This window comes from Arthrobacter sp. TE12232 (genome assembly GCF_054062615.1).
Genome location: NZ_JBSSFK010000001.1, coordinates 3,995,703 through 4,051,156, shown reverse-complemented (window position 1 = coordinate 4,051,156; position 55,454 = coordinate 3,995,703). Strand labels below are relative to the sequence as shown.

The window sequence follows — 55,454 nt, the reverse complement described above, 5'->3', positions numbered from 1 at the left end:
CGCTGCCTGCAGGTGGCCGAGCTCGCCGCGGAAGACGGGATCGATATCGAGGTCCTGGACCTGCGCTGGCTCAAGCCGATCGACGCCGAGGCGCTGGCCGCCTCCGTGCACAAGACGCGCCGCGCCGTCGTCGTCCATGAAGCGCCGCTCACCTCAGGCCTCGGCGCCGAAGTGGCGCAGCTGATCACACAGAGCTGCTTCGGCACGCTCAAGGCGCTGGTGGAGCGAGTCACCGGCTTCGACGTCCCGTATCCTTCCGGCGATCTGGAAGACGAATACATCCCGAACATTGACCGGATCCTCTTCGGGATCCAGCGAGTATTGGAGTACAAACGTGGCTGAAATTTCCTTCCCGCTGCCGGATCTCGGCGAGGGCCTGATCGAAGCGACCGTGCTGGAATGGCTCGTTTCCCCGGGAGACCAGGTGGAGCGCAACCAGCCGCTCGTGGAGGTCGAAACCACCAAATCGGCCGTTGAATTGCCCAGCCCGCAGGCAGGTAAAGTGGTGCGTATCCACGGCGGGCCCGGTGACAAGATCAATGTCGGCGAGCCCCTGATTGTGTTCGAGGTCCCGGACAATACCGCCGGCATCGTGGGCACGGTCCCGAAGGAAGAGGCACCGAAGCGCCGGGTCCGCCTGAGCGCCGTACTTGATGAGGACTGACACCATGAGCGGCAGACACACCGGCGAACAGCATTCCCACACCGTGGAGGGCACCGACCCCCAGCTGTATGTGGAGGTGCATGAGCCCCAGAACGACGCCGGGCTCCGTCCGATCCTGCTGCTGCACGGGTTTTCCTCCTCCTCCAAGCTCAACTGGGAGGACACCGGCTGGCTCACCTCACTCCTGGACGCCGGCCGTCGCGTCATCACCGTGGACCTGCCAGGTCACGGCCGCAGTGGCGCCCCCGAGGACATGGACTCCTACTCCCCCAGCCGGATCCGTGCGGACCTGCTCCAGATCGCGTTCGACGCCGGCGCGCGTCCCCTGCGCGACGGCGATCCGTCCAGCGGGCTCGACGTGATCGGCTATTCGCTGGGGTCCCGGCTGGCCTGGGAGTTTGGCGCCACCCAGCATGAGCTCGTGCACCGCCTGGTGCTGGGCGGGCCGAACACCGCGGATCCGCTGGCGGACTTTGACCTCGTGGCCGCGCAGCGGTACCTGGCCGACGGCACTCCGATCGCCGACGCATCGACCGCCGAACTGCTGAAGATGGCCCAGTTGCTGCCCAGCAATAACATTTTCGCGCTGCTCTCGCTCGTGGAGGCCATCAAGGGCGAGCCGTTCGATCCTGCTGAGGCAATCCCGCCCATGCCGATGCTGCTGGTGGCCGGGGAGAAGGACGACCGCGCCGCCTCCATGCCGGACCTCGCCGCCCTGGGGGCCAAGTCCGGCGCCATGGTGGAGCAGCTCACCCTGCCCGGCCGTAACCACACCAACGCCGTCACCAGCCGTGCCTTCAAGCAGGGGGCCATCAGCTTCCTGGCCGTCTAGGGCCTCCAAAGGCGCAGTGCCCAACCTTTTTGCAAGGTGCGCGTCCTAACGTGCCTCATGGCTGAAATCGGACGCCGCTCAATGTTGGGTTTAGTCGCAGCGACATCGCTGCCGGCCGTTCTCCCAGTCCTGGGCGCTCCACCAGCTGCCGCCGCCGTGACCGCGCCCGAAGCACTGCCGGCCCCGGTCGCCTACGCGGTCCCGGACCGGGCACCCCTGACCGCCACGACCCTCACGGGAACGTCCCGGCTGCAGTCGGAGATCATGGTGGCCATGGACAGGAACCGGGTCCGGGGATGGAACTGCTACAGCGGCACTTTGAAGGAAACCCGGGACGAAGGGCTGACCTGGACAACTGTCAGGACGTTTGCCGGGGAGTTCGTCGAAGCCATCGTTCCCCTGGACAACGGCGAGCTGCTGGTGTTCGTCCTGATTACGGCCACCAACATGCGGCGCGCATATGTGTCCAGCGGCTACGGGTCCGGCTCGGCCTCGTGGACGGTGGTCCTGAACGGGTCCAATCCCCAGGTCAAGTTTGCTTCCGCCTGGGGGCTCGCCGTCCACGACAACATTGTCCTGGCCAACGAATACGGACCGAAATCCGGCTACACGTGGTCCGGTGGCACGGAAATTATCGCCGAGGGCAAGAACGCGCGCTACACGTACCTGTCCCTGGACTACGGCAGGACGTGGACGACAATCTTTGACCTGAATGCATGGCTGACGGCAAAGGGCCGCAGCACGAAGGGGCATCACCTTCACGGAGTGGCCTGGGATCCCTACTGGGACCGTATCTGGCTTAATTTTGGGGACAACATGTCCGGAGCCGGCTCCAACGGCGTCCTCTACTCCGACAATCTCGGGGCAACATGGCAGGAAGCCCACTACTTCTCGGGTACGAACGGAACGCAGACTGTGGGCATTCTGCCCCTGCCCCGCTGCGTCCTCCTGGCGGGGGATGTCAATCCTTCCGGACTGCACCGGATCAATCGCACCGAGGGCAAAATTCACACCGGGCAGTACACGCTGGATCTCGCCTATGACGCGCCGGCAAGTCTGGGTATGCATCTATGCCAGGGCATCAGCCGGATCAGGCGCGTGGGGGATGACGCGCCGGCCTTTTTTGGCTTCTGTCCCGATGTTGCCTCCGGGTACTCCTTTGTCATCGCAACGTTCGACGGCTACACGGTGACCGAAGTCTGGCGGGACAAGGATGCCCGGCCTGCCGGCCAAGGTATCCGGAACGTCCTGGGCCCGACCTTGCGCGGAGACCTCATCGTCGCCTCAAACGACGGCAGGGTGGCCGGGAAATGGTCCCAGTTCAAGGGCAGCGCCCCCGGGTACTAGAACAGCAACGCGGGGCCACTTGCGGCCCGTCCGAATGGTTCGGATGTCCCGCAGGTGACCCCGCGTCGCTGTTGTGCGGTTCTAGTGCTTGCTGAGGCCCAGCGGGCGGCCGCGGGTTTCGCCGGCCAGCAGGACGCCGACCGCGGAAATGACGCACAGGATCATGATGTAGATGCCGATGGAGCCCGTCCAGTGCGTGCCCTGCAGGAGCGCTTCGGCGATCATGGCCGCGAAGGCGCCGCCGAGAATGGCGCCGAACGCGTAGCCGATCGAGATGCCGGAGTAGCGGACCTTGGCCGGGAACATCTCGGCGTACATGGCGGACATGGGGCCGTAGGACAGGCCCAGGCCGATCGTAAGGACGAACAGCGCCACGCCGTAGAGCACGATGTCCTTGGTGTCGATGAGGGCGAACATCGGGATCATCCAGGCGAAGACGATCGCGTAGCCGAGCAGAAACGTCTTGACGCGGCCGATCTTGTCCGAGAGCCAGCCGCCAACCAGCGTGAAGATCAGCCAGCCGAAGGAAGCCAGCGTGGTGGCCAGCAGGATCTGCGGGGTCTGCATCTTCAGCGTCTTGGTGGCGTAGGAGATGAAGAAGGCGATCAGCAGGTAGCCGGCGGCGTTGTTGCCGATGAAGATCATCGTGGAGTAAAGGACAGCCTTCTTGTGCTTGCGGATCAGCTCGCCGAGGGGAGCCTTGCTCTCTTCCTTGCGATCTTGCATCTCCTTGAAGACAGGGCTTTCGGACACGGCGCGGCGGATCAGGTAGCCGACGACGATCAGCACGATGGAGAGCAGGAACGGCACACGCCAGCCCCAGGAGGCGAAGTCTTCCTTGGACATGCTGGTGTTCAGGAAGAACAGCAGGCCCGTGGCGAGGATCATGCCCACCGGTACACCGATCTGCGGGTAGGCGCCGAAGAGGCCTCGCTTGCTCAGCGGAGCATGCTCCACGGCCATCAGCGCGGCGCCGCCCCATTCACCGCCGGCGGAGAAGCCCTGGATGACGCGGAGCGTGATGAGCAGGATCGGGGCCCAGACGCCGATCTGCGCGTAGGTGGGCAGCATGCCGATCAGGGCCGTAGCGGCACCCATCATGACCAGCGTAAAGACGAGCATGGCCTTGCGGCCGAGGCGGTCGCCCAGGTGGCCGGCAACGATCGCGCCGAGCGGGCGGAACAGGAAGCTGATGCCGATGAGGGCAAAGGACAGGATCTGTGCCAGGCCGGGGTTGGATGCGTTCAGCGGGGCCAGGAACAACGGTGACAGCAGCGTTGCCGTCAGCTGGGCAAAAATAAAGAAGTCGTACCACTCGATGGTGGTGCCGACCAGCGTCCCGGCGAGGACCTTGCGTTCCTCATGTTTGCTGCTGGAACCCGCTACTGAATCTACGGAAGAAGTTACGGTCATTGGAACTCCGTTGCTGGGGGCAGAGGTACTGCCCGGGGTGGGTGCGAAGTGACTAGCTGGTGCCTCGTGGAACTCGTGCCGCAGGAGCTGCGGATCACTCTAATTACTGATCGAACGGTCAGTTGGTATGTAGGATACTACTATGAAAATGTGATATCCCGCACACATTTCCGGGGTGCGTCTTTCGCGCATCAGTCGGTGCGGGCGAGGAAGTCGCGGATCCGGGCGCGGACCGGCTCACGGTCGTAGCTGTTCACGAGGGCGCCGGCCATGCGGACGGGGTCCCCGAAGAAGAAGTACTCATAGAGCGACTGCCGGCCGGAGAACCCGGAAATCGAGGCGTCGAAAGCCAGCTTGAAGAGCCGGACGCGCTCGGGACCGGTCAGGGTTTTGCCCTGCAGGTACAGCTCGATGTCCGCGCGGGCCTCGCTGTTCACGTCCGCCTCGCCCGGCAGCGCCATGAGGCCCGACGCCGAGAACTTGCGGATGATCTGCGGGAAGCGCTGGGCGATCTTCGGGTACCAGTTGCGGGCGGCGTTCAGGGTGGACCACTTGGGCAGCATAACGCCGGCGTCGTTGAGCTCGGCGTCGGCCTCGGAGGCACGGACCAGCGCCCGGCCGATTTCGACGTCGATAATCAGCTCCGCGATGTCCTCCTGGATGTGCTGGAAGCCGTCGATGCCGATCGATTCGGCCAGCTCGGATGCCAGGCCCAGGAAGAACTCGCTCTTGGCAATGGTGCGGGTGACCACCTGGTGGGTCATGAGCGCGCCGGCGCCGGTTTCGGAGTAGAAGCTGTTGCACAGTTGCGGGTTGCCGAGCATGAAGATGCGCTCGTTGGGCACGAAGACGTGGTCGAAGACCGCGACGGCGTCCATTTCCTCATAGCGGGAGGCGAGCGGCTCGTCGTGGGTGCTGCCGCCGTTGTAGAGCGAGGTACGGCAGAGGTACCGCAGGCCCGGGGCATCGTTGGGGATGGCGAAGGCGTAGGAGTAGGGGGCGTCTTCCGGGGTGCCGCGGAGCACCGTGGACGGGAAGACGAGGAGCTCGTCGGCGATCGGGGCGATGGTGGCAAGCATGCGCGCACCGTGGATGACGATCCCGTCCTCGCGTTCCTCGATGATCCGGGCCGAGAGCTGGCCGCCGAGCTGCTCCGAACCTGAGACCGAGCGGTTCACCTGCGGCGGGATGAGGGTGTGCGTGGCCAGGACGTCGTTCTCCCGGGCCCACTCGTAGTAGTTGCGGATGTTCTCGCCGAACTTCGGATCCGCCTGCGAGAACCACTTCTCGGCAGTGCTGAGCGCGGTGAGCGAGGAGTTCATGTAGTCCCCGGAGCGGCCAAGGAAGCCGTTGGAGGACTCGGCCCACGTCGAGATGGCCCGGCGCCGGCGCTGGAGGTCCTCAATGGTCCTGGGCACCAGGAAGGACGCGTTGACGAGGTCGCCGGTGCTCGGCGAGGTGTAAGTCAGCGCGTCCTGGTACTTCGGGTCGTGCTGCATGTCGAAGAGCCTGGCGTAGGAGCGGGCCACGTTGCGGAAGGCGGGGTGCTCGGCGATCTTCTCGCTGACCACCTCGCCGTCGATCACGACATGCGGGGTCATGGCGTTGAGCTTGTCCAGATACTGCCGTCCGGTGCGGATACCCATTGGTCTTTCTCCAGTCGTCGTTGAGCTGAGCGGTCTTGAGGGGGGTGCGGGGGCTAGAGCAGGTCTTCCATGCCCAGCTGGCTTTCCGGGATGGTGGTGAACGACCCGTTGGCGAACGCCAGGGCATCGCCGTTGCGGTAGTTGAAGTCCGCGACCTCGCCGATGTACAGGGTGTGGTCGCCGCCGTCGTAGGCCGCCCAGGGCCTGCACGCGAAGTAGGCGAGCACATTGGACAGCCGCGGTGCGGTCTCCCCTTCCACCCACAGCGGCTCGGGGCCGGGGCGGCCGGCGAAGTGCATGGCCAGCTGCCGCTGCTCGGCGCCGAGGATGTTCACCGTGAAGGGCCGGCCGGCAAGTTCATCGTGCGCCTTGGCGGTCCGGGCGATGCTCACCAGCACCAGCGGCGGGTCCATCGAGACGGACGTGAAGGAGTTGACGGTGATGCCGTGGCGCTTCGTCACCCCGTCGAAGGTGACGATCGCGACGCCGGTGGCGTACCGGCCGAGGCTGCCCCGGAAATGGTTGGCCCGCGGGTCGGCCGCCCGGCCGTGGACACGCCCGGCGCCCGGGGCATCCCCGGCATGGTCGCGAGGCTCGGCAATCATCGATGATCCCTTGGGTTCGGTGGCGGTCTTCCCAGGCTGCGCTTTCAGCGCGTGCTCTCACGGGCTGTAGTTGTCCTGGCGCTGTATCTTCTCTTGGGCTTTTTATACTCGGGCTTTTTATACGCTGGTGTTCTATAATCGAACAAATAGTTCCCATATAGAACGCTAGCGGACCGTGAGCCGGAACACAAGAGCCTCCGCGAACCCGGCTTACCGCGACCCCGCCCCTAGGATGGATCCCATGACCCCGAACGCCGGCAGCGCCCAGGCCTCCCCGTCCCAGACGCTCTCCCGCGGCATCAGGGCCCTGGAGATCCTTGCCGAAGCACAGCAGCCGCTCACCATCGCCGAACTCGCCGACGCCATGGGCGTCCACCGCTCCGTGGCCTACCGCATCCTGCGCACGCTCGAGGACCATTCGCTGCTGGTGCGCGACGACGGCGGCCGTGTCCAGCCGGGCCCGGGCCTTGCCGTCCTGGCGCGGGGCGTCTCGCGCAACCTGCAGTCCGCGGCCCTGCCCGAGCTAACCCAACTGGCCAACACCCTGACGATGAGCGCCTTCGTGGCCGTCTGGGACAGGGAGGAGTGCGTGACGCTGGTGACCGTTGATCCGCGGCACAGCGGCCCCGCCGTCGTGCAGCACCCGGGGTCGCGGCATCCCATCAGCGCCGGCGCACCGGGTATCGCCATCCAGTCCGCCTTCACGGAGCAGGAGTGGCAGTCCCTGGCCCCGGGCATCCCGTACCGGGCCGAAGCGGCCGAGGCCCGGCGACGCGGCTTTGCGGCGAGCCACGACGAGGTCATTACCGGCGTGTCCTCCCTTGCGGTGCCGCTGCGCGTGCCCGGAGGCCGGCCGGCCGCCCTCGCGGTGGTCTACATCCGCGCGGCACAGGATCCGGACGAGGTCGCTGGCGCCCTCACGGACGCGGCCCGGCGCATCGAGGCGCAGTTGGGCTAAACGCCCGCGCCCTGGCCCGTCGTCCTGTCCCAACTGACTCGCAGCCATGGCCGTTTTCAGCGCTCAAACCGACCATAGCTGCTAGTCAGTTGGGAGGTGTTCTTCCCGCGTTGCCGGAGGACGACGGCGGCGGCCGTCCCCAGGAGGAACAGTGCCGTCGCGGCGCACACCGGCACGAGGAACGCCGTTGAAAACCCGAAGTTTTGGGCGAGCTGTCCGGCGATGGAGGATCCGAGCACTGTGCCTGCGACGATGCCGCTGGCCAGGGCCGTCATGACCGTGCCGAGCTTTCCGGCCGGAGCCACGAGGCCCCCGATCGCGAAGACGGTGACCATGAGCGGGCCGACGGGCAGCCCCAGGACGAGCAGCACGAGGACCATGGGCAGTGCCGTCGCGGGCAGCAGCAACAGCGGGGCAAGGCCGACCATGAGTGCCGCGCAGGCGATCCAGCGGGCGTTGACCGTGAGGCGACGGGGCCAGTACGCGACGGAGAGGGCGGCTGCGGCAGAGCTGAGTCCCATGGCGGCGTAGAGCAGGCCCGCGAGCTCGGACGTGGCGAAGCTGGCGGAGAAGGAGCTCAGCGCTGTCTGGGTGGAGCCGAAGAACGTGCCCATGCACACCATCGCGAGCACGGGAAGGGCGACGGCGGCCAGGGTCCGGAGGCGCCGTGGCGTCGGGGCGTCCCGGTCCCGCACCCCTGCCGTCCCGGCGACGGAACCGGCAGCGGGCCGCCGGGGGGTGCGGATCACGGCATGGTGCGTGGGGTGGACGGCGAAGGCGGGTACGAGGACAACTGTCAGTGCCGCAGCGAGGGCCAGCGGCAGCCACGGCGCGAGCAGGCTGGCGAGGACACCGACCAGTGCGGGACCAAGCACGAACGTGAGTTCGTCCGCGGTGCTCTCATAGGACAGGGCGGTGTCCAGGTCTGCGGAGGTTGCGCCGGCCGCGCGGCCGGCACCGGACGTCCGGGATGTCAGTGCCATCCAGCGGACCCGGGCGAGCGGGCCGACCTGCGGGCAACTGGCCCCGGCCACGAAGGCCGCGGCGAGCGCGGGGGCGGCGGCGGAAAGGTCCTGCATGCCGGAAATCAGGTACGCCGCGAGGATCAGGGCGAAAATGGCCGCGGTATTGGCGATGGCGGACACCAGCAGGACTCCGCGCTGGCCGAGCCGGTCCGCGAGGACGCCCAGGACGGGAGCGCCCAGCGCGGAACCGATGCCGACGGCACCGGCTGCGGCGCCGCCCACGGCATAGGATCCGGTGACGGCGGTGACAAGGGTGAGGGCGCCGACGGTGAGCATGGCCAGCGGCAGTCGCGCGAAGAGCCCCAGCGGGATGAAAGTCCGCCCGGCCAGCAGCGGCAGGCGGGCGAAGCGGCCGCCCTTCCCGGGCGCGGGGGCGGGCAGCGCGGGGGCCTGAACGGCCGGTTCGGACATGGTGTCGGCAGAGATGGTTTGGCCGGCCGAGGGGTTCGCGTCAAGAGCAGACGCCAATGAAGACGGTGAAGGGGACATGGTTTCCGGGTTCGTTCAATGGTGCGCATCGTCCCTCCTCCCGATGCGCGCGACCCGGTAACGAGTCCATGGTAGCTGACCCGGCGCCGCGACGGCAGGTCCTGGTCAGGCCCGGGCGTCGTCGCTAATGTGCAGGGTGGAACCGTTGCGGGCCTTGACCACCTGGAGCTGGGTGCCGATGCGCTGCTTCATTTCCGCCACATGGCTCACGAGCCCCACTACCCTGCCACCGTCCCGGAGGCCTTCGAGGGCGTCCATGACCTGTTCCAGCGCCTGGTCGTCGAGGCTGCCGAACCCTTCGTCCACGAAGAGGGTTTCGATGTCCACGCCGCCGGACTCGTGCTGCACGACGTCTGCGAGCCCCAGGGCCAGGGCCAGCGAAGCCATGAAGGACTCGCCGCCTGAAAGTGTGGCGGTGTCCCGGCGCTGGCCGGTCCACTCGTCCACCACTTCCAGGCCGAGGCCGGACTTGGCGCCGCGCGCGGCCTTGGCATCGGTGTGCTGCAAGGTGTAGCGGCCGTCGCTCATGCCGATCAGTCGTTCCGAGGCGGCGACGGCCACCTGCTCCAGCCGGGCGGCGAGGACATAGCTGTTCAGGCTCATGCGGTAGGTGTTGTCGCCTCCGCCCCTGGCCGCCTCTGCCACGGCGCCAAGCAGCGCGGCACGGTCCCGCGGCGCCCGGCCGGCCGCGGCAAGTTCTGCATACTCGCCGGCGATGCGCCCGAGGGTCCGGACGGAATTTTCTGCCAGGCCCGCCGCGAGCTCGGCGTCCCGGGATTGGCGTTCCGCCGCCGCCGACGCGGCTTGGAGTTCTTCGAGGGCGGCCTCGCTGACCAGCTCCCCGGCGGCCCGCTCGGCGGCGGCCAGGGCGAGCTCCTCTCCGGCGAACAGTTCCTGGATCCTCGCGGCCTCGTCCTGTCCCGCCCGGATGGCGGCTTCGAGCCCTGTCGCCTCCGGAGCCGGCAGCAGGGCGGCCCGTGCCGCGGCTTCGGTGCTGAAACCTGTGGCGGGGAGCGCCTGGTCCAGCTGTCGGCGAGCCTCCGCGGTGCGGGCCCCGGCCTGTTCCAGGGCCGACTGGGCGGCGTCTGCGCGCTCCAGGACCGCTGTTGTTCCGGTGAGGGCTGCGATCCGCTCCTCAAGGCTGGCGTGACCGGCGCGCAACTTGTCCAGGGCATGCTCGAGAACTTTTGCCTGTTCGTCGACTTCGGCGATCGTGGACTGCGTTTGGGCGATGCCGGAGGCGGCCTCGGCCTTCGCCCGCTCTGCCGAGGCGATTGCCGTCTCAAGTTCTGCCAGCCGGGCCCGGCCGGCAGCAAGGTCCGTGGCAGCGCGGGCGGCATCGTCGGCCCGTTCACGGGCAAGTGCTGCATCGGCACGGGCTTCCTCGGGAGGCGTGCTGCCGCCCTGGGCCGCCAGCACGGCGACGTCCTGCCGGGCCTCGGCGAGTTCACGCCCGAGGGCGGCCAGCGCCGCTTCTGCATCGTCGCTGGCTTGCTGTGCGGCCTTCTCGGCCTCCGCGACGGCCAGTGCAGAGGCCGCGGCCGGAGCCGGCTCCGGGTGCTCCGGGCTGCCGCAGACCGGGCACGGCACTCCGGCGAGGAGTTGGGCGGCGAGCTCGGCGGCGGCGTTGGTGAGCCGTTGTTCGCGGAGGTCGAGCCAGTGCTGCCTCAGATCCTGGTGGTCGTTCCGGGCCGCTGCGTGACGTTCCGCGATTGCCGAGGACCCGGCCTCCGCAGTGAGGTAGCGGCCAACAATCGCCACAAGTTCGTCCGCCGCCGTGGCCTCCTTGGTGCGGAGCTGGGCTTCGGCGGCGAGCTCCTCAAGGGGGACGATTCCGGTGAGCAGCGCCTCCGATTCAGTGCGCAAGGCGTCCAGGGCCGCGGCGCCGGTCCGCTGCTGTGTTTCCAGGGCCGTCAGTTGCAGGCGCAGCCGGCTGCTGCGGTCGGTGAGCCCCGTAAGCCGGGATTCGTCGGGCAGGCGCTCGGTGAGCACGGCGCGCAGTGACCGCAGCTGTCCGAGGCCGTTCCGGAGGGCTGCGCTGTCGAAGGCTTCGGGCTCGCGGCCGGTGTCCGCCCCGGCATCGACGAGGTCCAGCCCGGCGAGCTCGGGGTCGGTGACGGCCGCGGACCTCAACTGCCGGGCGGCCTCCAGCAGGGCCGTTCCCGCCAGGTCCTCGGCGGCCCGGGCACTTTCGACGGCCCGCAGCTGGCCGCCGAGCACTTCGGCTTTCCGATGCAGGCCCAGCGTGATGGCTTGTTCCGCCAGGGCGGGTGCGGCGGCGTCGGCATCATTCCGGCGCTGTTCCGCGGCGGCAAGTTTGGCGTGGCGGCTGGCCCGCGCGGTGGCGGCGTCCAGCAGTGAGGCCTGATCCGCGGCGTGTTGCCCGGCTGCCGCGGCCGCGGTCCGGCGCCGGGTCGCGGCGGCTGCCGCCGCATCGTCCAGCCAGGCCAGGAGGGCATCGGGGGCGTCCCTGCCGGGGGCATCGGCCGGGTCGAGGTCGAGTGCCGCGGTTTCGGACTCAGCCTGGGCCAGCAGCAGGTCGAGCCTGGTGGTGAGGCTTGCCACTTCCGCTTTCGCGGTCTGCGCCTGCCGGGACAGTTCCTGCTCCACCGCCTCGAAGCGCTGGGTCCCGAAGAGGCTCTGCAGCAGCTCCAGCCGGTCGGATGCCTTGGACCGCAGGAAGGCGGCGAAGTCGCCCTGCGGCAGCATGACCACGCGGGTGAACTGCTCCCGGTTCATGCCCAGGACGTCGGCGATCTCGGCTCCGGCCTCGTCATTCCGGCCGGATTTCTCCACCCACACGCCGTCGATGCGTTCGCGCAGCAGCGTGTTGGCCTGCTGGACCGTAAAGCCGTTCTTGCCCCGGGCGCTCGGCTTGTCCCAGGCAGGCGAGCGGGAAACTTCGAAGTGCCGGCCCTTGGCCGAGAACTCGCAGGTGACGCGGGGCTCGGCGGCGGCTTCCGCGTGGTCGCTGCGCAGCCGCTTACCGTCCTGCCGGGCACCGGGAACCGCGCCGTATAAGGCGAAGCAGATGGCGTCCAGGACGCTGGTTTTCCCGGCGCCGGTGGCGCCGTTGAGCAGGAACAGCCCGTGTGCGCTGAGACGGTCGAAATCGATCCGCTCCGTGCCGGCGAACGGGCCGAAGGCGGAAATCTCAAGGCGGTGGATCCTCACAGGGACACCCCTTCCAGGCGCACGGCTTCGAGGGCCTCGGCGAGAACCTTTGCTTCGGCGTCGGACGCGGGCCTGCCGCGGACGTGGTCGAGGAATCCGCAGCAGACGGAGAGGTCGTCGTCGGCCTCGGCCAGCCGGCTGCTGTAGCTGGCCTTCGGCGCCGCGCCGGGGCCGTCGGGATCGAACCCGAGCACCAGGGTGTCGGGGAACCGTGCCCGCAGCCGGTCCATCGCCTGCGCGGGGCGCGCGGCGTCCGTCAGCGTGATCTGGCAATAGGCGCCCTCCGCCCACGCGAATTCCTCCGACGCCAGGAGGTCCTCGATCTTCCCGCGCAGCACGGCAAGGGCCCGGGGTGCGTCCCACAGCACTTCGCGAACCTCGCCGATTCCATCGGCGTCGACCTCCACGAGCCAGCCGCCCTTCTTGTGCTTCGCTTCGGAGAAGGAGTAGGCCAGTGGCGAGCCGGAGTAGCGCACCGCCGTCGAGAGTTCCTGCCGGCCGTGCAGGTGGCCCAGGGCCGTGTAGCCAAAGCCGTCGAAGAGATCCAGCGGGACGGCGCCCACGCCGCCGATGCTCAGATCCCGTTCGCTGTCAGAGCTGATGCCTCCGCTGGCAAAGGTGTGCGCCAGGACCACCGAATGGACGGTCCGGGTCTCGCTCCGGCGGCTCACGTCTGCCCGGATCCGTTCGGTGGCGGCGCGTGTGACCTCAAAATGGCTCGCGGTCTCGACGCCCAGCTGTTCAGCTACGAGCCGGGGCTCAAGCCACGGGATTCCGTAAATCGCCAGCGCCGGCCCTGATTGGTCCCCTGTATCCCCGCCGGCATCCCCATCTGCGGCGTTGTCCGCTGCGGCATCGCCGAGAGGAAAGAGCACGGGCTGGTCCAGTTCGTTCAGCCGCGTGCGCAGGTGCACTCCCCCGCGCTCAAGCAGCCGTGAGGCGAATCCCAGCCGGATGGCGGAGTCGTGGTTGCCGCTCGTCAGGACAACTTGGGCGCCGGCTCCCGTGAGACGCACCAGGGCGTCATCGAGCAGGCCGACGACGTCGACACCCGGCAGCGCGCGGTCGTAGACATCCCCGGCGATGAGGACGACATCCACTGCCTCGTCCCGGACAAAGGTGACAAGCTGGTCGATGAAGTCGCGCTGGGCATCCAGCATTCCGACGCCGTGGAAGGACCGGCCCAAGTGCCAGTCGGAGGTGTGCAGTAACCGCATATTCCTACGGTATCGGCTGGGGCCGACACTCTTGCGCCACCACCCCGCAGGGGTGACGGGGGTTACTCGCGGCCCTTGCGGTCGAAGAAGCTGCGGGCCTCGTCGTCCCCGGCGCGGGCGGCGCCGGCCGGCCGTGCGTCGGCCAGCTCTGCGTTGTCCATCTCAGCATTCGCCGGCTCCGCCTCATCCAGCTCTGCATTCCCGAGCTCCGCGTCAGCCTTGTCGGCGGGGGCCTGGCCAGCGGGGGCCTTGCCGGCGGACTTGCCGCGCGCGGGCCGCGCGGGACGGGCGCCCGGCCGGGGAGCCCCCGGGGCGGTCGACTGGGCAAAGCCGCGGAAGACGAGTCCGGCGATGGCCGCACCCACCACGGGCGCTACCCAGAAGAGCCACAGCTGCCCCAGCGCATCCGGACCGCTGAAGATGGCCGAGGCCGTGGCGCGGGCCGGGTTGAACGGAACATTGCCGATCGCCTGCCCAAACTGCAACAGCATCGCCATCGTCAGGCCGACCGCAAACGGGGCCGCCGCCTTGGCGGGGTTCCGGCCGGCCGTGGTGGCCAGGAAGACGGCCACGAGCAGGGCCGTGCCGAGGACCTCAACGAGCAAGACGCCGGCCATGGGGACCTGGATGATCGAGTGCTCGCCGAAACCGGCCGTCACCGTGGCAAACGCGGCCTGGCTGTCGTCAATCTTCGGCACCGTACGCAGGACGCCGAACAGGGCGACGGCGCCGAGCACGGCACCCACGAGCTGGGCGCCGATGTACGCGGCGGCGTCGGCCAGCCCAATCCGGCCCGCGATGACGTTGCCGAGGGTGACGGCGGGGTTGAAATGGCCGCCCGAGATGTAGCCGACGGCCAGCATCGCCGCCGTCAGGGCCACGCCGGCGGCAAGTGCGGCGGGCAGCGGGTTCGACTGCGGAATGGTGAACAGCGGCACGCCCAGACCTGCGACCACGACGATCAGGGTCCCGAACGCCTCGGCGGACAGCCGGGCCAGGAGTGCCGGCCGGGGCGCATCGTCGCTGGCGGCCGGCGGCTGGACGCCGACGGTGTCGTGGGCTGGCACAGGCAGGGTCATGGTCAGGACTTCCTTTGCTGGTGGCGGCGCGCCCTGGGGCTGCAATTGCGCCGTCGCCGGCCCGCCGCCGGGTCATGGACCGGGTACGGCATCGAGCCGCCCGGAGAATAGCTTCGCCAGCAGTCTGCCAGCGGAATCTGGATGTTCGCTGGGTTGCGGCTTAGCGCCCCAGCGCTACCGCGGCCACGGCGCTGGAGGCAAGGGCCATGACGGCGGCTGCGGCCCAGCGCAGCAGCGTTGCCGAAGGCGCGGTCGTGGACCGCCGGAGTTCGTGCCCGCGGACCAGCACGCACACGCCCAGAATCAGGGTGGCGGCCATGGCGACGAATGCGCAGACGCCCAGGTAATCAACACGCCCCGAAGGACCGCCCCGGGACGCCGCGAGCGCCCAGCTGCGCCAGATCAGCAGGTCCGCCACTATCAGGGCCAGCAGGGTCCGGCGCCAGGCCAGAGACGTCCGCTCGGGCTGCAGCCCGGGATCCCGGGCCTCTTCGGGGTTCACCGCGCCAGCAGGATCAGGGCGGCAAACACCAGGGCCGCGGCCGCGACGCCGATGGTCATCACCAGCATCAGCCCGGAGAACGGCAGCTCACGGTTGTTCCGCATGGCCGCCTCCATGAGTCCCCACCGCTGGTAGGACAGGGCGGCCAGGCCGGCGCCCAGGAACGCGAGGATGACGCACAGAATAATCCGAATCGGTGCGGGAGCAATTTCCGGGGCCAGTTGGTCAATCGCCAGGGCCCCGGCAATCAGGGCCAGGGACGTGCGAATCCAGGCCAGGAACGTCCGTTCGTTGGCCAGGGAGAATCTGTAATCGGGCGTAGTTCCGGTTTTCCGCCACGTCGGTTCGCGCATTCGTGTCCTCTGATCGTCCTGTTTGGCCTGATTGTCTTTCCTGGCCTGGCGACGGCACCACCGGCGGTTGCTTCGCCCGACCGCTGGACGGGTCCTAACAGCACCCTACCGGCGTTCATTGGGTAGTGCGCGCGGCGGCGGGTAAATTTGAAGACATGAGCACCGAGCCCGGGACCACGCCCGCACCAGCCCCACCCGGCCCGTCACACTCCCCTGCCCACGGTTCGCGCATCCACGGCTGCCTGCTGGGCGGCGCGCTCGGCGATTCGCTGGGCTACGCCGTCGAGTTCGACAGCATTTCCGCGATCCGCGCCCGGTTCGGCCCCGCGGGCCTGCAGGACTTTTCCGCTCTCGACGCCGCCAGCCCGTTTTCGGACGACACGCAAATGACGCTGTACACGGCGGACGGCCTCCTCGAGGCGCTCGAATGGGCGAACGACGGCGTGTCGGCCGACATCAACGCGTGCCTGTGGCTCGCGTACCTGCGCTGGCTGGGCACCCAGGGGGTCGCCGTGCCGGCGTCGGCCCCGGTCCAGCCGCCGCGCTGGATCGACGGCCAGGACGTTCTGAAGAACCGCCGGGCACCCGGCAACGCGTGCCTGAGCGGACTCGCCACGGGCGAGATGGGGACCGTGCAGCGGCCGGTCAACCCCGAGTCGAAGGGCTGCGGCACCGTGATGCGTTCGGCGCCGTTCGGCCTGATCCCCCACCTCGAGCCCGAGACGGTCTACAAGCTCAGCTCTGACGCCGCGTCGCTGACCCACGGACACCCCGCGGCACGACAGAGCGCCGGGGTGTTCAGCCTGGTCATCCATGCCCTGGCTACCGGACGCGGACTGCGCGAAGCCGCGGAATCGGCCCTCGAGCAGCTGTGCGGCGGCATCCTGCGGAAGGGCGAGGACCCGGACGCCGATGTGGTGTCCCGGCTGGAGGCGGCCCTACGGCTGGTCGGGGACAAGCCGGGGCCCGGGTACAGGCTCAGCCCCGAGGACCTGGTCCGCGAACTCGGCGAGGGCTGGGTGGCAGAGGAAGCCCTCGCCGTCGCGCTCTACGCCGTGCTGGCCACTGCCCCGGGAACCGGGACAGAAACAGCGACGGCGGCCGGTGCCGCCGAGGAGCGCGCCGAGGCCCACTTCCGCGCGGCCATCGCCGTCGCGGTGAACCACAGCGGGGACAGCGACTCGACGGCGTCGATCGCGGGGAACATCCTGGGGGCTTACTACGGCGAGCAGTGCCTGCCGGCCGGCTGGCTGGCGGCCCTGGAGGCACCGGAAGTCATCCGGGGCATGGCGTCACGGCTGGCGGCCGTCACCGGCACGTAGCGTCGCCGAGAACCCGTGCGCTTGGCGTCAGGTCTTCGGTATTCGTGCAGCGCGGGACCGTCCGTCTGCCGTCACCTGGGCCGGCTTTTCCGCGGGACATGCCCAGTATTGCCTCGCTGCAACGGGCATGTCCATTCCGGGTTGCCGCGTCCCTCCGGACATGCCCGGTCGTGCATCACTGCGAACGGCATGTCCATCCGCCACTGCTGTGTGCCCAGGACATGCCCAGTCGCGTCCCACCGCGAGCGACATGTCCATCCCTGGCCGCAGCAGCTCGTGACATGCGCATTTGCGGTGGCGAGGACTGGACATATTGCCACTATGTCCAATCGTCAGAGCCTGCCGAGAACATGTCCGAGGCAGACTCGTCGGATCATTGGCGCGCCGGATCTCAGGCGGCGGGCCTTAGGCGCGCCGGAGCGAAATGTTGTTGCAGGCCTCGCAGACGTCCTCGGGGATGACCCCGCGGCGCTGCAGGAATCCGAAGATGGTGCAGCCGAGGCAGAACCCGGCGAATGCTTCGAGGGACGCCGCGGCGATCAGCACAGCCAGCAGGACCCATGCGGCCGGCGCGAGGCCGGCGGCCAGCAGCAACGCGGCGGCCGTCGACACGGCGGCGCCGATGCCCTGCGCGAACCGCTTGGGCGGGCCGGCAACAAGCCGCGTGCGGCCGAGCCAGGGCGTGATGACCTTGACCGAGAGCTGCGCCAGCGGCGAGATCCGCGGACCGAACAGCACGCGCAGCCAGAACCCCGCCGCGATGATGGCGAGCCCCCAGCCGAAACCGGTCAGCAGGGTCGCTGCGGACAGCACCACGACCAGTGCCGCGGTGATGCGGGCGGAGTACTCGTTCACCGGGTTCGGGAACGCGAACACCTTGCCCCAGTCAATTCCGCGCTTCGACGCCACTGATTTCGACCGAGCGGCGGGAGTCTGTGCATCGATCAGTTTGCTCATCCGCCAAGGCTACGAGCGTGCGCGCCACAGGGGGAATGATTGTTGCGCCATGTGACTGCCGGCAGGTTCATGCCGGCCCAGGCCGGCGGGGTTATCCGGGCCCCGGGCTGTCCGGTTCAGGCGGTGGCGGCGGCCACGTGTCCGCCGACCATCTGGAGGAATTCCCCCTCGGACAGGACTTCGATCCGCTGCCCGCGTTCGTGCAGTTCCAGGACGCGACGGGCCTTGCCGGTGATCCGGCCGGAGCGCAGGTCCGCGGCCACGAAGCCGTCGCCCACCACCAGGACGGTGGTGCGGGCCGTGACCCGGCTTTCGGGCCGGGCGCCGAGCTCGGCGGAGCGGATTTTGGCTTCGGGCCGGGGAATCGCCAGTTCGCCGGTGAACACGACGGTCTGGCCGAACAACGGGTGGTCGGGGCTGGCCCCGGCATTGGGTTCCGGGTTGGGACCTTCCTCCGGCCAGCCGGCAACGAACCGGCGGCCCGACGGCGCCCCAACATTTCTCCCGGCGTTTCCCCCGGCGAGCGCTTCCAGTGCGGCCAGCGTGGCCTTGGACAAAGGGTCGAGCCGGGGGTCGAAGGCCGGCTGGTGCGAGACTGCCATGCCCAGGGACAGATAGAGTTCGGCAATGCTCGCCGCCCCGTTGCGGGCGGCGATGTCGATCAGGATCCCCGCACACGCGCGGGCGTCCTCGGCCGCATCATGGTGGTTGACCAGCGGCACGCCTGCTTCCTCGGCCGCGTACGGCAGCGAATTGGACACCAGCGAGTAACAGCGCCGGGACAGCACCACCGTGCAGACGTAGTCGTAGGCGGGACCGGGCAGTCCGGACACCTCCAGGCCCGAGCGGATCACGCCGAGGTCGAACGCCGCGTTGTGGGCCGCCAGCACATCGCCGCCGATGAACGCCCCGATCTCGGGGAACAGCTCCCCGAAGCGCGGCAGGCCGGCCACCTGGTCCGGGCGGATGCCGTGGATCCGGACGTTGTGGTGGTCGAAGGTGTCGTGGTTTTCCGGCGGCCGCATAAGCCAGGAGGCTTCCTCAACAACGACGCCGTCGCGGACCTTGCTCAGGCCAACGGCGCACGGTGAACCGCGGAAGCCGTTCGCGGTCTCAAAGTCGATCGCCGTAAAGTCCAAACCCACGGCTCAACTTTACCGCCCGACGGCGGGACCTCCCGCACCGGCGCGGCGGGCCCCCGCAGTGCTGCAGGGGCCGGCCGGCGGCCGTCAAGTACCCTTAACGGGTGAACCTTATAGCTATGAGCGACTTTGCCGTGTCCGCCCTTGGCGGCGCCGGCCCGGTGCAGCCACATCTGGCCTCCTTCCTCCCCGACTGGCTCAACCCGCAGGTCTTCCTGGCGAATCCGGCCTTTGCACCGTGGGTGGTCCTGCTGGTCTGCGGCATCATCTTTGCCGAAACCGGGTTGCTGATCGGCTTCTTCCTGCCCGGCGACTCCATGCTGTTCACGGCCGGGCTGCTCGTGGCCACCGGCACCATCCAGGTCAACATCTGGGTCCTGACGGCGCTCATCATCGTCGCCGCGATCATCGGCAACCAGGTGGGCTACCTGATCGGGGCCACCGCGGGACCCTCCCTGTTCAACAAGCCCAATTCCAAGCTGTTCAAGCGTGAAAACGTGGAAAACGCGCACGCCTTCTTCGAAAAGCACGGCGGCAAGGCCCTGATCCTGGCTCGTTTCGTCCCGATCATCCGCACCTTCGTCCCGGTGATCGTAGGCGTCGCGCAGATGAGCAAGCGCAAATTCTTCACCTACAACGTGATCGGCGCGGTGCTGTGGGGCGGCGGCGTCACCCTCCTCGGCTACCTGCTCGGAGACAAGGTGCCGTGGGTCAAGGACAACCTCGACATCATCTTCATCGCCATCGTCCTGGTCTCCGTGATCCCGATCGCCATCGAAGTCATCCGCGGCGCCATCGCCAGGCGGCAGGCCGAGAAGTACGGCACGGACGTCGTGGAGGAGTTCATCGAGGAGCACGAGCCCGAAGAAGAGCGCAGGACCCCCTGACACACCGCACGTAAGAGGCGCCCCACAGTGTGGGGCGCCTCTCTTGCTTTAAGAACTCATAACGCCCTCAGCGGGCATCACACGGCGCCTGCCGCGGCGGCCTACGTCCCGGCCAGGGCCTCGACGATGGCCGGCAGGAGTGCACGGAACGCATGGCCCCGGTGGCTGATGGCGTTCTTCTCCTCGGAACTGAGCTCGGCGCAGCTGCGGTCCAATCCGCTCGGCTGCAGGATGGGGTCGTAGCCGAAGCCGCCTTCCCCGCGCGGCTCGCGCAGGAGCATCCCTTCCAGCTGTCCGTACTCCACGACTTCCCGGCAGTCCTCGGCCGCGGACCCGGGCACCGCCAGGGCCGCGGCACAGACGAACGCGGCCCCGCGGTACTCATCCGGCACGTCGGCCAGCTGGGCCAGGAGCAACTGCAGGTTCGCGGCGTCATCTCCGTGCCGGCCGGACCAGCGCGCCGAGAAGATCCCGGGCGCACCGCCCAGCACGTCAACGGACAGTCCGGAGTCGTCGGCGATTGCCACGAGCCCGGTGGCCGCCGCCACGGCCCGCGCCTTCAGGAGCGAGTTTTCGGCGAAGGTCACCCCGGTCTCGGCGACGTCGGGGGCTCCGACGGCGCCGGCATCCACGACCTGCGTGTCAACGTCGAGTCCGGGCACCTGGCCGCGCAGCAGCTCGCGGAGTTCCCGCAGCTTGCCTTTGTTATGGGTGGCGAGGACCAGCCGGGGCGCCGTGCTGCCGGCATCCCGCAGGTCCGTGGAGGGCGCCTCCGTCACGGGGCTTCCGCCAGGGTGTCGCGCTGGATGGCGGCGAGCTGCTCCGTGCCCAGCAACGCCAGGTCCAGGAGCTTGTTCAGCTCGTCGCGGTCGAAGGGCGCGCCCTCGGCGGTGCCCTGGACTTCCACGAATTTTCCGGAGCCGGTCACCACGACGTTCATGTCCGTCTCGGCGCGCACGTCTTCGACGTAGGGCAGATCGAGCATCGGCACGCCGTCGATGATGCCGACGGACACCGCGGCGATGGTGTCGATCAGGGGCTCGGCGTTCTTGGCGATCATCTTCTTCTCGCGCGCAAAGCGGATGGCGTCCGCGAGGGCCACGTAGGCGCCGGTGATGGCCGCGGTGCGGGTACCGCCGTCGGCCTGCAAGACGTCGCAGTCCAGCACGATCGTGATCTCGCCGAGGGCCTTGGTGTCGATGATGGAGCGCAGCGAGCGGCCGATCAGCCGGGAGATCTCGTGCGTGCGGCCGCCGATTTTCCCCTTGACCGATTCGCGGTCGGAACGGGTGTTCGTGGCCCGGGGAAGCATGGCGTATTCGGCGGTGACCCAGCCGCGGCCCTCGCCCTTGAGCCAGCGCGGGACGCCCTCCGTCAGGGAAGCCGTGCACAGCACGCGCGTGTTGCCGAACTCGATCAGGGCCGATCCTTCGGCCTGCTTGGACCAGCCGCGCGTGATGCTGATCGGGCGCAGCTGATCGGCGGTGCGGCCGTCGGCGCGGATGACGGGGACAGAAGGAGCTTGGGAAGTCATGTCTTTAGCTTATCGACTTGCCCGGCCCCGGCCGTGCCGGCGTCGAAACAGTGCCGGCGTCTACACGGTGTAGTGCACGCCCGCGACGGCCACGGCCACGTCCTTGCCGAAGACCTCCTTGGCCTCGGCCATGACGGTGGTCGGAGACGTCCAGACGGGGATGTGCGTCAACAGCAGCCGCCGGGCACCGGCGGCTACTGCGGCCTCCCCCGCGCGCTTGCCGGTCAGGTGCACGTCCTTGATGGCGTCGTCGCGGCCTTCCTCGAAGGCCGCCTCGCACAGGAAGAGGTCGGCGTCACGGGCCGCGTCCTCGAGCCCGCTGCAGGAGTCGGTGTCCCCGGAGTAGCTCAGGACGCGGGTGACCGGATTGCCATCTTTGCCGGGTTCGGTGACCTCGACCCGGAGCGCGTAGGCCTCTTCCACCGGGTGGTTGACGGCGTAGGGGGTGACGGTGAACGGGCCCATGGTCACCGGCTTGCGCTCGGACCAGTTGCTGAAGTCGAATTCCTCGTGCATCCCGGGATCCAGGTCCAGGCCGTAGGCGGTGGCCATGCGGTCGGCGGTGGCGGCCGGTCCCCACACCGGAATCCGGCCCTTGCCCCAGCCGCCCGGCTTCCAGCGCACGGCAACATGGAGGCCGCACAGGTCCATGCAGTGGTCCGGGTGCAGGTGGGTCAGGAAGATCGCGTCAATGTCCTCCAGGTCCGTGTAGCGCTGGATCGCGCCCAGCGCGCCGCTACCGATGTCCAGGACGATCTTCCAGTTCCGCTCGCCGTCGCTGGCGGTCAGCAGATAGCACGACGCCGGCGAGCCCGGTCCCGGGAAGGATCCGGTGCAGCCCACGATGGTCAGCTTCACAGCAGTGTTCCCCCGCCCGCGGATCCGCCCACGAAGTTGGAGATCCGCGGCCGGCCCGTGCCGGCCTGGGCGGCGGCAATCATCTCCGGGGTGATCCGGGCGAGGCTGCCGGTGGGGTACTGCGCCGCGACGTGGTCCACGTGGCGGACGCTGAGGACCTCGGGGCCGAGAAAGCGCCGGGCGAGGTGTTCGAACTGGGCGGCATCCCCGGTGGCAATGAAATTGTGCTCGGGGGCCGCGGCGTCCATACGCTCGAGCCCGCTGGAGGCGAGGGCACGATAGACATCCTTGGCCGTTTCCTCGGCGCTGGAGACCAGCGTGACGTCCTCGCCCAGGACGAACGAGATCACGCCCGTGAGCAGCGGGTAGTGCGTGCAACCGAGCACCACGGTGTCCACGCCGGCGGCTATGAGCGGTGCCAGGTAGTCGCGGGCGACGGCGAGCAGTTCCGGCCCCGTGGTGATCCCGGCCTCCACGTAGGGCACGAACGCCGGGCAGGCCACTGACGTGATCTCCAGGTCCGGCGCGGCCGCGAAGGTGTCCTCGTAGGCGCGCGACCCCACGGTGGCCGAGGTCCCGATCACGCCCACCCGGCCCGTACGGGTCGCCGCGACGGCGCGACGCACCGCCGGCTGGATCACTTCGATCACCGGAATTCCGTACCGGGCGGTGTAGCGCTCCCGGGCATCGCGCAGCACGGCGGCCGAGGCGGAGTTGCAGGCAATGGTCAGCAGCTTCACGCCGGAGTCCACGAGCTCGTCCATGACGCCGAGGGCGTTGGCGCGGACTTCGGCGATGGGAAGGGGACCGTAGGGGCCGTTGGCGGTGTCGCCGACGTACAGGATGGATTCGTTGGGCAGCTGGTCGATGATCGACCGGGCCACCGTGAGCCCGCCGACGCCGGAATCGAAGACCCCGATGGGACGCGATCCCAGCTCCGATGCCGGTTCGGGGCCCGAGGGGCCTGTGGCGGTATTGCTCGTTGGGGTGTCCGCGGCAACAGCTGCGGCCGGGTCCATACTCGATGCTGAAGTCATGATTATTCGAGGATAGGACAACGCCTGCGGGGCGGCCATCACATTGTGGCGTGCAACTCGTGTCTCATGTGTCACACGTCCGCGCTCAGCGCCGGGCATCGAGCGAGTGCACCATCGCCTGGACCAGAGACTCCTGCAGCCACGTGGTGAAGTTGTAAACAAGCGCCAGGTAGCTTTCCACGTCCTCGGCCTGGGACCAGTCCTGCATGAGGTGGACGTTGTCCGCGTCGGCGTCGTCGCGGATGTCGAGTCGTTCGGCCAGGACCAGCCGGACATCGTTGAGGGCCGTGGCCCAGTGCCGGGCGTCGGCCGGGGTCAGGACAAGGTCCTCCCTGTCCAGGCTCAGGGCGGCCGCCTTCAACGCGCCGATCTTGCTTTCGCGCAGCGAGCGCTCGGTGTACCGGCGGAACTCGAGGGAGGCGTCGTCGTCGTTCTTCATCACGTTCGGCAGCAGCCGGCGCAGGGCCCGGTCCGAGGGCTCGCGGGCGTCGGCGTCCAGTCCCACCAGGGCGGCCAGCGGGTCCTCGTTGGCCCGCTCGGCCGGCTCGAGCATGGAGATGACGTCGGCAAAAAGGCTCCGCAGCAGTTCCCGTTCGGCCGGCTCCAGGTAGCCCTTGATGCCCTTGAGCCCGTACTTGAATGCCTTAGCCACGTTTTCCCTTGCCTTTGCCTGAACCGCTCCCGCTGCCGCCGGTGGCTTTTTCCACTGTCGCCCAGAGGCCGTAGCCATGCATGGCGACCGCGTGCTGCTCCACCTGTTCCTTGCTGCCGTGCGCCACGATCGAGCGGCCCTTCTTGTGGACCTCCATCATGAGCTTGTTGGCCTTGGCCTCCGAGTATCCGAAATAGCTGCGGAACACGTAACTCACGTAGCTCATCAGATTCACGGGATCATTCCAGATCACGAGGTTCCAGGGGATATCCGGGGCGGTCAGGACGTCGGTGGACGTCACCGTTCCCGTCTGGGTGCTCTCCCGTGTGTCGGGGCCAAGCGCAACGCTGAGGGTCATCTGTCCATTCTATGGGGATGCACACTAGAGTGAATTTGTGAGTTCATCAGCTGGCTGGGACCGTCCCCGCACGTCCCTCTACACCGATCATTACGAGCTGACCATGCTGCAGGGTGCTCTGCAGTCCGGTGCGGCCCACCGGAAATCCGTCTTCGAGGCCTTCGCCCGGAGGCTGCCGGACGGCCGCCGCTACGGGATCGTCGCCGGCACCGGACGCCTGCTGGAGGGGATCGCAAACTTCCGCTTCGGCGAGGCGGAACTGGACTACCTGCGCCGGACGAAGGTGGTCAACGACCAGACGTTGGAGTACCTGGCCGGTTACAGCTTCTCCGGCGACATCTGGGGGTACCCGGAGGGTGAGGCGTACTTCCCGAACTCCCCCGTCCTGATCGTGGAATCCACGTTCGCCGAGGCCTGCATCCTGGAGACCTACCTGCTCTCCGTGCTCAACCACGACTGCGCGATCGCCTCGGCCGCGTCCCGGATGATCACGGCGGCGGGAAACCGTCCGTGCATCGAAATGGGGTCGCGCCGGACACATGAGGAGGCGGCCGCCGCCGCTGCCCGTGCCGCGGTCATTGCCGGGTTCGACAGCACCTCCAACCTGGAGGCCGGATTGCGCTACGGGCTGAAGACCGTGGGCACGGCCGCCCATTCCTTCACGCTCCTGCATGACACGGAACGTGAGGCCTTCGAGGCCCAGATTGCCGCTTTCGGCCCGGAAACCTCGCTCCTGGTGGACACGTACGACGTCGAAACGGCGGTCCGCACGGCCGTCGACCTCGCCGGGGACAAACTCGGCGCGGTCCGGCTGGACTCCGGGGACCTCGTGGCCCAGGCCCAGTGGGTCCGCCAGCTCCTCGACGAGCTCGGCAATGACCACACCAAGATCGTGGTGACCTCCGACCTCGACGAATTCGCCATCGCGGCGCTGCAGTCCGCACCCGTGGACTCCTACGGCGTGGGGACGTCGCTGGTGACCGGGTCCGGGGCCCCGACGGCGAGCATGGTCTACAAGCTCGTCAGCCGCACCGACGACGCCGGGGACTTCATTTCCGTCGCGAAGGCCGCCAAGAACAAAGCCAGCAAGGGCGGCCGCAAATACGCGCTGCGCAGGCTCAACGAGCGCGGAACCGCCACCCAGGAAATCGTCGGCGTCGGCCACCACCCGGAGGATGACGGCAATGACCGTCCGCTCCTGCAGCAGTTCGTCAAGAACGGCGAGCTCCTGCCCGGGTGGACCGGCCCCGAGGGGGTCCAGCGCGCCCGGCGGCGCCACGCGGAGACCATGAGGGAGCTCCCCGCCGTCGTCAACCGGCTGCAACGCGGCGAGGCGGCAATCCCGACCATCTACGAGGAGGACTGAATGTCCCGCGCCCTGATCATTGTCGACGTCCAAAACGATTTCTGCGAAGGGGGTTCCCTCGCCGTCGCCGGCGGGGCCGCCCTCGCCGGCGAGATCAGCGAGTACGTCGACGCCCACCACAGCCAGTTCGACCACATCGTGGCCACCCAGGACTGGCACATCGATCCGGGGGCGCATTTCTCGGAGGAACCCGACTTTGTCGACAGCTGGCCGCGGCACTGCGTGGCGGGCACCCGGGGGGCCGAACTGCACCCCGATTTGGACCCCGAGTACATCCAGGCATACTTCCGCAAGGGCCAGTTCGCCGCGGCGTACTCCGGTTTTGAAGGACTCCTGGCCCCCGAGGACGACGTCCCCACCGGGGACCGGAAGCCCGGCGCCATGCCCGTCTCCGAAACCGGCCCCGGCGCCGAAGACGCCGAAGACTCGGTGAGTGCCTTCGCCGCCAGCGATGATGCCATCGGACTGGACGACTGGCTGCAAAGCCACGACGTCGAGGATATCGTGGTGGTGGGCATCGCCACGGACTACTGCGTGAAAGCGACCGCCCTGGATGCCGTCCAGGCGGGCTACTCCGTCACGGTGCTGCGCGGCTTGACGGCCGGAATCGCCGAAGACCTCGACGACGCCGTGGCCGAGATGGAGTTCGGCGGCGTTGATGTCCTCTGAGCCCGCCGCCGCAGTAGACTCGAAATCCTTGCCAAGTCGCCAGTCTTGCTATTTTGACCGTCCCGTAGAACTCCGGAGTACACCATGAAGAAGACCCTGACCGTCCTGATTGCCGCCGGAGCGCTGCTCGCCGCCGCCGGCTGCTCGGCTTCCCCGCAGCTGACCAACGAGGAAACCTGCGCCCGGGTCAAGACCGTGGTCTCCGCCCCGTCGGCGACGTCTGACAAAGCCGGCATGAACAGGGTCGCCAACCAGCTGCGGCCCATCAAGGCTGCCGCATCGGATGACCTGCGGGCCCCGCTGCAGACCATCATCGAATACTTCGACGAGTCCGCCAAGCCCAACCCGGACGCCGCCAGGCTCGAAACCATGAAAGCCGATTACACCGCGGCCGGCCAGACCTACGGCAAGATCTGCGGCAATGGCCAGTAACCGGAGCGCAAGAGACTGATTCACACGGCGAAGGGACCAGGCCATCGGCCTGGTCCCTTCGCTTTTGCTGCCCTGCTGAGCGGCGCGGGCGGCTATTTCCGCCCGATGAACCAGTCCTGAAGCTTCCGCAGTCGGGTCTGCAACTGTTCCTCGTTGGCCTGGGCGACGGCGGGGCCGCCGCAGACGGTCCGGAGTTTGGTGTGGATGACGCCGTGCGGGGTCCCGGTCCGGGCAGACCACGCCGCCACGTTCTTGGCCAGCTCGGTGCGCAGGTCCATGAGCATCCGGTGGTCTGGCACGGCCGGCACTGCCGCCTCGGGCGCGGCACCGGCCTGCGGGGCGCGCCTGTTCTTGCGGTTCAGCTGCTCGTGCTGGCGCTGGCGCAACAGCGTGCCGACCTGTTCGGCGTCGAGCAGTCCGGGGATTCCGAGGAAATCGAGCTCGTCCTCCGAGCCCACCTCGCCGCCGGTGCCGAACTCGCCACCGTCGAAGAGCACGCGGTCAAAGGACGCCTGCGAGTCGAGGGCCTCGAACTTGCCCTTCATCAGCGTGTCGGAGGCCTTCTCCTCACGGTTGGCCTCGTCCATGAGCGAGTCCTCGGGATTGAACAGACCGTCGCCATCGTCCTTCTCCGGGCGGTCCAGGGCGTGGTCACGCTCGGCCTCCATGGAGTTGGCCAGCGCCATCAGCTGCGGCACCGAGGGCAGGAACACCGACGCCGTTTCTCCGCGCTTGCGGGCACGCACGAAGCGGCCCACGGCCTGGGCGAAGAACAGCGGGGTGGACGTCGAGGTCGCATAGACGCCGACGGACAACCGCGGCACGTCGACGCCTTCGGACACCATCCGCACGGCCACCATCCAGCGTTTGTCGCCGGCGGAGAATTCCTCGATCTTGTTGGAGGCCTTGGCGTCGTCGGAGAGGATGACCGTGGGCGATTCGCCGGTGATCTTCTTCAGCTGGCCGGCATAGGCCCGGGCGTCCTCGTGGTCGGTGGCGATGACCAGGCCGCCGGCATCAGGGACGCTCCGCCGCACTTCGCTCAGGCGCTTGTCCGCTCCGGCCAGGACGGCGGGGATCCATTCGCCGGCGGGGTTCAGCGCGGTGCGCCAGGCCTGCGAGGTGATGTCCTTGGTGACGGCCGACTCGCCCAGGGAGGCGGCCATTTCATCGCCCGCGCTCGTGCGCCAGCGCATCTGGCCGGAGTAGGCCATGAACATGACGGGGCGGACAACGTGGTCCCGGAGCGCCTTGCCGTAGCCGTAGGTGTAGTCGGCCTTGGAGCGGCGGATCCCGTCCCGGTCCTCGGCGTACTCCACGAACGGGATGGGCGAGGTGTCGGAGCGGAACGGGGTACCGGTCAGGGACAGCCGGCGGGCCGCGGGGTCGAACGCCTCGCGGAGGCCGTCTCCCCAGGACAGCGCCTCGCCGCCGTGGTGGATTTCGTCCAGGATCACCAGCGTGCGAGCGGCCTCGGTCTTGGCCCGGTGCAGCATGGGCTTGCTGGCCACCTGAGCGTACGTGACGGCGACGCCGATGAACCCGCGGCCGTGCTGGCCGTCGGCGTTCTTGAAGTTCGGGTCGATCGCGATGCCCACTTTGGCGGCGGCGTCGGCCCACTGGCGCTTCAGGTGGTCGGTGGGCGCCACGATTGTCACGCGGTTCACGACGCCGGACTCGATGAGCATGGACGCCACCCGCAGGGCGAACGTGGTCTTGCCGGCGCCGGGGGTGGCGACGGCAAGGAAATCCTTGGGATGGGTGCTGAAGTAGCTGTCCAGCGCCTCCTGCTGCCAGGCGCGCAGCTTCGGGGCGGTGCCCCAGGCGGCCCGCTCGGGATAGGCGGGGGGAAGCGTGGGTCCGCCGAAGAGTGTCTCTGTCACTGGGGCGCCCCCCATCCGCGCATGGCTGCAGCCGACGGAGAAACCCAATTAAGCACAAAAACACCAATCTTTTTCGGATGGACCGTGGGCAGTACAAATGCGCGGCGGCGCAGCGGCGCGCTGCCGTAGAGGAACATGGCACGGGCACTACAGGGCGCTTCCGGGGACTACAGAAGCGCCGCACCGTGACGCCTAACGGATCCTGTGCGATCCGCTAGCCCTCACGTGCCGCTATTTATCGCCGGAGCCCTTGCCGCCGTCGTTCCCGGGGCGGAGGCCCTCGTAAACTTCCTTGCATTCGGGGCACACCGGGAACTTCTGGGGGTCGCGGCCGGGCGTCCAGACCTTGCCGCAGAGCGCGATCACGGGCTCGCCGGTCAGCGCGGATTCCATGATCTTTTCCTTGCGCACGTAGTGCGAGAAGCGCTCCCGGTCACCGGGCTCCACTTCCTGGCGCAGTTCCTCGCGCTCGATCGTGGCCGTTGACGTCCCGGCTCCGGAGAGCTCGCGCATCGGGTCGTTTTCGAGAGGATCGGTCATGCTAGTCATGACACCCATCTTAGCCGTTGGAAGCGCGCGGCCGGACCCGCGCGCCGCCCGCGGCGGGGCTGCGCGATGCCGGCGGCCGGGCTTAGAGGCCCTGCCAGGCAGGTTTATGGTCATAGCTGTGGCGGTAGTAATCGGCCAGCCGCAGGGAGGACGCCGCCGCCTCGTCCACGAGGACTGTGGCGTGCGGGTGCAGCTGCAGCACCGACGCTGCACAGATGGCGGAGACCGGGCCCTCCGCGAGATCCCGGACGGCCTGGGCCTTCTGCGCGCCGGTGGCGACGAGGATCACGTGGCGGGCGTCCAGGATGGTGCCCAGACCCTGCGTCAGGACGTGGTGGGGGACCTCGGCGAGGCTGCCGAAAAACCGTGAGTTGTCCCGGCGTGTCTGCTCGATCAGGGTCTTGATCCGGGTCCGGGACGCGAGGGACGAGCCTGGCTCGTTGAACCCGATATGGCCGTCGGTTCCGACGCCGAGGAGCTGCAGGTCCACTCCCCCGGCATCGCGGATGGCGTCTTCATACCTCTGGCAGGCCGCGGGGATGTCCGCCGCGGCGCCGTCGGGCACGTGCACATTGGCGGGGCTGATGTTGACCCGGGCGGTGAATTCGCGGGCGATCACCTGGCGGTAGGACTCCGGATGGTCCGCCGGGAGTCCCACGTACTCGTCCAGGGCGAAGGCCCGGACCTGGCTGAAGTCCAGCCCGTCGCGCTCGTGCCGCAACGCCAGCTCGCTGTAGATGGGCAACGGGGTGGAGCCCGTCGCCAGGCCCAGGACGGCCCCGGGTTTGCGGCGAAGCAAGGCTTCCACCGCATCGGCCGCCAGCGATGCGATCTGCTTGCTGCCCGGAAGGATGACAACTTCCATAATCCCTGCCTTCACCTGGCTTATCTGGCGTTCGGGTCTCCGCACTCCCAGCATGCACCCGTCAGCGGTTGACGGCCAGTTGTGCCAGCAGCTCCGGTGCCCGGCGGTCGAGCCAGATTCCGCCAACCCTGACCCCGGTGGCGAACAGCGCGAGCCCCAGCACCGGCCCCAGGACCAGGGCGATCCAGCCGGGCACGGTGCTGCCTGTGATGAACTGTGCGGCCACGAGCGCCACTTCGGGCGCCACGAGGACCATGAGAACCGCCATGCCGCCGAGCTGCACGGCAAGGGTCTGGGCCACGTTGCCCGGCGGTTTCTTGAACGGGCTGTCTCCCGGCAGCGGGACGCTCACCGTGTAGCGCGCCGAGACCACGGAGGACAGGCCCAGCCCGCTGAACAGCACGCCAAGCGACAGCCCCAGGACCGCGGGCAGCTTGGCCCAGTCACCCGTGACGAAGAACGGCCCCACGCTGAACAGGAGCACGACGGGCAGCGCAAAGCTCAGGCACGCCAAAGCCCGGCCGAGCCTGTCGTCGGCGCCGCGCACTCCGGTGGCCACGTGCAGGGCGAACGCGGTGCTGTCGTAGGACACGTCCGTCGAGATGGACCAGGCCAGGAGGAAAGCCGTCAGCGGACCGACAAACTGGAACGGGCCGTAGAACCCGCTCTGGCTGCCCTGGAACAGGAACAGCACGGGCAGGAGCGGCACGACGACGAGGGCGCCGGCGTAGCGGGGATCGCGCAGCCAGTAGTACAGGGACCTCGCGGCGACGGCCGCGGCCGGGGTCGCCGGGAGCACCCCGAACAGGCCCGGACCGCCGGAACGGCGCTTGGAGGTTCCCGCGTAAGGCGGGGTCACCAGGGCACGCTGCAGCAGGACCTTCCAAGCCAGGGCGAGCCCCGCCAGCGTGGCCACCGCGATGAGGAATTTCACGGCAGCTGCCCCGTAGCGGCCGGCGGCGAGCTCGCCGCCGAGCGAAAAGGCCGCGCCGGCGGGTGTCCAGGACAGTGTCCGGGCCAAGCTGGCCAGGAAGTCGCCTGAACCGGCGATTCCCTTCGCGATGCCCGCCACGATGGGGCCCATGAGGACCAGCGGGATGAGGAAGGCGACGGCACTGATGTCCTTGAAGCGCCGGGAGCTCGCCAGCCCTGCCGTCGCGGTGGTCACGACCTTCGACAGCACGACGCAGCTCAGCACGCCCAGCACCGCGCCCACTAGCGCGCCGGCCGCGGCGGGCACGCTGCGGGACCAGGTGCCCACAGTGGCGAGCGCGACGATGGAGGTGGCAAGGCCCGGTATGCCAATCAGGCCGCCCAGCGCCAGCCCCGCCAGCAGTTGCGGCATGGGCACGGCGAAGGTGGTGAAGCGGGCCGGATCCAGGGTCATGTCGGCGGCAGAGACCGCGACCGGGATGATGGCCCAGCCCAGGAGTGCTGCCGCGCCGCCCAGGACCACGACCGTCTGGGCGAGCTCAATCTCCTGGCCGCGCAGGAGCAGCAGCCCGGCCACCAGGAGCCCGACGATTCCCAGGGCGTACAGGGTGCCGATGCCGAGGCCCACCAGCTGCCAGGGGCTGCGCCTCACGCTGTTGCGCAGGAGGGTCAGCTTGAGCCTTAGAAGGTGCGCAACCATTCCAGTCCCTCCGTGTGGTTGCGGCCGCCCACGAGCTGCACGAAGCGGTCCTCGAGGCTCGCCCCGGCACGGACTTCCTCCACCGTGCCGGCTGCGAGGACCCGGCCGCCGGCGACGACGGCGACGTGATCGCACATGCGCTGGACCAGGTCCATGACGTGGCTCGAAACGATGACCGTTCCGCCGGAGGCGACGTAGCGGTCCAGGATGTCGCGGATGTTGGCCGCGGAGATGGGGTCCACGGATTCGAAGGGTTCGTCCAGGACCAGGAGCCGCGGCGCGTGGATCAGTGCCGAGGCCAGGGCGATCTTCTTGGTCATGCCGGCGGAGTAGTCCACCACCAGCGTGCCGGCGTCGTTGCCGAGGTCCAGGGCTGCCAGCAGCTCCGCCACGCGCGCGGTCACCGTGTCCCTGTCCATGCCGCGCAGCAGGCCGGCGTACGTGACGAGCTGTTCGCCGCTGAGGCGGTCGAACAGCCGGACGCCGTCGGGCAGGATCCCCATCAGTTTCTTGGCCTCCAGCGGATGCTGCCAGACGTCCACGCCATGGACCAGCGCGGTCCCGAAATCGGGGCGCAGCAGTCCCGTCGCCATGGACAAGGTGGTGGTCTTGCCGGCGCCGTTGGGGCCGACGACCCCGTAGAAGGATCCGGCAGGAACGTCCAGGGTGATGCCGTCGACGGCGATTTTGTCGCCGAAGCGCTTGGCGAGGCCGAGCAGGGACAGGGCAGGGACCGTCGACGCGGACGGGCCGTGCGGGGCTGGCTGTCCCTGCTGGTCAGGGGGTTGGTAAGTCATGACGCTAGACTAACCGCCCCCGGTCGCGAAAAGGATCGTCCGCAAGGCGTAGCTTCCCCCGCGCCCGCAACCGCACCCCGAAGCAACAACCCGCACCCACAACCGTGGAGTTCTAGAACGAATGCCGGGGTATGGCGCGCTCGTACTGCGGCGGCCAGGCAAGGTCGTGGCCGAGTTCGAACGCTGCCCGCAGCCACCAGTGCGGATCCCGCAGGGCGGCCCGGGCGATGAACACGCCGTCGGCCTGGCCGGTGGCCACCGCGTGCTCGGCCTGCCCGGCCGAGGTCAGGAGTCCCACCGTGCCGGTCTTGACCCCGGTTTCGCGCCGGATCCGGGCCGAGAACCCGGTCTGGTAGCCGGGACCGATCGGAATTTGCTGGTGCGCCACGGCGCCGCCGGAAGAAACGTCCACCAGGTCCACTCCATGCTCCGCGGCGGCACCGGCCAGCCGGACCGAGGCCTCGGCGTCGATCCCGCCCGGCGCCCAGTCGGAGGCCGAGATCCGCAGCAGCAGCGGCGTGGAGTCGGGGATGACGCCGCGGACGGCGTCCACCACGGCAAGCGTCAGCCGGTTCCGGCCGGCCTCGTCCCCGCCCCAGCGGTCCGTGCGGTCGTTGACGAGCGGGCTCTGGAACTGGTGCAGCAGGTAGCCGTGGGCGCCATGGATTTCGATTGTGTCAAAACCGGCAGCGACGGCCCGCACGGCGGCGGCGGCGAAATCGGCGATCACGCCGTCGATCTCCGCGTCAGTCATGGCCGACGGCGGCGCGTAGCCGTCGAAGGCACCGGTGCCGGGGCCCACGGTGTCCCAGCCGCCCTCGGCCGCCGGTACGCTGCCCGACTTTCCGGAGAACGGCCAGTAGGACGACGCCTTGCGGCCGGCGTGCGCCAGCTGGGTGCCGATCCTGGTCTCCGCAGTGCCGTGCCGGTGCACGAAGGCGGTGATGCGCTCCCAGGCCGCGGCCTGGCGGTCGTTGTAGATGCCGGCGTCGCGGGGGCTGATCCGGCCCGCCGCGTTCACGGAGTTGGCCTCGGTGAGGATCAGGGCCGCTCCCCCGGTGGCGAACGAGCCCAGGTGCATGAGGTGCCAGTCGGTGGGCACCCCCTCGCCGGTTTCGGGCTCACAGCTGTACTGGCACATCGGGGAAACCCAGCCGCGGTGCTGCAGCCGCAGGGACCTCAGCTCCAGCGGCGTGAAGAGTGCGGATCCCACTAGAACAGCACCCGGGCCAGTCCCTGACGAGCCTTGGCGACGCGCTCGTCGCCGGTGCCCACGACGTCGAAGAGTTCGAGCAGCCGGACTCGGGCGGTCTCCCGTTCCGGGCCGAAGTTCCGGCCGATGAACGTCACGATCCGGCCGAGGCCGTCCTCGATGTGGCCGCCGGCGATGTCCAGGTCTGCGACGCCGAGCTGGGCGTCGAGGTTGTCCGGCTCATCGGCGGCGAGCCGGCGGAGGGCCTCGGCGTCGGGCCCGGAAAAGGACTGGAGGCGTGCCATGAGTTCCACCTGCGCCAGCCCGGCCTTGGCCTCGGCGTCGGAGGGCATCTCGTTCAGGGCCTGCCGGTAGGCGGCGGCGGCCGCGTCGTAGTGGCCGGCCTCGATCGCGTCGAAAGCGGCCTGGTGCAGCGGCGACAGCGGCGGAGCCTCCGGTTCCCCGCTGCCGGGACCGCCGGCGCCGATCCGTCCGGTCACCCCGTTGGCCGCAGCGACCTTGAGGAGTTCATCGAACAGGCTGCGCACCTGCTCCTCGTCGGCACCGCCCTGGAAGAGCGGGACGGGCTGGCCCTTGACGACGGCGACGGCAGTCGGCACAGCCTGGACCTGGAAGGCCTGGGCCAGTTGCGGAAAGGCGTCGATGTCCGCGGCGCCAAGCACCAGCCGGCCGTCGTAGCTTTCGACGATGTCCTCCAGGACGCCCACGAGTTGCCCGGAGTCCGGCGAATAGGAGGCCCACAGGGCGATCACCACGGGCACCTGCGCCGAGAGCTCCACCAGCTCCTGGAAGTTGCCTTCGGTGACGTCTACCCGCAGCGGACGATTGGCGTGTTCGGCGCCGCCGGCTGCCGGAGCGGGCGGCGCGTCGGCGGAGCCTGTCCGGCCCGCACCTGCAGCCGGCGGCGCGGGGCGCTGTTTCAGGGCGGAGAGATCGACGGCGCCGCGCAGGTTCAGCGGGTTGGCGGCAACTGGCGGGACCGGTCGGGAAGCTGGCGTTGTCATAGCTCCACTCTAGCCATTGAAGCCCCGCCCGGCGCCACCCGCGCCGCCGGTGGCGGCTACTTGAAAGCCGCCCCGACCAGGCCGCGGGTGGCGGCCACGAGCTTCATCGGATCCTTGGACCCGGCTGGCGGAACATAGACCGCCACCGACTCGGCGAAGTTGAGCACCATGCCGGTGCTCGTCTCCTTGCCGCCGGCCAGGGCAGCCGCGTCGTCGCCGATCGTGAGCTTGTCGCCCTCGGCCTTCGGAGTGCCGTCGAAGGAGAAGTTCAGGCGGCCCAGGACCAGCGCCCCGCCGTCGGCCGTACGGAACACGACAGTGTTCTCGGGGGCTACCTTGTGAGTGAAGGCAAAGGTGCCGTTGACGCCGGACGTGACGACGTCGGCCTGGTAGGCGAGGGTGTCGGCGATGTACGGGGAGGACTGGCCTTCGACGAGCTTGTCCTTGAAGGCGGAGTCGGCCTTGGTCAGGCGGTCACCCAGCCCGGCGAGCGCTTCCTCGCCGCTGTACAGCAGGCCCGACTTGTCCGAGGGTGCCAGCGTCTCGGTGCCGCCCCGCCCGATCGCCGGGAACGTGGCTCCGGGCTGCAGCGGCGTGCTGCTGACGAGCTTGTAGTTATCCCGCGGGGAGGCCTGCGTCAGGGTCAGCACCTGCGGGACAACGTTGCCTTCGCCCTGCGTCACGGCCATGACGGACCGGGGCCAGCTGCGCTTGTTGGTGACCACGGTGGTCAGGAGCTTCGTGGAGCGGACCGGCATCCGGGCCTCGTAGGAGCCCACCTGGGACCGGATCTTGTAATTCTGCGTACGCACCTCGAGCTCGGACTGTGCCACGCGCGGCTGCAGCTTGGCGGCGTCTTTGGCCGCGTCGCCGGCATCGACGGCACCGGCAACCTGTTCCAGGACGCGGCGGAACTGGGCGTCCAAGAGTACCGGGGCATCGGCGGCCTGGTCCGGGCTGGAGGTGCCCGGAGTCGCACTGGCGGAGGCAGGGGCACTGGCAGCCGGAGCACTGGATGCCGGGGCGCTGGCGCTCGGCGAGGGGACCGGCGTCTGGCTGGCCTGGGCTGCCACGGAGGTTCCGGTGACGGCGGCGGCCGTCAACACGGCAACCACGACGCCGGTTCGGCGTGCGGTGCGGGCACCCCGCTTCTGCTCGGGCACAGTTTGTTCACGCAGAGTTTGTTCACGCACGGTTTTTTCGGGCGCGGTCTTCCCGGGTGCGGTCTTTTCAGGCGTGGTCTTGTCAGGCGCGGTCTTTTCAGGCGTGGCCGGCTGCGGCGCGGTGTCGGGGGCAGTCTCTTCGGAGCCGGCCGGTAGCGTGCCGCCCGTTGAACCCCGGCTCCCGCGGCGTGCCGCGGCCTTGGCCTGCGCGCGGCGGGCGAACGGGCTGCCTTCACCCCCGCCGGTCGGGGTGCCGGAGCTCCGGTTGCCGGCCTTGGGCTTGAGGACCAGCAGTGCCACGCCGGCGATGATCAGCAGGCCGCCGAGCACCATGAACGGAATGGCCCAGGGCGTGGAGGTGTCGTTCGGGAAGGTCATCGTGATGGTGCTCGGGGCTGGCTTGGTGCCGTCCGTTGCGAGGAGCAGGGACCAGTCGCCGTCTGCCGGCGCGTTCCAGGAATAGTTCATTTCACCGCTGGCGTTTTCGGTGGTGACCCAAAGATCCGATCCGGCGGGCGACGGCGCGGTTGATTCGCCGTCGGTATGCGTCAGCTGCAGCGCCGTGCCGTCGTCGGACACGCCGGCGAGCGTGTTGTGTGCGGTCTTGCCCACCCAGGCGTTGACGTCGTCCGGGCGTCCTGCGGCCAGCATGAAGCTGCCCTCGCCCTTGACGTTGATCTTCACGGTCCCGGGGTGCAGCGTCCTCAGCTTCTCGTCGAAGACGGTCAGCGGCGCCGCAGTACCGGCCGGAGCGGTGGCCGTGATGGTCTCCGGAGGAGCCCAAAAGGTCTTCTGGCCAATTCCAGCCAGCAGTGTCAGGAGGCCGAGCAGCACCAGGGCGACTGCAGTCTTGAAACGCAAAATACACCAATCATCAGCGGACACGTAGCTTCAATAGTAACCGTTTTGTTACCCGCGAGTCAGATCGGCGGCCCGGCCCGCCCCCCGTCCGGGGCCCCGCGCCGGCGCCCCGCCCTTGAGCTGACAAGCCTGCTGATAGTGTTTGCGGTGATCATCACACCAGCGCAGCCGCCATGGCGCCGCATAGAATTAAGGGCATTCACCGCAGTGACTGAAGATACGGATTCGTCCTCCGCAGGACCGGAAGAAGCCCAGGAATCCGGCAGCCAGAAACCTGCCCCGCAGCCGATTGCCTCCCGCCCCCGGGTGGCCGCCGCCGGAGTGCTTTTGTCCTTGGCACGGCGGTTGCGTCAGCCCCTGCCGGGAGCCCAGCCGCGGCTCCGCTTCGAAATGCCTCCTGAGCACGAGGCCGGTGACGAAGCGGCAGGCGAGGCCGGTGACGCCGGACGCTTCGGCAGTCCCGGCCCCCGGATGTCCGCCCAGCATCCCCTATATATGGGCTTCATGGGCACGGTGGGCGTAGGCGTCGCACTCCTGGTCTACTGGATCGGCTCGAATACCACCCAGCTGCTCCTGTGGATCGTCACGGCGCTGTTCATCACCCTCGGACTGGACCCGGTGGTGCGCTGGCTCGAAGGCAAGAACGTCCCCCGGGCCGCCGGCATCCTCATGGCCGTTGCCACCCTGGCCCTCGCGGTCGCGGCGTTTTTTGCCACCCTGATCCCCACGATCGTGCAGCAGGTGACGCAAATTGTGCAGCAGGCGCCGAAGTGGGTCCAGGAGTTCGTTGACTCGGACTTCTTCCGGAGCATTGACCAGCAGTTCGGCATCCGGGACCGCATCACGCAGGAGCTCGAGAAGTTCGTCAACAACCCGGATGCCATGGGCGGCATCTTCGGCGGCGTTGTGGGCTTCGGCTCCACGGTGGCCAACGGGCTGTTCGGCGCGCTGATCGTGCTGGTCCTGAGCCTGTACTTCCTCGCGGCTTTGCCCGCCATGAAGAAATGGGGCTACCGGCTCGCGCCGCGCTCGCGCCGCCACCGGGTTCAAGCCCTGTCCGAGGAAATCACCGGCTCGGTGGGCAACTACGTGATCGGCCAGGCCGCTGTGGCGGTACTGAACGCCACCTTCGCCTTCATCGTGATGTCCATCATCGGCGTGCCGTTCGGAACGCTGCTCGCGTTCGTCGTGGCCCTACTGGCGTTCATCCCGCTCGTGGGCGGCATGATTGCCGGCTGCCTGGTGACACTCGTTGCGCTGACGGCCGGCTGGCAGACGGCGCTCGTGTTCGCCATCTGCTATTTCGCCTACCTCCAGTTCGAGGCCTACTTCATCTCGCCGCGGATCATGCAGAAAGCCGTGGCGGTACCCGGTGCCGTCGCCGTCATCTCGGTCATCGCCGGCGGCAGCCTGCTCGGCGTGCTCGGTGCCTTGATCGCCATCCCCACTGCGGCGGCGGTCCTGCTGCTGCTCAAGGAGATCTTCATCGCCCGCCAGGACAACCGCTAAGTCGTTTTCGCACCGGAAAAGGACAGCCGCACCGTGGATCCACGGTGCGGCTGTCCTTTTTCGGTGCGGTTTTGATCAGGCGTGCGCCGTGGCCACCGGCCCGTCCCATTCCTGCGGCAGCACGGTTCCGGCGCTTCCGGTTCCGGCACTGCCTCTCGCGGCGCGTCCAGGGAGGACCTCGTCCACGATTTCGTTGAGCACGCGACCGGCGTACTTTTCCCCCACCCACAGGTGCTTGGCGCCCTCGACGCCTACCACTACGGCCTGCGGGACGACGGCGAACCTCTCCTCCGCCGCCGCGGGCTGCAGGTAGTCGTCGTGTTCGGGGACCAGCACCTTGAGCGGTTTGCCGGCCTCGGCCCACTCCTTCAGGTGCACGTCCGTGGCCCGGTGCAGCGGGGGTGAGAGCAGGACAGCCCCCTCGATCTCCGAGGCCACCGGCTCCGTGGCGCCGTACATGAGGGCGAGCTCGGTACCGAAGGACCAGCCAACGAGCCATCGGTTCGGCAGGCCGCGGTCCACTGCGAACTGAACGGCGGCCTCGACGTCGAGACGCTCGCCGACGCCTTCCTCGAAGGCGCCCCCGCTGGTCCCCCGCGGCGAGGACGTGCCCCTGGTGTTGAAGCGCAGCACGGCGATCCCGGCCAGGGCCGGCAGCCGGTAGGACGCCTTTCGGTAGACGTGCGAGTCCATGAAGCCGCCGTGCGTCGGCAGCGGGTGCAGCGTAATGAGCGTTGCCTTGATCTCGCCCGATTCCGGGACCGCCAGCTCGCCCACCAGCCGGTGTCCGTCCGAGGTCCGGAGTTCGACGTTCTCGCGGCGGGCCGGCAGGACGGTGGAAGCGCGGATGGGGGTGGGCGCGGACGGCTGGGTGAAGACGTACGACGCCGGATCAAAAGTCATGCTGACAAGCTTAGCTATAACGCTTGACGATACCTGTTACCCATACCCGTCAGCGGTACCAGTACGTCCGTGACCGCCAGCAGTTGCTGTGCCAGTGCCGGCGCTCCGCGAGGCCAGCGGCGGCGCCAAAGAGGTGGTCCTCGGACCAGACCACCAGGTGGGCGATCCCGGGCAGCACGGCCGTGGAGCAGCCGGGGCAGATGTAGGTTTTCTCGGCACGGCTTGCGGTGATGGAGCGGACCATCCATTCGCCGTCCGGTGCGCTCTCCCGGCGGGCAAAACCCGAGCGTGCGCGCTCCAGATCAAGTTCCGGCGCCGGACCGTTCCTGGCTCCGTGTTTGGCACCGGAGCCTGATTTTCCTGACACGGTCTTTCCTGACACTGTGCGACGGGGTCGGTTGGAACGTGGCATGGTTCCATTCTGCCCCAGCCCGGCTGCCTCCCTGCTCCGCCGGCACAGACGGTAGAGTGGACCGGGTGCGTTTAGTCATAGCCCGTTGCTCCGTCGATTATGTCGGCCGCCTCAAAGCCCACCTCCCGCTGGCCACCCGGCTGTTGCTGGTCAAGGCCGACGGCTCGGTCCTGGTCCATTCCGACGGCGGGTCCTACAAGCCGCTGAACTGGATGAGCCCGCCTGCCTCGCTGCGGGTCTCCACCCCGGACGAGGTCGACGTCGAGGTCGGCGTCATCGAGCAGTGGACGGTCCAGTCCGCCAAGACCGATGACCGGCTCATCATCAACATCCATGAGCAGCTGCACGACACCTCCCACGAACTGGGCCAGGATCCCGGCCTGATCAAGGACGGCGTCGAGGCGGACCTCCAGCGGCTGCTGGCCGCGCAGATTGAACTGCTCGGCACAGGGTTCTCCCTGATCCGCCGCGAATACTTCACCGCGATCGGCCCGGTGGACATCCTCGCCCGGGACGCCGACGGCGCCACCGTGGCCATTGAGCTCAAGCGGCGCGGTGACATCGACGGCGTCGAACAGCTCACCCGCTACCTGGAACTGCTCAATCGGGACCCGCTACTGGCACCGGTCCGGGGGATCTTCGCGGCCCAGCAGATCAAGCCGCAGGCCAAGGTCCTCGCCAAGGACCGCGGAATTGACTGCGTCACCCTGGACTACGACGCCATGCGCGGCGTTGACGACAGCGAGTCCCGGCTCTTCTGAGTACGTCCCGCGGCAGGCTTTTCCGGGCGCAGATTCGCGTTAAGGGATTCTTTGCACAAAATTTATGCAATTCTCGCTTGCGCCCGTTGACCTGACGCAAGTGTCATGAAATTCTTATACGAGTCTTTGTGTAGGTGTTTTTTCATGCTCGCAAGACATGTTGCGAGCGTGAAGCTCCTGCCGCCACGGTCCGGGATCCGGGCCCGAAGCCAAGGTTCTTCTCGCAGAGTGACCAAGGCCGGTGTGAAGTGCGCCGGACTTATTCAAGATCCACAATGAGGAGAAACAAATGGCACAGGGAACCGTCAAGTGGTTCAACGCAGAAAAGGGCTTCGGCTTCATCACCCCGGATGACTCCGATGGCGATGTCTTCGTTCACTACTCCGAGATCCAGACCGGCGGCTTCAAGACCCTCGACGAGAACCAGCGCGTTCAATTCGAGATCGGCCAGGGCGCCAAGGGCCCCCAGGCTACCGGCGTGACGCTGGTCTAGTCTCCCGCAGGGAACTGCTACGGCAATTCCCGCAATAAATGATCCCCGGCATTAGTGCCGGGGATCATTTTTTTGCATTGTTGGGCGCCCTGCTTTGTTAGGCGCCCTGCATTGTTGGGCTCCCTGTTTCGGCCGCACTGCTTTTGCGCGGGCGCCGCTGCGGCGGAACCAATGCTGGCCCGAATTGCCGCGACGCAAATGCGCTAGCGCACCAGGGTCCGCAGCAGGCGTGCGCTCTGCCGGACGGATAACCCGGGAAGGTACGCCCGGCTCAGGGCCCGGCCCATCGCGGGCAGCTGCAGCGGATCCTGGTAATACAGGTACAGCGTGCGGTAGTCGGGTTTGAAGCGCGATTTGAAGGTTGCCAGCGACCGGAAGCCGTAGACCGGCTCCAGGGCTCGGCCCACGACGTCGAGGATTCCGGCCAGGCCCTCCGGTCCCGCGTCGCCGCGTCCGCCGTCCCCCGGCCCCGCGTCGCCGGCCCCCGCGCTTCCTCCCCCCGGGCCACCACCCAAGGCACCGCCGCCGTCGTCGCCTTCGCGCTCCCCCGCATCGTCTCCGGAGCGGTCCTTGGCCAGCGGTGAGCCGGACAGGGAGATGACCTCCACGGTGCGCTTGAGCTCCTGGACGGCGGAGGCGATGAGGAACTCCATGACGCCGGGGAAAGCGTCCCCGCGCCGGCGCATGAAGTCCAGGGTCCAGCTCACGATCCGCCCGTCCTCGAACACCGGCAGCCAGCTGGTGACGCCGTGCACCCGTCCCGCGGCGTCCACGGCCAGGCAGCAGAGCACCTCGTCGTCGTCGAGCTCGTCCATGCTGCCGAGCGTGAAACCCATTTCGGGGACGTGCTTTTGAGCCGCCCATTCTTCGGAGACCTCGCTGAGCTGGGCGCGCAGCGGGGCCGGAAACCCGCTGTAGCGGCCCCAGACGGCCCGGACGCCGGTCTTCGCGGCACGGTTCAGGGCTGTGCGGACGTTCTGCCATTGCTTGCCCTTGAACTCGAGTTCGCGCACCGCAAGCCTGGTTTCCTGGGCCACGGCCACCCTGCGGAAGCCCCGGGCACTCAGCATCGGCCAGAGTCCGTCGGTGCAGGAGTAGAAGCACGGGATCAGGGCGTTCTCGGCGCAGTAACGCATGAAGCCGGCTGCGGTCTCCTGATGGAGCGCCGCGGGTCCGAACGGTCCGGCCAGCGTCAGGGCCACGTTGCCGTGCTGCTGATAGGCGATCCCGCCGCGACGGTCCGGCGTGAACCAGTATTTGTTCGGTTCCCAGAGCGCCATCCAGGACAGCGAGTCGCCGCCTTGGCGGATGAGCTCACGGGCCGTGTCCCGGTCCCAGGAACCGACGTCGGTACTGTTCATCCCGGTACCGTGAAGCCGCCGCCGCAGGACCAGCCAGACCGCGGCCAGGGCGACGCCCCAGAAGATGATGCCGGCATAGGCGAACAAGAAGGCCTCGACGGCATTGCGGTTCTGGAACAGCCGGCTGTAGGCGCCGGGAATGGGCAGCGGCAGGTACTGCCGGGCCAGTTCCGCCACCAGGCCCAGCGGCCCGCCGTCGCGGTCCATCCCGCCTGCCGCCAGCCACGCCCCCGTGTAGGCGCCGGTGAGCGCCAGCCACGTGCCGCCGACCACAAGGGCCAGGGTCCGCCGCGCCTGCGGCGCCGTCTCCACCCTGAATTGCCGCCGGTTGAACCAGAGCAGCACCACGACCAGCAGCGGAACGGCCACGAGCGGGAGGACGTGGACGAAGCCTGAGCCCATCACGGCCGGGCGGGGCCGGTTGGGATAGTGCGGAATGCGGGCGAACAGGGCGAGGTACACGGCGGCCAGGGCCGTCACCCCCAGCTGGACAATGATGGCGATCCGCAGGGCAAGCCGGCGGCCCTGCCGCATGCCGTCCGCGCAGATCAGCAGGAGGACCACCGGGACGACCGCCAGCGCGAGGCCGAGCGGACCGGCGAAACCGGCACGGCCGGCCTCCAGGCAGTTGACGTCAACGGTACCGCCGCAGTTTTCCTCCAGCTGGCTCAGCGTGGGCAACGGGTTCAGCACGACGTCGCGCAACAAGGCAAGGGGCCCGGTGGGACTGCTGACAACGGCAGTAAGGATCGGTCCCACCGCGAAGATGGTCACCGTGAGGGCCAGCAGGTTCCGCGTTTCCCGTCCCGTTGAACGGTGGCGGTGCAGGGTGCCCCGGTCGCCCTGGATCCACCAGCCCGCGGCCAGGCCGGCGAGTGCCCCGCAGAGCCCCACCACAGTCTCCGCATGGCCCACGTAAAGCACCAGTAGTAGGGAGACGGACACGACGGCGGTCCGCAGGCGTCGTTGCCATAGCGTCGGCAGAAGCGCGCTGGCCGCCAGGACGACGGCAAGGACGGCCGCGTAGGGGCCGATCAACCGGGCGCTGACCATGAGGCCCAGCCAGCCGTCGCCGAGGTACCGGGCAAGCTGCGTGATCAGCAGGAACAGGGTCACAGCCGCGAACTGGCCCACGAAGAAGAACACGGCCGTCCGGAGCGTGCCCAGATGCCGCTCGGCGAGGCCCAGCAGCAGCAGGATCATGAGCGACGCGGCGAGGTAGGCCAGCAGATTGGTGGCGAAGAACAGGGAGGTGAACAGCGACCACCAGTGCCCTGCCTTCAGGCCCGGGGCGCTGACGGAAGCAATGGGCAGCAACGCGTGCGGCGGCCCGGACAGGAAACTGCCCGTGAGCGCCCCGATGGCAAGGAAGGCCGTGAGGACTGTCAGAGTGAACGGTACAGCCCGGAAATGCGCCAGCGTCCGGCGCACGCCCTGCTTCCAGACGCCCAGCCATGATGCGTCCACAGGCGCTAGCGCCAGGTGCCGACGCCGATGACCGGTCCGGCCTCAAGCCAGGAAGACAATCCCGTGTAGGCGTCGAACCGCATCGCAAGAAGGACCTCCTGGCCTTCGTAGCGAAGCTCCACGATCACGGCGTCAGGCTGGACCTTGAGGAGCTCTGATTCGGTGGGCTTGCGCCGGCCCAGCAGCTCCAGGGAGCTGCGCCGGAAGGTGTGCTTGGGACGGACACTCAGTGAGACCAGCCGGAACCACTCGAGCTCGTTGTCCTGATAACGACAAACCCCCATCTGCCAGCTTTTTCCAGCCGTGCAGATGGAGGCGTCCACCGTGCCGAGGGCACGCCGCAGATTGAAGCGGCGCACCCCCGAAAGACACAGTGCAAAGACCAGCAACGCAAACGCAGTTGCCAGGACGATGAACGGCAAACCAATATCGTTCATCAAGGTCGTGCTAGCGGATCCCCGCAGTAGCCGCTTCGCCCATTTGGGCGTTGTCAGCAACAATGACCACCCTGTTGTTGTCGACGGAGAAGAACCCGCCGTCAACAACTACAGAGATGCGGTCACCGGACACCGGCTCGATTGCCAGCTCACCTTCGGCCAGAATCGCCAGCAGGGGCGAGTGGCCGGGCAGGATTCCGATTTCACCATCGCTGGTGCGGGCCTTGACCATCTTGGCCGCTCCGGACCACACGAAGTGGTCCGCTGCGACAATCTCAACCTCAAGCTCAGCCATATTACTTGGTCTGTTCCTGGATCTTGGCCCACTGGCGCTCGACGTCGTCCAGGCCGCCGACGTTGAAGAACGCCTGCTCTGCTACGTGGTCGAGGTCGCCGTCGCAGATCGCGGTGAAGCCTTCAACGGTGTCCTTGATGGACACGGTGGAGCCTTCGACGCCGGTGAACTGCTTGGCGGTGTAGGTGTTCTGTGAGAGGAACTGCTGGATGCGGCGTGCACGCGAGACAACAATCTTGTCTTCTTCAGAGAGTTCGTCAACGCCGAGGATGGCGATGATGTCCTGAAGTTCCTTGTTCTTCTGAAGGATCTGCTTGACGCGGACGGCCGTGTTGTAGTGGTCGTGGCCGATGTACTGCGGATCCAGGATGCGGGAGGTCGACGTCAGCGGGTCAACGGCCGGGTACAGACCACGGGAGGCGATTTCACGGGAAAGTTCCGTGGTCGCGTCGAGGTGTGCGAAGGTCGTGGCCGGAGCCGGGTCGGTGTAGTCATCTGCGGGAACGTAGATGGCCTGCATCGAGGTGATGGAGTGGCCCTTGGTGGACGTGATGCGCTCCTGGAGGAGACCCATCTCGTCAGCCAGGTTGGGCTGGTAGCCCACGGCCGAGGGCATGCGGCCGAGGAGGGTGGAGACCTCGGAACCTGCCTGGGTGAAGCGGAAGATGTTGTCGATGAAGAGCAGCACGTCCTGGTTCTGCACATCGCGGAAGTACTCCGCCATGGTCAGTGCGGACAGTGCCACGCGCAGACGCGTTCCCGGCGGCTCGTCCATCTGGCCGAATACAAGGGCGGTGTCCTTGAGGACGCCTGCCTCTTCCATTTCGACCCAGAGGTCGTTACCTTCACGGGTACGCTCGCCGACACCGGCGAACACCGAGGTGCCACCGAAGTTGCGGGCAACACGGGTGATCATTTCCTGGATCAGCACGGTCTTGCCGACGCCGGCACCACCGAACAGACCGATCTTGCCACCCTTGATGTACGGGGTGAGGAGGTCGATCACCTTGATGCCGGTTTCCAGCATCTCCGTGGAGCCTTCCAGGGTCGCGAAGGCGGGAGCCTTGCGGTGGATCGGCCAACGTTCGGTGATCTGGAGTTCGGACTCGGCAACGTCGAGGGGCTGGCCCAGCACGTTGAAGATGTGTCCCTTGACGCCGTCGCCCACGGGCACGGAGATCGGGGCACCGGTGTCCACCACGCTGGTACCGCGGACAAGTCCGTCGGTGGCCTGGAGGGAGATGGCACGGATGAGGTTGTCGCCCAGGTGCAGGGCAACCTCAAAGGTGATGGTCTTGGTCTCACCGTTGAGAGTGATCTCGGTGGTGAGTGCGTGGTAAATCGAGGGGATTGCGTCAGCCGGGAATTCGACGTCGACAACCGGGCCAATAACACGTGCAATACGGCCGGTAGCACCGGACGTTGCGGCTACGTGTTCGGTAGCAGTGGCAGTCATCTCTCTCACTTCACTCAGTAGATGGCGTGGGGTTAAGTTTATCTTTTAGTGCAGGTACAGCTGGATCCGGACCCGGGCTGGCTAGGACGCGTTCAACGCGTCGGCACCGGCCACGATTTCGGAAAGCTCCTGCGTAATTTCAGCCTGGCGGGCAGTGTTGCGCAGACGCGTGTACTTCTTGATGAGGTCCGTCGCATTGTCGCCGGCGGACTTCATCGCCCGCTGGCGGGCTGCGAGCTCGGAAGCTGCTGCCTGCAACATGGCGGCGAAGATACGTGATTCGATGTAGCGCGGCAGCAGGGCATCGAGAACCTGCTCCGTTTCCGGCTCGAACTCGTAGAGGGGCAGCAGGTCCGATTCGGACGCGGCCGTCTCTTCGACAACTTCGAGCGGCAGCAGACGGACGACCGTCGGCTCCTGGGTCACCATCGACTTGAAGCGGGTGTAGACGACGTGGATTTCGTCGACGCCGCCCTCTTCGTAGGCGGCGGCGAAGTCAGCCAGCAGTGCTTCGCTGACTTCCCGAGCGGTCGCGAACTCCGGTGCATCCGTGTTGCCGGTCCATACGCGGTGGTACGGACGGTTCCGGAAGTCGAAGTACGCCTGCCCCTTGCGGCCGACCAGGAATGTCTTGACTTCCTTGCCTTCCTCGTGGAGCAGCTCGTTGAGGCCTTCGGCCTGCTTGAGGACGCTCGCCGAGTATGATCCTGCGAGGCCACGGTCCGAGGTAATAACCAGGACGGCGGCCCGGCGGATCTGCGCCGGCTCGGTGACCAGCGGGTGGTCAATTTCGCTCTGGCTTGCGACAGCAGAAACGGCACGCGTGATCGCGTTTGCGTAAGGCAGTGAAGCTGCTACGCGTGCGCGGGCCTTGCCGATGCGCGAGGTAGCGATCAGTTCCATCGCCTTGAAGATCTTGCGCATCGACGTCGTCGAGCTGATCTTCTGGCGGTAGACCCGGATCTGGGCTCCCATACTTATCCTTTCCTAAGATCCCGATGGCCGGGACTGCCGGAACCCGTGCGGGTCCCGGCAGTCCCTGCCAGCGAAACTAGCGCTTCTGCTTGACGATTTTTTCCTGGTCGACCTGATCCTCGCCGATGGGGGCGTGCTCCTCGTGCCCCGCACCGACCAGGAGGTTGTCTCCCTCGCCGAAGAAGCCCTTCTTGAAGTCCACGATCGCGGTCTTCAGTGCTTCTGCGGTGTCATCGTCCATGACGTTGGTCTGAGCCAGGGTCGTCAGGATGGAGGACTTGTGCTTGAGGTGCTCCAGGAACTCGGTCTCGAAGCGGTTGATGTCTTCAACCGGAACGTCGTCGAGGTAGCCGTTGGTGCCGGCCCAGATGGAGACGACCTGGTTCTCGACCGGGAACGGCGAGTACTGGCCCTGCTTGAGCAGTTCCATCAGGCGTGCACCGCGGGTCAGCTGCTGGCGCGATGCTGCGTCGAGGTCCGAGGCAAACATGGCGAAGGCCTGCATGTCGCGGTACTGGGCCAGTTCCAGCTTCAAGGTACCGGAGACCTTCTTCATGGACTTGACCTGGGCGGCGCCACCGACGCGGGAAACGGACACACCGACGTCGACAGCGGGGCGCTGGTTGGCGTTGAAGAGGTCCGACTGCAGGAAGATCTGGCCATCGGTGATGGAGATCACGTTGGTCGGGATGTAGGCGGAAACGTCGTTCGCCTTGGTCTCGATCAGCGGCAGGCCCGTCATCGAGCCTGCACCGAGCTCGTCGGAGAGCTTGGCACAACGCTCCAGCAGACGGGAGTGCAAGTAGAAGACGTCGCCCGGGTAGGCTTCGCGTCCCGGCGGGCGGCGCAGCAGCAGTGACACTGCACGGTAGGCCTCGGCCTGCTTGGACAGGTCATCGAACACGATGAGGACGTGCTTGCCGCCGTACATCCAGTGCTGGCCGATCGCCGAGCCGGCGTACGGTGCCAGGTACTTGAAGCCTGCGGGGTCGGACGCGGGGGAAGCCACAATCGTGGTGTATTCCAGGGCGCCGTTGTCCTCAAGGGTCTGACGGACGGCCGCGATCGTGGACGCCTTCTGACCGATGGCGACGTAGATGCAGCGTACCTGCTTGGTGACATCGCCGGAGGCCCAGTTGGCCTTCTGGTTGATGATCGTGTCGATCGCGATTGCCGACTTGCCGGTCTGGCGGTCACCGATGATGAGCTGACGCTGGCCGCGGCCAATCGGGATCATCGCGTCGATCGCCTTCAGGCCGGTCTGCATCGGCTCGTGAACCGACTTGCGCTGGGTCACGCCGGGCGCCTGGAGTTCCAGGGCACGGGTGGTCTCGGCCTTGATCTCGCCGAGGTCATCGATGGGCTGGCCCAGCGGGTCAACCACGCGGCCGAGGAAGGCGTCGCCGACCGGCACAGACAGAACCTGTCCGGTGCGGTGCACTTCCTGGCCTTCTTCGATTCCGGTGAAGTCACCGAGTACGATGACGCCGATTTCGCGGACGTCGAGGTTCTGGGCCAGGCCCAGCGTGCCGTCTTCGAAGCGAAGCAGCTCGTTCGCCATGACCGAGGGAAGGCCCTCAACACGGGCGATGCCGTCACCTGCGGTTGTTACACGGCCGACCTCTACGCGCTCTGCGTTTCCGGGTTCGTAGGACGCCGCGAACTCGTTCAACGCAATACGGACGTCGTCGGCGTTGATGGTCAATTCGGCCATCTGCAGTCCCTGCTCTCCTGTTTTCGTGATCATCGTTGCTCACGATGACCGGGGTTTCTTGTCGTTAGGTTGTGCTTGTCCGGCTAGCTAAGCAAGCTGACGCTGGAGTTCACCCAATCGGCCGAGGACGGAAGCGTCAACCACTTCATCCCCCACCTGGATCCGGATCCCGCCGATGAGTGCCGGGTCAACGTTCATGTTGATCTTGAGCTCGCGCCCGTAGAGGGCGTTCAGCCCCACCTGCAGGCGACTGGTCTGGGTCTCCGTCAGCGGACGGGTGACGCTGACCGTTGCAATCCAGCGCTGCTGGCGCTTGGCGGCAAGCTCGGCGAAGCGGCCAACGAGCCTGGTGACCTTGAGACCACGCGGAGCCGTGACGGCCTGTCCGATCAGGACCTTCGCTTCCTTGCTCGCACCAGGTACGAGCTTCTCGGCGAGGGACACCTTGGCGGCCGGGCTGGCCTGCGGCTCGGACAGAGCGCGCTGGACCTCGTGGCTGGACTCGACGGATTGGTTGAAGGCGAACAGATCGTTCTCCAGCGATTCCAGTCCGGTGAGTCCGGAGGCAGAGACTGCCGACTTGTTCTCGGCAACAGCGATGACCACCGAAGCGGCAAGAGTCTCGAGTGCATCGCCGATATCCCGTGCCGATGCCCAGCGGGAGCTGGCCAGTCCGCCCGCGATCTCAACAGCGTCGGCGGAAACTTTCCCGCCGAAGAGCTGCTTGACCAGCGCCGACTTTTCGTCACCGCTGCGGGACGGGTCAGTCAGGGCGCGGCGCAAGCCAGCCGAGCTGTCCACCGTGCCCAGGATGCCGAAGAGTTCCTCTGCCAACTGCAGCGACGCGGAGGGAAGCTTGGCTTCCAGGGCCGCCAGCGCAGCGGCCAGCGATTCGCTCGATACACCTGCCATTACTTAGCTACACCCGCGTTCTGGTTCTCCAGATCTGCCAGGAAGCGGTCCACCACTCGGGCCGACCGTGCGTCGTCGCTCAGGGCCTCGCCTACGATGCGGCTCGCCAGCGTCGTGGCCAGCGTGCCGACCTCCGCGCGGAGGGACACAACGGCCGCCTGGCGCTCGGATTCGATCTGCGTGTGAGCCTGTGCGGTGATGCGGGCAGACTCGGCTGCCGCCTTCTCCTTCAGCTCGGCCAGGATCTGGGCACCTTCGGCGCGTGCTTCCTCACGGATGCGGTTGGCTTCGGTGCGGGCATCCGTGAGCTGCTGCTTGTACTCTTCGAGTGCTGCGGAGGCCTCGGCCTGGGCCTTTTCGGCCTTGGCGATGCCACCCTCGATGGCCTCGGCCCGCTCTGCAAAGGTCTTCTCGAACATCGGGACAACGTACTTGACCACGATGTACATGAGGACAGCAAAGCCGGCGAAGACGACAAGCATCTCCCAAGGATTGGGAACGAGGGGGTTCGTACCGCCTTCGGTGGCGGCTGAGATGATCGCTTGATGCATATTTCACCCGTCCTTATCTACTCGGTTCTGGATGTTCGGTTTGTTCTGTTTACTTGAGAACGAACGCGAAGACCAGGCCAAGGATGGCGAGGGCTTCAGTCAGCGCGAGGCCGAGGAACGCGATCGGCTGCAGGACGCGCTGGGCTTCCGGCTGACGTGCCACACCGTTGATGTAGGCGGCGAACACGAGACCCACACCGATACCACCGCCGATGGCGGAGAGGCCGTAGCCGATGAGGTTGAGGGAGCCGTTGATGGAGCCTTCCATTTTTCTTCCTTTCAAGATGCCACCCATGTGGCAGGTTGTTTGGGTTGCTTCATCCCCGTGAGGGGAAGTCTTTTTGTGCCGATGGCGCTGCGCCTTGCGGCGTTGGCCCTGCGGCGCTGTGCCTAGTGGCTGTCGGCGTGCAGCGCGCCTTCGATGTAGATCGCGGTCAGCAGCGTGAAGACGTAGGCCTGCAGCACCATGATCAGCGCTTCGAGCATGTACATGGCGATGGCGCCGCCAAGGACGAGTACGGACGCGCCCTTGAGGAGGACATTTTCCTGCATTACCAGGAACTCAATGCCCGCACCGGAGATCATCATGATCAAGTGGCCAGCCAGCATGGTGGCGAACAGACGGAGGCTGTGCGTGACCGGGCGGACCAGGAAGTTGGAGATGATCTCGATCGGGACGACGATCGGGAGGATGTACCACGGGACGCCGGACGGAACCGTGGCCAGCTTGAAGTACTTCAGGCCGCTCTTCTTGATGCCGACGGCGATCCAGGTGATGTACACGATCGCTGCCAGCACGTAGGCGCCGCCGACGTGCGAGAAGGTCGGAAGCTGGATCACGGGGATTGCGCCGTAGATGTTGTTGACGAGGATGAAGAAGAACAAGCTGAACAGCAGCGGGACATACTTCATGAAGTCCCTGCCGCCGATGATGTCCTTGGCGATGCCGTTGCGGACGAAGCTGTAGGCGGCCTCGCCTGCGAACTGCAGCTTGCCGGGAACGAGCTGCTGCTTCCGCGCAGCGATCACAAAGAATGTAGCGATAATGACAACCGACAGGATTACCAGCAGCATCTGCTTGGAAAATCCTTCGGCTGCACCCCACGGGATGATAGCCGGCAGGTGAAGTTCTTCAATTCCAGGAGGCGTGAAGGTTCCAGAATCTTGGGCCGGGAGCGCAAGCGCGATCAACGCGTTTCCTCTCTGCAGTGTCCATCATTGGGCGTTGGGCGGGGACCGGCGACATTGCTGCCCGCCTCTCCCCCTGTGAAATTATTTGGCATTACTGTTCCTCGTCCTGGGACGGGCCACGTGCAGCATTGCCGTCATCAGCTGAAGTTCTGTTACTGGTGAGGCCGTGCATATGAGAAAGATAGAACCCTCCCGCAGCTCCAAGCAGAGCGCCTGCGAGCACAATCCAGCGGGTTCCCCACAGATTATCCAGTCCCCACCCTATCAAACTCCAGACGATGATTCCGCCAACAATGTAGCTAAAGACGGCGATTCCGGCGTTGTATCCGCCGTCGCTGCCGTCCGTGGATACACCGGGGGCACCGGCTGTGGTTTTGGGTGTTTTGGCGACCTTATGAGACGGTCCGGCAAGCGGCTCGCGGCCGGTTTTGCGGCTAAACATCGGTGCCGCCTTTCCGGGGTTCGGGATCGTTGTAAATCTGGAGCCTGGCCCTGCTGAAACCGTAGATCTCGGCCGCCTGCCAGAACACCACGGTCACGACGGCGCCGATCAGGAACCAGCGGCCGTGCAGCCAGGCCGGAGCTCCGATGACGAAGAGGACCACGGCAAAGCCGACGACCTTGACGAAATACGTCCCGACGAACAGTCCGATCGCTCCGGAGGGGTTGTTGCGGCCGACGAAGTGGCCCACCGCGAGGCTGATGGCGAAGAACGCCATCACCAGGGCTCCCCCGAAGAGGGAGGACCAGAATCCCACGGCGCCGTTGAAGAAGAAGGCGGTGACGCCGGTCAGCAGCAGGGCGGCGGCCGACGCAGCGGAACTCATGGCCAGCAGTCTCAGCCACAGGGATTTTGTGGGGCCGGAGACACCAACGGGTCCGTTGCCGGAAGCGGGTTCCGGTTCGGCGTTGGAGGTCATCAGATCCCAATCGTCGCGTGCGTAGTACAGGTCTTGGTGGGCGGCGAAGCACCGCCACTGAATTCTACATTAGATAGAAATTATTCTGAAAATTTCCTGTGAGCCAAGCGTCACAGTCTATTCCGGCGTGCCGGCGATCTGCCCCGGCCCCCGCTGCCGCAAGTACGGCCAGGCGGTCACCACGGCCAGGACGGCGGCGGCGGCCAGATCGACGGCGAGCACTATGTGCCACGGGAAGATCGCGAACGCGAGGCCGCCGAACGCCAGGATGCAGGTCCACAGGTACATCAGCACCACGGCGCTGCGGTGGGAGTAGCCGATGTCGAGAAGTTTGTGGTGCAGGTGCCCTCGGTCCGCCGACCACGGCGAGCGGCCCAGCGCGGTCCGCCGCACGACGGCCAGGCACAGGTCCAGGAGCGGCAGGAACAGCACGGCGAACGGCAGGAGGATCGGGATGATCGTGGGAATGCCGTTGGCCCGGTCGTAGAGCCCGGAGCTGATCTGACCGGTGGACACGACGCCTGCCGATGCCATGAGCAGGCCGATCAGCATGGCCCCGGAATCACCCATGAAGATCTTCGAGGGAAACCAGTTATGCGGCAGGAAGCCGACGCAGCTGCCCACCACAATGGCCGTCAGGAGGGTGGCCAGGTCCGAGCGGTCCAGCAGGACGGCCGTCCGGTGGACCCAGTAGGCCGTCAGGAAGAAGGCCGCTCCCCCGATGATCGCCACTCCCGCGGCGAGGCCGTCCAGTCCGTCGATGAAGTTGAACGCGTTCATGGTGGTCACGATCAGCCCGGCCGTCAGGACGATGCTCACGGCCTCGTTCTGAATCACGAACGGTTCCGGGATGAACGGGATGATCGTCATGCGGACTCCCCAGATGGCCACGACCAGCGCCGCGGCGCTTTGGCCGATCAGTTTGACCCACCATCGCAGATCCAGCAGATCATCCGCGACGCCGACCAGCACGATCACGGTGGCCCCGGCGAGGATCCCCCAGGGCGCGGCGTTGTTGCGGAAAATGTCCTTGACGAAGAACGATGTGCTCGCCGTGACCAGGGCCACCAGGACTCCTGCGAAGATGCCCAGGCCGCCGAGCCTGGAAATCGGCCTGGAGTGCATGTCGCGGCTGCGGATCGGTGAATACAGTTCCAGTTTGTTGCCCACAAGCCGGGCACCCCATGTGGCCGCGTAGCTCACGATCGCTGCCGTCAGCATCATGAGCAGATACATGATCACGGGAAGACCACCAGTCCTGAGCCATCGGCACAATCACAGGAGAAGGCATGACACGGCGGCATGCTCCGCAGCACCGGAGGCACCGGTGAGCTGCGGATATGGGGTGGATTCAATTGCCGTGGAACTGTCGTTCGAAAAATGAAACTTCTCCGTCGCCGTGCGCAGGGCAGGCAGTGCGTAGTGCCTGACAGGGCTGTATTACAGTGGACTCTAGTCAAGATACTAATGCCAACGGCCACCTGTCTTCGCGTCACACGGCCCTCCGCCGGCGGGAAAACCACTGACGGTCGTGCTGAAAGGACCCCGCGATGACCCCCTCGGTTGCAGTCGCTGCCGTGACGTTTGACCGTCCCAGGGAGCTGGCAGTCCTGCTGGATGCCATCAACAGCCAGACCGCCCCGGTGCGCTCCATTTGCCTCGTCGACAGCGGCACCGTGCCCTCCAAGGACGTCGCGGGCCGGCACGCCAACGTGGACTACGTCCGGTCCGAGGCGAACCTCGGCGGCGCCGGCGGTTTTTCGCTGGCCATCCTCAAGGCCGTGGCCAGCGGGGCTGACTGGATCTGGATGATGGACGACGACGCCGAGCCCGCGGACCCGGAATGCCTCGCCACGCTGCTCCGCGAAGCGCAGGCCCGGGACCTGGACGCCGTGGTGCCGCTCGTGGTGGCCCCCGGCCACCCGGACCGGCTGTCCTTCTTCTTCCGCCTCAACGGCAAGGTCACGCACGAGCGCGCGGAGGTGGAGAAGGTCGGGTTCCTGCCCGGCGACGGGCACTTCTTCAACGGCGCCCTGATCCGTTCCGATGTCTTCTTCAAGGTGGGCCTGCCGGACATGCGCCTGTTCATCCGCGGCGACGAGGTGGACTTCACGCTCAGGCTTCGGAAGGCCGGGATCCGCTTCGGCACGGTCACCACCGCCGCCATCACCCACCCGCACGCGTTCTCCGAAACCAAGCACGTCTTTGGTGCCCGGTGGCACGTGATCGTTCCGGACTCCGCCTTCAAGCGCTACTTCTACTACCGGAACCGCGGCTACATGATCCGCCGCCATTTCCGGGTCAAGTCCTTCATCGCCGACGTGGGCGGCTACCTCGGCTACTTCCTGCGCAGCGGCGACGTCCGCGGCCTCGCCGACTGGTTCCGCGCCTTTTCCACCGGGCTCCGCGGCAAGGGCTTCGGCCCCCTGGAGGACCAGAAGTTCTGACCCTTGCCGGCGCCAGGTCCGCCGGCGCTACGGCCGTGCTAAGGACGCCGCGCTAAGGATGCCGGCGCAGTCGCCGGCGCAGCAGCAGGCCGAGCAGCACCCAGGGTTCGCCGAACACCCGGTAGGCCACCCGCTGCGGGTGGAGCATGAGCCGCCAGGCCCATTCGAGCCCGAGCCGCCCGATCCAGCGCGGCGCCAGCTTCTGGACACCGGCAATCTGTTCAATGGCACCGCCGACGGCGCAGTAGACGGCCGGCGGAAGCATGGCACGCCGCCGGGCCAGGACTTGTTCCTGCAGCGGCATGCCCAGGCCCAGGAGCACAAGCTGCGGACGAAGCCGGGAGAGCCATTCGATGGCACTTTCCTCAAGGTCCCGATTCCAGCCTTCGCCGGGCATGCCGTCGACGCGCGCGCCGGGAACGATTTCCCGCAGCCTGGCCACGGCGCCGGCGTTGGCCACGGCGCCTGCGCCGATCACGGCAATCCGCTCGAGGCCCGCGACGTTGCCGAGGGCGGGAATCCAGTCGGTGGACCCTAGACGGTAGTCCATCACCGGGCCCCGGCCGTCGTCGTCTTCACCGGTCTTGGCCCAGAGCCACAGCACCGGGGCGCCGTCGATCAGCACCACGTCGCTGCGCTGGTAGAACGACCGGAAGGCGGGATCGGAGTGCAGCAGCGTCACGCTGTGCAGGTTGTGTCCCACCACAATGCGGGTGCTGCCCTCGGCGACGTAAGTGCTCAGGACAGCGGTCAGTTCTGAGACCGTGAGGGGGGTCGCCTCGACGTCGAGGAAGGGGACGTGCTGGCGCTCCAGCGTCATGCGGAGCCGGATCCCGCGCCCGGCGCGTCGCCGGACTCAGGGACAGCTGCCTCGGCTGCAACGGCGTCGGCGTCCACAGGCGCCGCAGCCTCGGAGCCGTCCACCGGTGCAGCAGCTTCCGGGGCGTTGCCGTCGACGTCCACGAGGTCCGGAACCACGGCGCGCAGGCGTTCGAGGCTGATGGCTCCCTGGCGGACCACGCGCAACGGCAGGGCGGTCGCGTCCACGATGGTCGAGGCGAGGGCCTCGGCGCCGCCGGCGGGCCGCGGGCCGCCCTCAAGGTAGACCTCCACGGATTCGGCCAGCTGGGCTTCGGCGTCCGCGGCGGTCTGCGCCGCCGCGTG

Annotated in this window: 56 protein-coding genes (2 of these 56 cut by a window edge); 15 read left to right on the top strand and 41 right to left on the bottom strand. The window is 67.5% G+C overall.

Annotated features, from left to right (window positions below; genetic code table 11):
* The 4 genes in view from ACVWZ7_RS18135 to ACVWZ7_RS18120 are tightly spaced (at most 57 nt apart) and all read left to right on the top strand, a layout consistent with a single transcriptional unit that may run on beyond the window.
* Positions 1–342, top strand: the end of a protein-coding gene (locus tag ACVWZ7_RS18135) for an alpha-ketoacid dehydrogenase subunit beta (protein WP_456508657.1). 702 nt of this gene lie to the left of the window's left edge; 342 of the gene's 1,044 nt are visible here — the last part of the coding sequence; its start codon lies off the left edge, out of view; it ends in the stop codon at positions 340–342.
* Positions 335–664: a biotin/lipoyl-containing protein gene (locus tag ACVWZ7_RS18130; protein ID WP_043482513.1), complete on the top strand. Its 330-nt coding sequence runs from the start codon at positions 335–337 to the stop codon at positions 662–664. Before ACVWZ7_RS18135 ends, ACVWZ7_RS18130 begins: the two co-directional genes overlap by 8 nt.
* 4 nt (positions 665–668) lie before the next feature.
* Positions 669–1,496 (top strand): alpha/beta fold hydrolase, encoded by an 828-nt coding sequence (locus tag ACVWZ7_RS18125; RefSeq protein ID WP_456508656.1) that lies wholly within the window; start codon positions 669–671, stop codon positions 1,494–1,496.
* Positions 1,497–1,553: 57 nt separating this feature from the next.
* Positions 1,554–2,843, top strand: a complete 1,290-nt coding sequence (locus ACVWZ7_RS18120; RefSeq protein WP_456508655.1) for a hypothetical protein — start codon at positions 1,554–1,556, stop codon at positions 2,841–2,843.
* Between the two features lie 81 nt (positions 2,844–2,924).
* Here the strand turns inward: ACVWZ7_RS18120 and ACVWZ7_RS18115 are convergent, their stop codons facing one another.
* The 3 genes from ACVWZ7_RS18115 to ACVWZ7_RS18105 all read right to left on the bottom strand — a co-directional run bounded on the left by ACVWZ7_RS18115 (position 2,925) and on the right by ACVWZ7_RS18105 (position 6,507).
* Positions 2,925–4,256 (bottom strand): MFS transporter, encoded by a 1,332-nt coding sequence (locus ACVWZ7_RS18115; RefSeq protein WP_456508654.1) that lies wholly within the window; start codon positions 4,254–4,256, stop codon positions 2,925–2,927.
* A 191-nt stretch (positions 4,257–4,447) separates the two neighbouring features.
* Positions 4,448–5,902, bottom strand: a complete 1,455-nt coding sequence (gene hpaB / locus ACVWZ7_RS18110; protein WP_116766509.1) for a 4-hydroxyphenylacetate 3-monooxygenase, oxygenase component — start codon at positions 5,900–5,902, stop codon at positions 4,448–4,450.
* A gap of 53 nt (positions 5,903–5,955) precedes the next feature.
* Positions 5,956–6,507, bottom strand: a complete 552-nt coding sequence (locus ACVWZ7_RS18105; RefSeq protein ID WP_116766508.1) for a flavin reductase family protein — start codon at positions 6,505–6,507, stop codon at positions 5,956–5,958.
* A gap of 241 nt (positions 6,508–6,748) precedes the next feature.
* Here ACVWZ7_RS18105 and ACVWZ7_RS18100 point away from each other — a divergent pair, with 241 nt between their 5' ends.
* Entirely contained in the window at positions 6,749–7,465 is a 717-nt protein-coding gene (locus ACVWZ7_RS18100) for an IclR family transcriptional regulator (RefSeq protein ID WP_456508653.1), read from the top strand.
* Positions 7,466–7,521: 56 nt separating this feature from the next.
* Here the strand turns inward: ACVWZ7_RS18100 and ACVWZ7_RS18095 are convergent, their stop codons facing one another.
* The 6 genes from ACVWZ7_RS18095 to ACVWZ7_RS18070 all read right to left on the bottom strand — a co-directional run bounded on the left by ACVWZ7_RS18095 (position 7,522) and on the right by ACVWZ7_RS18070 (position 15,304).
* On the bottom strand, positions 7,522–8,901 hold the full coding sequence (locus tag ACVWZ7_RS18095) for an MFS transporter (RefSeq protein WP_456509144.1): 1,380 nt from the start codon (positions 8,899–8,901) through the stop codon (positions 7,522–7,524).
* 183 nt (positions 8,902–9,084) lie between these two features.
* Positions 9,085–12,153 carry an AAA family ATPase gene (locus ACVWZ7_RS18090; RefSeq protein ID WP_456508652.1) on the bottom strand — a complete coding sequence of 1,023 codons (3,069 nt, stop codon included), beginning with the start codon at positions 12,151–12,153 and terminating at the stop codon, positions 9,085–9,087.
* Positions 12,150–13,370 (bottom strand): exonuclease SbcCD subunit D, encoded by a 1,221-nt coding sequence (locus ACVWZ7_RS18085; RefSeq protein WP_456508651.1) that lies wholly within the window; start codon positions 13,368–13,370, stop codon positions 12,150–12,152. Before ACVWZ7_RS18085 ends, ACVWZ7_RS18090 begins: the two co-directional genes overlap by 4 nt.
* A gap of 62 nt (positions 13,371–13,432) precedes the next feature.
* Positions 13,433–14,449 carry an MIP/aquaporin family protein gene (locus ACVWZ7_RS18080; protein ID WP_456508650.1) on the bottom strand — a complete coding sequence of 339 codons (1,017 nt, stop codon included), beginning with the start codon at positions 14,447–14,449 and terminating at the stop codon, positions 13,433–13,435.
* Between the two features lie 160 nt (positions 14,450–14,609).
* Positions 14,610–14,951 carry a DUF202 domain-containing protein gene (locus ACVWZ7_RS18075; protein WP_344368154.1) on the bottom strand — a complete coding sequence of 114 codons (342 nt, stop codon included), beginning with the start codon at positions 14,949–14,951 and terminating at the stop codon, positions 14,610–14,612.
* Positions 14,948–15,304, bottom strand: coding sequence for a YidH family protein (locus ACVWZ7_RS18070; RefSeq protein ID WP_091253459.1), 357 nt, complete (start codon positions 15,302–15,304; stop codon positions 14,948–14,950). Before ACVWZ7_RS18070 ends, ACVWZ7_RS18075 begins: the two co-directional genes overlap by 4 nt.
* Positions 15,305–15,459: 155 nt before the next feature.
* Between ACVWZ7_RS18070 and ACVWZ7_RS18065 the strand changes: the two genes are divergently transcribed.
* Positions 15,460–16,626: an ADP-ribosylglycohydrolase family protein gene (locus ACVWZ7_RS18065; RefSeq protein ID WP_456508649.1), complete on the top strand. Its 1,167-nt coding sequence runs from the start codon at positions 15,460–15,462 to the stop codon at positions 16,624–16,626.
* 405 nt (positions 16,627–17,031) lie between these two features.
* On the opposite strand, the gene ACVWZ7_RS18060 is transcribed toward ACVWZ7_RS18065, so the two are convergent.
* On the bottom strand, positions 17,032–17,583 hold the full coding sequence (locus ACVWZ7_RS18060; protein ID WP_456508648.1) for a DUF4395 domain-containing protein: 552 nt from the start codon (positions 17,581–17,583) through the stop codon (positions 17,032–17,034).
* Positions 17,584–17,699: 116 nt separating this feature from the next.
* Positions 17,700–18,728 (bottom strand): exonuclease domain-containing protein, encoded by a 1,029-nt coding sequence (locus ACVWZ7_RS18055; RefSeq protein ID WP_456508647.1) that lies wholly within the window; start codon positions 18,726–18,728, stop codon positions 17,700–17,702.
* A gap of 116 nt (positions 18,729–18,844) precedes the next feature.
* Here ACVWZ7_RS18055 and ACVWZ7_RS18050 point away from each other — a divergent pair, with 116 nt between their 5' ends.
* The gene (locus ACVWZ7_RS18050) at positions 18,845–19,612 is read left to right on the top strand and encodes a VTT domain-containing protein (protein WP_091253452.1); all 768 of its coding nucleotides are present in this window, start codon (positions 18,845–18,847) and stop codon (positions 19,610–19,612) included.
* A 101-nt stretch (positions 19,613–19,713) separates the two neighbouring features.
* Here the strand turns inward: ACVWZ7_RS18050 and rdgB are convergent, their stop codons facing one another.
* The 6 genes from rdgB to clpS form a co-directional block, all read right to left on the bottom strand.
* Positions 19,714–20,391 (bottom strand): RdgB/HAM1 family non-canonical purine NTP pyrophosphatase, encoded by a 678-nt coding sequence (gene rdgB / locus ACVWZ7_RS18045; RefSeq protein WP_456508646.1) that lies wholly within the window; start codon positions 20,389–20,391, stop codon positions 19,714–19,716.
* On the bottom strand, positions 20,388–21,146 hold the full coding sequence (gene rph, locus ACVWZ7_RS18040) for a ribonuclease PH (protein WP_456508645.1): 759 nt from the start codon (positions 21,144–21,146) through the stop codon (positions 20,388–20,390). The genes rdgB and rph overlap by 4 nt, the downstream gene beginning before the upstream one ends.
* A 60-nt stretch (positions 21,147–21,206) precedes the next feature.
* Positions 21,207–22,004 (bottom strand): MBL fold metallo-hydrolase, encoded by a 798-nt coding sequence (locus ACVWZ7_RS18035; protein WP_456508644.1) that lies wholly within the window; start codon positions 22,002–22,004, stop codon positions 21,207–21,209.
* Entirely contained in the window at positions 22,001–23,041 is a 1,041-nt protein-coding gene (murI, locus tag ACVWZ7_RS18030) for a glutamate racemase (RefSeq protein ID WP_344368161.1), read from the bottom strand. The genes ACVWZ7_RS18035 and murI overlap by 4 nt, the downstream gene beginning before the upstream one ends.
* A gap of 85 nt (positions 23,042–23,126) precedes the next feature.
* Entirely contained in the window at positions 23,127–23,693 is a 567-nt protein-coding gene (locus ACVWZ7_RS18025; protein WP_116766496.1) for a DUF2017 domain-containing protein, read from the bottom strand.
* Complete coding sequence (gene clpS / locus ACVWZ7_RS18020; protein ID WP_091253439.1) at positions 23,686–24,051, bottom strand: ATP-dependent Clp protease adapter ClpS; 366 nt, start codon at positions 24,049–24,051, stop codon at positions 23,686–23,688. The genes ACVWZ7_RS18025 and clpS overlap by 8 nt, the downstream gene beginning before the upstream one ends.
* 37 nt (positions 24,052–24,088) lie before the next feature.
* On the opposite strand from clpS, the gene ACVWZ7_RS18015 reads away from it, so the two are divergent.
* The 3 genes from ACVWZ7_RS18015 to ACVWZ7_RS18005 all read left to right on the top strand — a co-directional run bounded on the left by ACVWZ7_RS18015 (position 24,089) and on the right by ACVWZ7_RS18005 (position 26,518).
* Positions 24,089–25,417: a nicotinate phosphoribosyltransferase gene (locus ACVWZ7_RS18015; RefSeq protein ID WP_456508643.1), complete on the top strand. Its 1,329-nt coding sequence runs from the start codon at positions 24,089–24,091 to the stop codon at positions 25,415–25,417.
* Positions 25,418–26,086, top strand: a complete 669-nt coding sequence (locus ACVWZ7_RS18010) for an isochorismatase family protein (protein ID WP_456508642.1) — start codon at positions 25,418–25,420, stop codon at positions 26,084–26,086. It begins immediately after the preceding gene.
* An 84-nt stretch (positions 26,087–26,170) separates the two neighbouring features.
* Complete coding sequence (locus tag ACVWZ7_RS18005; RefSeq protein ID WP_116766493.1) at positions 26,171–26,518, top strand: hypothetical protein; 348 nt, start codon at positions 26,171–26,173, stop codon at positions 26,516–26,518.
* 92 nt (positions 26,519–26,610) lie between these two features.
* On the opposite strand, the gene ACVWZ7_RS18000 is transcribed toward ACVWZ7_RS18005, so the two are convergent.
* The 7 genes from ACVWZ7_RS18000 to ACVWZ7_RS17970 all read right to left on the bottom strand — a co-directional run bounded on the left by ACVWZ7_RS18000 (position 26,611) and on the right by ACVWZ7_RS17970 (position 34,462).
* Complete coding sequence (locus ACVWZ7_RS18000) at positions 26,611–28,401, bottom strand: DEAD/DEAH box helicase (protein WP_344368164.1); 1,791 nt, start codon at positions 28,399–28,401, stop codon at positions 26,611–26,613.
* Positions 28,402–28,632: 231 nt separating this feature from the next.
* Entirely contained in the window at positions 28,633–28,950 is a 318-nt protein-coding gene (locus ACVWZ7_RS17995; protein ID WP_370122952.1) for a DUF3039 domain-containing protein, read from the bottom strand.
* Positions 28,951–29,032: 82 nt separating this feature from the next.
* A complete protein-coding gene (gene nagB / locus ACVWZ7_RS17990; protein WP_456508641.1) occupies positions 29,033–29,815 on the bottom strand; it encodes a glucosamine-6-phosphate deaminase in 783 nt (260 codons plus the stop codon).
* A 61-nt stretch (positions 29,816–29,876) separates the two neighbouring features.
* Positions 29,877–31,448, bottom strand: coding sequence for a transporter (locus ACVWZ7_RS17985; protein WP_456508640.1), 1,572 nt, complete (start codon positions 31,446–31,448; stop codon positions 29,877–29,879).
* On the bottom strand, positions 31,430–32,245 hold the full coding sequence (locus ACVWZ7_RS17980) for an ABC transporter ATP-binding protein (RefSeq protein ID WP_456508639.1): 816 nt from the start codon (positions 32,243–32,245) through the stop codon (positions 31,430–31,432). Before ACVWZ7_RS17980 ends, ACVWZ7_RS17985 begins: the two co-directional genes overlap by 19 nt.
* Before the next feature lie 112 nt (positions 32,246–32,357).
* Complete coding sequence (locus ACVWZ7_RS17975) at positions 32,358–33,458, bottom strand: NADH:flavin oxidoreductase/NADH oxidase (protein ID WP_456508638.1); 1,101 nt, start codon at positions 33,456–33,458, stop codon at positions 32,358–32,360.
* Positions 33,458–34,462 (bottom strand): co-chaperone YbbN, encoded by a 1,005-nt coding sequence (locus ACVWZ7_RS17970; protein WP_456508637.1) that lies wholly within the window; start codon positions 34,460–34,462, stop codon positions 33,458–33,460. The genes ACVWZ7_RS17975 and ACVWZ7_RS17970 overlap by 1 nt, the downstream gene beginning before the upstream one ends.
* Positions 34,463–35,425: 963 nt before the next feature.
* On the opposite strand from ACVWZ7_RS17970, the gene ACVWZ7_RS17965 reads away from it, so the two are divergent.
* Positions 35,426–36,088 carry a pentapeptide repeat-containing protein gene (locus ACVWZ7_RS17965; protein ID WP_456509143.1) on the top strand — a complete coding sequence of 221 codons (663 nt, stop codon included), beginning with the start codon at positions 35,426–35,428 and terminating at the stop codon, positions 36,086–36,088.
* Between the two features lie 605 nt (positions 36,089–36,693).
* Complete coding sequence (locus ACVWZ7_RS17960; protein ID WP_456508636.1) at positions 36,694–37,995, top strand: AI-2E family transporter; 1,302 nt, start codon at positions 36,694–36,696, stop codon at positions 37,993–37,995.
* Positions 37,996–38,070: 75 nt separating this feature from the next.
* On the opposite strand, the gene ACVWZ7_RS17955 is transcribed toward ACVWZ7_RS17960, so the two are convergent.
* Complete coding sequence (locus ACVWZ7_RS17955) at positions 38,071–38,898, bottom strand: alpha/beta hydrolase (RefSeq protein ID WP_456508635.1); 828 nt, start codon at positions 38,896–38,898, stop codon at positions 38,071–38,073.
* A 49-nt stretch (positions 38,899–38,947) separates the two neighbouring features.
* Positions 38,948–39,310 (bottom strand): ATP/GTP-binding protein, encoded by a 363-nt coding sequence (locus ACVWZ7_RS17950; protein WP_116766483.1) that lies wholly within the window; start codon positions 39,308–39,310, stop codon positions 38,948–38,950.
* A 65-nt stretch (positions 39,311–39,375) separates the two neighbouring features.
* Here ACVWZ7_RS17950 and nucS point away from each other — a divergent pair, with 65 nt between their 5' ends.
* Complete coding sequence (gene nucS / locus ACVWZ7_RS17945; RefSeq protein ID WP_116766621.1) at positions 39,376–40,071, top strand: endonuclease NucS; 696 nt, start codon at positions 39,376–39,378, stop codon at positions 40,069–40,071.
* Between the two features lie 289 nt (positions 40,072–40,360).
* On the top strand, positions 40,361–40,564 hold the full coding sequence (locus ACVWZ7_RS17940) for a cold-shock protein (protein WP_011692441.1): 204 nt from the start codon (positions 40,361–40,363) through the stop codon (positions 40,562–40,564).
* A 203-nt stretch (positions 40,565–40,767) separates the two neighbouring features.
* Here the strand turns inward: ACVWZ7_RS17940 and ACVWZ7_RS17935 are convergent, their stop codons facing one another.
* The 13 genes from ACVWZ7_RS17935 to ACVWZ7_RS17875 form a co-directional block, all read right to left on the bottom strand.
* Entirely contained in the window at positions 40,768–43,392 is a 2,625-nt protein-coding gene (locus ACVWZ7_RS17935) for a bifunctional lysylphosphatidylglycerol flippase/synthetase MprF (protein ID WP_456508634.1), read from the bottom strand.
* Positions 43,393–43,397: 5 nt separating this feature from the next.
* On the bottom strand, positions 43,398–43,829 hold the full coding sequence (locus tag ACVWZ7_RS17930) for a DUF2550 domain-containing protein (protein ID WP_091253406.1): 432 nt from the start codon (positions 43,827–43,829) through the stop codon (positions 43,398–43,400).
* A gap of 10 nt (positions 43,830–43,839) precedes the next feature.
* On the bottom strand, positions 43,840–44,124 hold the full coding sequence (locus ACVWZ7_RS17925; protein ID WP_091253404.1) for a F0F1 ATP synthase subunit epsilon: 285 nt from the start codon (positions 44,122–44,124) through the stop codon (positions 43,840–43,842).
* Position 44,125: 1 nt separating this feature from the next.
* Positions 44,126–45,580 carry a F0F1 ATP synthase subunit beta gene (gene atpD, locus ACVWZ7_RS17920; RefSeq protein ID WP_091253402.1) on the bottom strand — a complete coding sequence of 485 codons (1,455 nt, stop codon included), beginning with the start codon at positions 45,578–45,580 and terminating at the stop codon, positions 44,126–44,128.
* Positions 45,581–45,661: 81 nt separating this feature from the next.
* Entirely contained in the window at positions 45,662–46,555 is an 894-nt protein-coding gene (locus tag ACVWZ7_RS17915) for a F0F1 ATP synthase subunit gamma (protein WP_091253400.1), read from the bottom strand.
* A gap of 76 nt (positions 46,556–46,631) precedes the next feature.
* Positions 46,632–48,269 (bottom strand): F0F1 ATP synthase subunit alpha, encoded by a 1,638-nt coding sequence (gene atpA, locus ACVWZ7_RS17910; RefSeq protein ID WP_091253590.1) that lies wholly within the window; start codon positions 48,267–48,269, stop codon positions 46,632–46,634.
* 87 nt (positions 48,270–48,356) lie between these two features.
* The gene (locus ACVWZ7_RS17905; protein WP_116766912.1) at positions 48,357–49,181 is read right to left on the bottom strand and encodes a F0F1 ATP synthase subunit delta; all 825 of its coding nucleotides are present in this window, start codon (positions 49,179–49,181) and stop codon (positions 48,357–48,359) included.
* Entirely contained in the window at positions 49,181–49,732 is a 552-nt protein-coding gene (locus ACVWZ7_RS17900; protein WP_116766911.1) for a F0F1 ATP synthase subunit B, read from the bottom strand. The genes ACVWZ7_RS17905 and ACVWZ7_RS17900 overlap by 1 nt, the downstream gene beginning before the upstream one ends.
* Positions 49,733–49,781: 49 nt before the next feature.
* Positions 49,782–50,000, bottom strand: a complete 219-nt coding sequence (atpE, locus tag ACVWZ7_RS17895) for an ATP synthase F0 subunit C (RefSeq protein WP_003804776.1) — start codon at positions 49,998–50,000, stop codon at positions 49,782–49,784.
* A gap of 122 nt (positions 50,001–50,122) precedes the next feature.
* Positions 50,123–50,923 (bottom strand): F0F1 ATP synthase subunit A, encoded by an 801-nt coding sequence (gene atpB / locus ACVWZ7_RS17890; RefSeq protein ID WP_116766910.1) that lies wholly within the window; start codon positions 50,921–50,923, stop codon positions 50,123–50,125.
* 91 nt (positions 50,924–51,014) lie between these two features.
* Positions 51,015–51,365: a hypothetical protein gene (locus ACVWZ7_RS17885; RefSeq protein ID WP_456508633.1), complete on the bottom strand. Its 351-nt coding sequence runs from the start codon at positions 51,363–51,365 to the stop codon at positions 51,015–51,017.
* A complete protein-coding gene (locus tag ACVWZ7_RS17880; RefSeq protein WP_456508632.1) occupies positions 51,358–51,843 on the bottom strand; it encodes a hypothetical protein in 486 nt (161 codons plus the stop codon). The genes ACVWZ7_RS17885 and ACVWZ7_RS17880 overlap by 8 nt, the downstream gene beginning before the upstream one ends.
* Positions 51,844–51,960: 117 nt before the next feature.
* Positions 51,961–53,085 carry an MraY family glycosyltransferase gene (locus ACVWZ7_RS17875; RefSeq protein ID WP_456508631.1) on the bottom strand — a complete coding sequence of 375 codons (1,125 nt, stop codon included), beginning with the start codon at positions 53,083–53,085 and terminating at the stop codon, positions 51,961–51,963.
* A 308-nt stretch (positions 53,086–53,393) separates the two neighbouring features.
* On the opposite strand from ACVWZ7_RS17875, the gene ACVWZ7_RS17870 reads away from it, so the two are divergent.
* On the top strand, positions 53,394–54,290 hold the full coding sequence (locus ACVWZ7_RS17870; RefSeq protein ID WP_456508630.1) for a glycosyltransferase: 897 nt from the start codon (positions 53,394–53,396) through the stop codon (positions 54,288–54,290).
* Positions 54,291–54,342: 52 nt separating this feature from the next.
* On the opposite strand, the gene ACVWZ7_RS17865 is transcribed toward ACVWZ7_RS17870, so the two are convergent.
* Positions 54,343–55,110, bottom strand: a complete 768-nt coding sequence (locus ACVWZ7_RS17865) for a WecB/TagA/CpsF family glycosyltransferase (protein WP_456508629.1) — start codon at positions 55,108–55,110, stop codon at positions 54,343–54,345.
* On the bottom strand, positions 55,107–55,454 hold the 3' end of the coding sequence (locus tag ACVWZ7_RS17860; protein WP_116766904.1) for an L-threonylcarbamoyladenylate synthase. Its footprint extends 444 nt past the window's final position; the window shows 348 of its 792 coding nt (coding positions 445–792); the start codon falls outside the window, past its right edge; the stop codon is at positions 55,107–55,109. The genes ACVWZ7_RS17865 and ACVWZ7_RS17860 overlap by 4 nt, the downstream gene beginning before the upstream one ends.

What these genes read in the sequence shown, in the direction of transcription:
- ACVWZ7_RS18125 (WP_456508656.1), top strand. Translation starts at nt 669, where the DNA reads ATGAGCGGCAGACACACCGGCGAACAGCATTCCCACACCGTGGAGGGC.
- ACVWZ7_RS18120 (WP_456508655.1), top strand. Translation starts at nt 1,554, where the DNA reads ATGGCTGAAATCGGACGCCGCTCAATGTTGGGTTTAGTCGCAGCGACA.
- ACVWZ7_RS18115 (WP_456508654.1), bottom strand. Translation starts at nt 4,256, where the DNA reads ATGACCGTAACTTCTTCCGTAGATTCAGTAGCGGGTTCCAGCAGCAAA.
- hpaB (WP_116766509.1), bottom strand. Translation starts at nt 5,902, where the DNA reads ATGGGTATCCGCACCGGACGGCAGTATCTGGACAAGCTCAACGCCATG.
- ACVWZ7_RS18105 (WP_116766508.1), bottom strand. Translation starts at nt 6,507, where the DNA reads ATGATTGCCGAGCCTCGCGACCATGCCGGGGATGCCCCGGGCGCCGGG.
- ACVWZ7_RS18100 (WP_456508653.1), top strand. Translation starts at nt 6,749, where the DNA reads ATGACCCCGAACGCCGGCAGCGCCCAGGCCTCCCCGTCCCAGACGCTC.
- ACVWZ7_RS18095 (WP_456509144.1), bottom strand. Translation starts at nt 8,901, where the DNA reads ATGTCCGAACCGGCCGTTCAGGCCCCCGCGCTGCCCGCCCCCGCGCCC.
- ACVWZ7_RS18085 (WP_456508651.1), bottom strand. Translation starts at nt 13,370, where the DNA reads ATGCGGTTACTGCACACCTCCGACTGGCACTTGGGCCGGTCCTTCCAC.
- ACVWZ7_RS18080 (WP_456508650.1), bottom strand. Translation starts at nt 14,449, where the DNA reads ATGACCCTGCCTGTGCCAGCCCACGACACCGTCGGCGTCCAGCCGCCG.
- ACVWZ7_RS18070 (WP_091253459.1), bottom strand. Translation starts at nt 15,304, where the DNA reads ATGCGCGAACCGACGTGGCGGAAAACCGGAACTACGCCCGATTACAGA.
- ACVWZ7_RS18065 (WP_456508649.1), top strand. Translation starts at nt 15,460, where the DNA reads ATGAGCACCGAGCCCGGGACCACGCCCGCACCAGCCCCACCCGGCCCG.
- ACVWZ7_RS18060 (WP_456508648.1), bottom strand. Translation starts at nt 17,583, where the DNA reads ATGAGCAAACTGATCGATGCACAGACTCCCGCCGCTCGGTCGAAATCA.
- ACVWZ7_RS18050 (WP_091253452.1), top strand. Translation starts at nt 18,845, where the DNA reads ATGAGCGACTTTGCCGTGTCCGCCCTTGGCGGCGCCGGCCCGGTGCAG.
- rph (WP_456508645.1), bottom strand. Translation starts at nt 21,146, where the DNA reads ATGACTTCCCAAGCTCCTTCTGTCCCCGTCATCCGCGCCGACGGCCGC.
- murI (WP_344368161.1), bottom strand. Translation starts at nt 23,041, where the DNA reads ATGACTTCAGCATCGAGTATGGACCCGGCCGCAGCTGTTGCCGCGGAC.
- clpS (WP_091253439.1), bottom strand. Translation starts at nt 24,051, where the DNA reads ATGACCCTCAGCGTTGCGCTTGGCCCCGACACACGGGAGAGCACCCAG.
- ACVWZ7_RS18010 (WP_456508642.1), top strand. Translation starts at nt 25,418, where the DNA reads ATGTCCCGCGCCCTGATCATTGTCGACGTCCAAAACGATTTCTGCGAA.
- ACVWZ7_RS18005 (WP_116766493.1), top strand. Translation starts at nt 26,171, where the DNA reads ATGAAGAAGACCCTGACCGTCCTGATTGCCGCCGGAGCGCTGCTCGCC.
- ACVWZ7_RS17995 (WP_370122952.1), bottom strand. Translation starts at nt 28,950, where the DNA reads ATGACTAGCATGACCGATCCTCTCGAAAACGACCCGATGCGCGAGCTC.
- nagB (WP_456508641.1), bottom strand. Translation starts at nt 29,815, where the DNA reads ATGGAAGTTGTCATCCTTCCGGGCAGCAAGCAGATCGCATCGCTGGCG.
- ACVWZ7_RS17985 (WP_456508640.1), bottom strand. Translation starts at nt 31,448, where the DNA reads ATGGTTGCGCACCTTCTAAGGCTCAAGCTGACCCTCCTGCGCAACAGC.
- ACVWZ7_RS17980 (WP_456508639.1), bottom strand. Translation starts at nt 32,245, where the DNA reads ATGACTTACCAACCCCCTGACCAGCAGGGACAGCCAGCCCCGCACGGC.
- ACVWZ7_RS17970 (WP_456508637.1), bottom strand. Translation starts at nt 34,462, where the DNA reads ATGACAACGCCAGCTTCCCGACCGGTCCCGCCAGTTGCCGCCAACCCG.
- ACVWZ7_RS17955 (WP_456508635.1), bottom strand. Translation starts at nt 38,898, where the DNA reads ATGACTTTTGATCCGGCGTCGTACGTCTTCACCCAGCCGTCCGCGCCC.
- ACVWZ7_RS17950 (WP_116766483.1), bottom strand. Translation starts at nt 39,310, where the DNA reads ATGCCACGTTCCAACCGACCCCGTCGCACAGTGTCAGGAAAGACCGTG.
- ACVWZ7_RS17940 (WP_011692441.1), top strand. Translation starts at nt 40,361, where the DNA reads ATGGCACAGGGAACCGTCAAGTGGTTCAACGCAGAAAAGGGCTTCGGC.
- ACVWZ7_RS17930 (WP_091253406.1), bottom strand. Translation starts at nt 43,829, where the DNA reads ATGAACGATATTGGTTTGCCGTTCATCGTCCTGGCAACTGCGTTTGCG.
- ACVWZ7_RS17925 (WP_091253404.1), bottom strand. Translation starts at nt 44,124, where the DNA reads ATGGCTGAGCTTGAGGTTGAGATTGTCGCAGCGGACCACTTCGTGTGG.
- atpD (WP_091253402.1), bottom strand. Translation starts at nt 45,580, where the DNA reads ATGACTGCCACTGCTACCGAACACGTAGCCGCAACGTCCGGTGCTACC.
- ACVWZ7_RS17915 (WP_091253400.1), bottom strand. Translation starts at nt 46,555, where the DNA reads ATGGGAGCCCAGATCCGGGTCTACCGCCAGAAGATCAGCTCGACGACG.
- atpA (WP_091253590.1), bottom strand. Translation starts at nt 48,269, where the DNA reads ATGGCCGAATTGACCATCAACGCCGACGACGTCCGTATTGCGTTGAAC.
- ACVWZ7_RS17905 (WP_116766912.1), bottom strand. Translation starts at nt 49,181, where the DNA reads ATGGCAGGTGTATCGAGCGAATCGCTGGCCGCTGCGCTGGCGGCCCTG.
- ACVWZ7_RS17900 (WP_116766911.1), bottom strand. Translation starts at nt 49,732, where the DNA reads ATGCATCAAGCGATCATCTCAGCCGCCACCGAAGGCGGTACGAACCCC.
- atpE (WP_003804776.1), bottom strand. Translation starts at nt 50,000, where the DNA reads ATGGAAGGCTCCATCAACGGCTCCCTCAACCTCATCGGCTACGGCCTC.
- ACVWZ7_RS17885 (WP_456508633.1), bottom strand. Translation starts at nt 51,365, where the DNA reads ATGTTTAGCCGCAAAACCGGCCGCGAGCCGCTTGCCGGACCGTCTCAT.
- ACVWZ7_RS17880 (WP_456508632.1), bottom strand. Translation starts at nt 51,843, where the DNA reads ATGACCTCCAACGCCGAACCGGAACCCGCTTCCGGCAACGGACCCGTT.
- ACVWZ7_RS17870 (WP_456508630.1), top strand. Translation starts at nt 53,394, where the DNA reads ATGACCCCCTCGGTTGCAGTCGCTGCCGTGACGTTTGACCGTCCCAGG.
- ACVWZ7_RS17865 (WP_456508629.1), bottom strand. Translation starts at nt 55,110, where the DNA reads ATGACGCTGGAGCGCCAGCACGTCCCCTTCCTCGACGTCGAGGCGACC.